37 protein-coding genes, 2 tRNA genes and 1 pseudogene are annotated in these 43,643 nt (G+C 73.0%); 32 read left to right on the forward strand and 8 right to left on the reverse strand.

Annotated elements, in window-relative coordinates:
- Positions 1-303, forward strand: a pseudogene (locus ACIBFB_RS26060) (hypothetical protein); the annotation flags it as partial.
- Positions 304-511: 208 nt separating this feature from the next.
- Positions 512-1,513, forward strand: a complete 1,002-nt coding sequence (locus ACIBFB_RS26065; RefSeq protein ID WP_397234587.1) for a GntR family transcriptional regulator — start codon at positions 512-514, stop codon at positions 1,511-1,513.
- A 92-nt stretch (positions 1,514-1,605) separates the two neighbouring features.
- Here ACIBFB_RS26065 and acnA read toward each other — a convergent pair whose 3' ends face one another.
- Positions 1,606-4,290, reverse strand: coding sequence for an aconitate hydratase AcnA (gene acnA, locus ACIBFB_RS26070; protein ID WP_397234589.1), 2,685 nt, complete (start codon positions 4,288-4,290; stop codon positions 1,606-1,608).
- Between the two features lie 254 nt (positions 4,291-4,544).
- Between acnA and ACIBFB_RS26075 the strand changes: the two genes are divergently transcribed.
- From ACIBFB_RS26075 to ACIBFB_RS26090, 4 genes are read left to right on the forward strand one after another with little or no spacing between them, the layout of a single operon-like run.
- Entirely contained in the window at positions 4,545-5,540 is a 996-nt protein-coding gene (locus tag ACIBFB_RS26075) for a Bug family tripartite tricarboxylate transporter substrate binding protein (protein WP_397234591.1), read from the forward strand.
- On the forward strand, positions 5,537-6,199 hold the full coding sequence (locus ACIBFB_RS26080; protein ID WP_397234593.1) for a tripartite tricarboxylate transporter TctB family protein: 663 nt from the start codon (positions 5,537-5,539) through the stop codon (positions 6,197-6,199). The genes ACIBFB_RS26075 and ACIBFB_RS26080 overlap by 4 nt, the downstream gene beginning before the upstream one ends.
- Before the next feature lie 3 nt (positions 6,200-6,202).
- Positions 6,203-7,732: a tripartite tricarboxylate transporter permease gene (locus ACIBFB_RS26085; RefSeq protein ID WP_397234595.1), complete on the forward strand. Its 1,530-nt coding sequence runs from the start codon at positions 6,203-6,205 to the stop codon at positions 7,730-7,732.
- A 5-nt stretch (positions 7,733-7,737) separates the two neighbouring features.
- Positions 7,738-8,040, forward strand: coding sequence for an alpha/beta hydrolase fold domain-containing protein (locus ACIBFB_RS26090; RefSeq protein ID WP_397234653.1), 303 nt, complete (start codon positions 7,738-7,740; stop codon positions 8,038-8,040).
- A gap of 86 nt (positions 8,041-8,126) precedes the next feature.
- Here the strand turns inward: ACIBFB_RS26090 and ACIBFB_RS26095 are convergent.
- Positions 8,127-8,214: transfer RNA gene (locus tag ACIBFB_RS26095), tRNA-Leu, on the reverse strand.
- A 145-nt stretch (positions 8,215-8,359) separates the two neighbouring features.
- On the opposite strand from ACIBFB_RS26095, the gene ACIBFB_RS26100 reads away from it, so the two are divergent.
- From ACIBFB_RS26100 to ACIBFB_RS26145, 10 genes are all read left to right on the forward strand, one after another.
- Positions 8,360-9,682 carry a M20/M25/M40 family metallo-hydrolase gene (locus tag ACIBFB_RS26100; RefSeq protein WP_397234597.1) on the forward strand — a complete coding sequence of 441 codons (1,323 nt, stop codon included), beginning with the start codon at positions 8,360-8,362 and terminating at the stop codon, positions 9,680-9,682.
- A gap of 307 nt (positions 9,683-9,989) precedes the next feature.
- Positions 9,990-10,937, forward strand: a complete 948-nt coding sequence (locus ACIBFB_RS26105) for a hypothetical protein (RefSeq protein ID WP_397234599.1) — start codon at positions 9,990-9,992, stop codon at positions 10,935-10,937.
- Positions 10,938-11,090: 153 nt separating this feature from the next.
- Entirely contained in the window at positions 11,091-11,783 is a 693-nt protein-coding gene (locus tag ACIBFB_RS26110; RefSeq protein WP_397234601.1) for a chaplin family protein, read from the forward strand.
- Positions 11,784-12,101: 318 nt separating this feature from the next.
- Positions 12,102-13,448, forward strand: a complete 1,347-nt coding sequence (locus ACIBFB_RS26115) for a hypothetical protein (RefSeq protein ID WP_397234603.1) — start codon at positions 12,102-12,104, stop codon at positions 13,446-13,448.
- 632 nt (positions 13,449-14,080) lie between these two features.
- Positions 14,081-16,951: a type I DNA topoisomerase gene (gene topA / locus ACIBFB_RS26120; RefSeq protein WP_397234605.1), complete on the forward strand. Its 2,871-nt coding sequence runs from the start codon at positions 14,081-14,083 to the stop codon at positions 16,949-16,951.
- 238 nt (positions 16,952-17,189) lie between these two features.
- A complete protein-coding gene (tmk, locus tag ACIBFB_RS26125; protein WP_397234607.1) occupies positions 17,190-19,298 on the forward strand; it encodes a dTMP kinase in 2,109 nt (702 codons plus the stop codon).
- Between the two features lie 87 nt (positions 19,299-19,385).
- Positions 19,386-20,558: a DNA polymerase III subunit delta' gene (locus ACIBFB_RS26130; protein ID WP_397234609.1), complete on the forward strand. Its 1,173-nt coding sequence runs from the start codon at positions 19,386-19,388 to the stop codon at positions 20,556-20,558.
- A gap of 95 nt (positions 20,559-20,653) precedes the next feature.
- The gene (locus ACIBFB_RS26135) at positions 20,654-22,216 is read left to right on the forward strand and encodes an alpha/beta hydrolase (protein WP_397234611.1); all 1,563 of its coding nucleotides are present in this window, start codon (positions 20,654-20,656) and stop codon (positions 22,214-22,216) included.
- A gap of 88 nt (positions 22,217-22,304) precedes the next feature.
- A tRNA-Thr gene (locus ACIBFB_RS26140) sits at positions 22,305-22,380 on the forward strand.
- Positions 22,381-22,509: 129 nt separating this feature from the next.
- Entirely contained in the window at positions 22,510-22,878 is a 369-nt protein-coding gene (locus ACIBFB_RS26145) for a hypothetical protein (RefSeq protein WP_397234613.1), read from the forward strand.
- A gap of 1 nt (position 22,879) precedes the next feature.
- On the opposite strand, the gene ACIBFB_RS26150 is transcribed toward ACIBFB_RS26145, so the two are convergent.
- Entirely contained in the window at positions 22,880-23,713 is an 834-nt protein-coding gene (locus ACIBFB_RS26150; RefSeq protein WP_397234615.1) for an exonuclease domain-containing protein, read from the reverse strand.
- Positions 23,714-23,866: 153 nt separating this feature from the next.
- Between ACIBFB_RS26150 and ACIBFB_RS26155 the strand changes: the two genes are divergently transcribed.
- Both ACIBFB_RS26155 and ACIBFB_RS26160 read left to right on the forward strand, forming a co-directional pair.
- Positions 23,867-24,067, forward strand: coding sequence for a hypothetical protein (locus ACIBFB_RS26155; RefSeq protein ID WP_397234617.1), 201 nt, complete (start codon positions 23,867-23,869; stop codon positions 24,065-24,067).
- Between the two features lie 55 nt (positions 24,068-24,122).
- Positions 24,123-24,500, forward strand: coding sequence for a hypothetical protein (locus ACIBFB_RS26160; RefSeq protein ID WP_397234618.1), 378 nt, complete (start codon positions 24,123-24,125; stop codon positions 24,498-24,500).
- A gap of 19 nt (positions 24,501-24,519) precedes the next feature.
- Here ACIBFB_RS26160 and ACIBFB_RS26165 read toward each other — a convergent pair whose 3' ends face one another.
- On the reverse strand, positions 24,520-25,080 hold the full coding sequence (locus ACIBFB_RS26165; RefSeq protein WP_397234620.1) for a hypothetical protein: 561 nt from the start codon (positions 25,078-25,080) through the stop codon (positions 24,520-24,522).
- 545 nt (positions 25,081-25,625) lie between these two features.
- On the opposite strand from ACIBFB_RS26165, the gene ACIBFB_RS26170 reads away from it, so the two are divergent.
- Together ACIBFB_RS26170 and ACIBFB_RS26175 are read left to right on the forward strand one after the other, a co-directional pair.
- The gene (locus ACIBFB_RS26170) at positions 25,626-25,835 is read left to right on the forward strand and encodes a hypothetical protein (protein ID WP_397234622.1); all 210 of its coding nucleotides are present in this window, start codon (positions 25,626-25,628) and stop codon (positions 25,833-25,835) included.
- Between the two features lie 75 nt (positions 25,836-25,910).
- Positions 25,911-26,462, forward strand: coding sequence for an RNA polymerase sigma factor (locus ACIBFB_RS26175; protein ID WP_397234624.1), 552 nt, complete (start codon positions 25,911-25,913; stop codon positions 26,460-26,462).
- Here the strand turns inward: ACIBFB_RS26175 and ACIBFB_RS26180 are convergent.
- Together ACIBFB_RS26180 and ACIBFB_RS26185 are read right to left on the reverse strand one after the other, a co-directional pair.
- The gene (locus tag ACIBFB_RS26180) at positions 26,434-27,003 is read right to left on the reverse strand and encodes a pyridoxamine 5'-phosphate oxidase family protein (RefSeq protein WP_397234626.1); all 570 of its coding nucleotides are present in this window, start codon (positions 27,001-27,003) and stop codon (positions 26,434-26,436) included. The genes ACIBFB_RS26175 and ACIBFB_RS26180 overlap by 29 nt on opposite strands.
- 34 nt (positions 27,004-27,037) lie before the next feature.
- A complete protein-coding gene (locus ACIBFB_RS26185) occupies positions 27,038-30,268 on the reverse strand; it encodes a BTAD domain-containing putative transcriptional regulator (protein WP_397234628.1) in 3,231 nt (1,076 codons plus the stop codon).
- Between the two features lie 151 nt (positions 30,269-30,419).
- Between ACIBFB_RS26185 and ACIBFB_RS26190 the strand changes: the two genes are divergently transcribed.
- Entirely contained in the window at positions 30,420-32,027 is a 1,608-nt protein-coding gene (locus tag ACIBFB_RS26190; protein WP_397234630.1) for an MFS transporter, read from the forward strand.
- Between the two features lie 99 nt (positions 32,028-32,126).
- On the opposite strand, the gene ACIBFB_RS26195 is transcribed toward ACIBFB_RS26190, so the two are convergent.
- Entirely contained in the window at positions 32,127-32,657 is a 531-nt protein-coding gene (locus ACIBFB_RS26195) for an inorganic diphosphatase (RefSeq protein ID WP_187347190.1), read from the reverse strand.
- Positions 32,658-32,732: 75 nt separating this feature from the next.
- Here ACIBFB_RS26195 and dacB point away from each other — a divergent pair, with 75 nt between their 5' ends.
- From dacB to ACIBFB_RS26250, 11 genes are all read left to right on the forward strand, one after another.
- Positions 32,733-34,124: a D-alanyl-D-alanine carboxypeptidase/D-alanyl-D-alanine-endopeptidase gene (dacB, locus tag ACIBFB_RS26200; protein ID WP_397234632.1), complete on the forward strand. Its 1,392-nt coding sequence runs from the start codon at positions 32,733-32,735 to the stop codon at positions 34,122-34,124.
- Between the two features lie 291 nt (positions 34,125-34,415).
- Positions 34,416-35,495, forward strand: coding sequence for a zinc-dependent metalloprotease (locus ACIBFB_RS26205; RefSeq protein WP_397234655.1), 1,080 nt, complete (start codon positions 34,416-34,418; stop codon positions 35,493-35,495).
- On the forward strand, positions 35,492-36,493 hold the full coding sequence (gene tilS / locus ACIBFB_RS26210) for a tRNA lysidine(34) synthetase TilS (RefSeq protein WP_397234634.1): 1,002 nt from the start codon (positions 35,492-35,494) through the stop codon (positions 36,491-36,493). Before ACIBFB_RS26205 ends, tilS begins: the two co-directional genes overlap by 4 nt.
- Before the next feature lie 111 nt (positions 36,494-36,604).
- Positions 36,605-37,159 carry a hypoxanthine phosphoribosyltransferase gene (gene hpt / locus ACIBFB_RS26215; RefSeq protein ID WP_397234636.1) on the forward strand — a complete coding sequence of 185 codons (555 nt, stop codon included), beginning with the start codon at positions 36,605-36,607 and terminating at the stop codon, positions 37,157-37,159.
- Positions 37,160-37,518: 359 nt separating this feature from the next.
- A complete protein-coding gene (ftsH, locus tag ACIBFB_RS26220) occupies positions 37,519-39,522 on the forward strand; it encodes an ATP-dependent zinc metalloprotease FtsH (protein ID WP_397234638.1) in 2,004 nt (667 codons plus the stop codon).
- A complete protein-coding gene (folE, locus tag ACIBFB_RS26225) occupies positions 39,519-40,124 on the forward strand; it encodes a GTP cyclohydrolase I FolE (protein WP_397234640.1) in 606 nt (201 codons plus the stop codon). Before ftsH ends, folE begins: the two co-directional genes overlap by 4 nt.
- A 175-nt stretch (positions 40,125-40,299) precedes the next feature.
- Positions 40,300-41,151, forward strand: coding sequence for a dihydropteroate synthase (folP, locus tag ACIBFB_RS26230; RefSeq protein ID WP_397234642.1), 852 nt, complete (start codon positions 40,300-40,302; stop codon positions 41,149-41,151).
- On the forward strand, positions 41,148-41,588 hold the full coding sequence (locus ACIBFB_RS26235) for a nuclear transport factor 2 family protein (protein WP_397234644.1): 441 nt from the start codon (positions 41,148-41,150) through the stop codon (positions 41,586-41,588). Before folP ends, ACIBFB_RS26235 begins: the two co-directional genes overlap by 4 nt.
- Positions 41,588-41,959 carry a dihydroneopterin aldolase gene (gene folB / locus ACIBFB_RS26240; RefSeq protein ID WP_397234645.1) on the forward strand — a complete coding sequence of 124 codons (372 nt, stop codon included), beginning with the start codon at positions 41,588-41,590 and terminating at the stop codon, positions 41,957-41,959. The genes ACIBFB_RS26235 and folB overlap by 1 nt, the downstream gene beginning before the upstream one ends.
- On the forward strand, positions 41,956-42,495 hold the full coding sequence (folK, locus tag ACIBFB_RS26245) for a 2-amino-4-hydroxy-6-hydroxymethyldihydropteridine diphosphokinase (RefSeq protein WP_397234647.1): 540 nt from the start codon (positions 41,956-41,958) through the stop codon (positions 42,493-42,495). The genes folB and folK overlap by 4 nt, the downstream gene beginning before the upstream one ends.
- On the forward strand, positions 42,492-42,980 hold the full coding sequence (locus ACIBFB_RS26250; RefSeq protein WP_397234649.1) for a DUF3180 domain-containing protein: 489 nt from the start codon (positions 42,492-42,494) through the stop codon (positions 42,978-42,980). Before folK ends, ACIBFB_RS26250 begins: the two co-directional genes overlap by 4 nt.
- A gap of 28 nt (positions 42,981-43,008) precedes the next feature.
- Here ACIBFB_RS26250 and ACIBFB_RS26255 read toward each other — a convergent pair whose 3' ends face one another.
- Positions 43,009-43,545: a hypothetical protein gene (locus ACIBFB_RS26255; protein ID WP_397234651.1), complete on the reverse strand. Its 537-nt coding sequence runs from the start codon at positions 43,543-43,545 to the stop codon at positions 43,009-43,011.
- Positions 43,546-43,643 lie beyond the last annotated feature (98 nt).

Raw genomic sequence — 43,643 nt, forward strand, 5'->3', positions numbered from 1 at the left:
CCCGAGACCGAGGAGCGGCCCGCGGCCCTGAGGGCGGCGGCCGAGGTCTTCGACACCTGGCAGGACCTGTTGGCAGCCTCGCTGCGCGAGCACGGAACGCCGCCGGAGCAGGCCGCTCAGCTCGCCGCGCTCGCCGTCGCCGGGGCGGAGGGCGCGGTGGCGATGTGTCGAGCCCAACGCACTACTGCCGCTCTCGACGCCGTCGATGCGCAGCTCGACATCCTCTTCCGGGCCGCGACGGAACAAGGATCCGAGGACGTCCAGACGGGGTCGACGCGGTCGGCGGCGGGCGATCGGCCGTAGGCCGCCGACGATCGGCGCCGTGCCTGCCGGATGGCTCGGGCAGACGCCGGTGTCCTCGGCGACCGGCCACGGGAGCACCTGGAACCCGGCTTCCAGCCCGGCGCTGCTGTGCCGGGTCTCCGGAGCGCTCGGTTAGGGTGGGCTGCACCGTCCACGGGAGCCCCGTGACCGGTGGACCGCAGGACAAGGAAGAGCCGACAGGACGCGCATGACCGTGGATGCCGACCCCCGCCGAGACCGGGGTGGCCAGGCGTCGGCTCTGGCCCTCTCCCTCGCGGGCCAGATCAGCGAGCTCGTGCGGGCCCGGGGCCTGGACGAGGGTGCGCACCTGACCGAGCAGTGGATCGCCGACGAGCTCCATGTGTCCCGCTCACCCGTCCGGCGGGCGTTGTCGGTCCTGGAGGATGTCGGGATCGTGCGGCGCGTCCCCAACCGGGGCTACTTCCTGGCCCAGCCCGGCAGTGAACTGGAACCGGCCGGCCAGGCGGGCGAGCGCGACGAAGAGGACGGCGTCTACTTCCGTCTGGTCGACGACTTCCTCGGCGGCCGGCTCGACCAGGAGTTCACCGCGGCGGAGATCGCCCGCCGCTACGGCGCGCCCGTGCGCGAGGTCCAGCGCACCCTGGTCCGCCTGGAAGGGGAGGACCTGGTCAGGCGCAGGCGCGGGCGGGGCTGGGAGTTCCACGGGGCCCTCTCGACCGTGGAGGCCCACGACCAGAGCTACCGGCTCCGGATGATCGTGGAGCCCGCCGCGCTCCTGGAGCCGGGGTTCGCCGTGGACCCTGAGGCCTTCGCGCTCGCACGCCGACGCCAGGAGACCCTGTTGCGTGGCCAGGTGCTCACCTCGTCGCGCGGCGCCCTGTTCCAGACCGGCGCGGAGTTCCACGAGATGCTCACCGGTTGCGCCAACAACCCCTTCCTGCTCGACGCGGTTCGCCGCCAGAACCGGATCCGTCGCCTGATCGAGTACCGGCACCAGTTCGACCGCACCCGGATGGTCGCCCAGGCCCGCGAACACCTCCACCTGCTCGACCTCCTGGAGGGCGGCCACGTGGCGGAGGCCTCGCGGGTCCTGCACGCGCACCTGGACCGCGTGCGCTGGATCAAGACCGGTATCGGTGCCGAGCCCCCACCGCTCGGAGCCGGGGCGGTCGTCGAAGCGGCGGGCGGGGCGGCCGACCGGGACCTGTCCGGCCCGTGCTGCCCCTGACCCGGACCGCGTCGCGGCCGATCCGCACCGGACCCCGTTCCCGCCGCGTCGACCGCGTCGACTGAGGACCCGTGCCCCTGCGACGCCGCGGCCTACCGCGCGGAGGCGATCCCCTGGTCGCTGAGGCGGCGGGCGACGTAGGGCATCGTGCCGCCGTGGCGCAGGTAGGCGAGTTCGTGCTCGGAGTCCAGCCGCAGGTGGACGGTGTGCCGCTCCTCGGTCCCGTCAGCGCGCTTGAGCCGTAGTCCGAGCCGGTTGAGGCCCGTGCGCAGGCCGTCCAGGCCGGTGACGGTCAGCTCCTCGGTCCCGTCCAGCGCCAGGTCGTCGGCGGTCCGGCCCCGCGGGAACAGCACGGGCAGGATGCCCATCCCGATCAGGTTGCCGCGGTGGATGCGCTCGAAGCTCTCCGCGATCACCGCGCGCACACCCAGCAGGGCCTGGACCTTGGCGGCGACGTCGCGGCTCGACCCGGTGCCGTAGGAGCGGCCGGCCACGATGACCAGGTCGTGGCCCGCCTCACGGTAGGTGGCGGCGGCGTGCACGGCCGGTTCGACGCGGGATCGGTCGGCGGTCCACGCGTGCCCGCCCCGGCCGCGCATGTCCTCCGGCAGCAGCAGGTTGGTCGCCGCCGGGTTGGCGAACGCGCCCCGCACCATGACCTCGTGGTTGCTGCGCCGGGTCGAGTACTGGTTGAGGTCGCGCCGGCGCACGCCCCGCTCCAGCAGGTAGGTGCCGGCGAGGCTGTCGGCGGGGATCGCTCCCGCGGGCGAGATGTGGTCGGTGGTCACGTGGTCGCCGAGACGGAGCAGCACACGGGCGTCGTCGACGCCGATCCGCCGCGGGGGCTCCGGGTCCACGCCGACCAGGTACGGCGGCCGCCGGACGTAGGTGGAGCGCGGGTCCCAGTCGAACCGCGTGCTCCCCTTCGCCTCCAGCGCGCGCCAGTGCTCGGTGCCCTCCCGGATCACCGCGTTGTTGGCGCGGAACATCTCCCCGGTCAGGCTCTCCCGGACCGTCTTCGCGGTCTCCTCGTCGTCGGGCCACAGGTCCGCAAGGAAGACCGGCCGGCCGTCGTGGTCGTGCCCCAGCGGCTCGGTGGCGAAGTCGTGCAGGATCGACCCCGCCAGGGCGTAGGCCACCACCAGCGGCGGGGAGGCGAGATAGGCGTGGGAGGTGTGCGGGTTCACCCGGCCGGGGAAGTTGCGGTTGCCCGACAGCACGGCCACGGCCGACAGGCCCGCCTCGGCCAGGGGCTGGAGCCGCGGTTCCAGGGGGCCGGAGTTGCCGATGCAGGTCATGCACCCGAACCCGACGGTGTGGAAGCCGGCGCGCTCCAGCGGCTCCAACAGTTCCGCGGCGCGCAGGTAGTCGGTCACCACCCGCGAGCCGGGAGACAGGGAGGTCTTCACCCACGGCTTGACGCGCAAGCCCCGCTCCAGGGCCCGTGCGGCCAGAGTGCCCGCCTGCACCATCAGGGCGGGATTGGCGGTGTTGGTGCAGCTGGTGATGGCCGCGATCCCGACCGGACCCTCGGGGAGGGGTTCACCGAAGACGTGCTCGGTGGTCGCGGCAGGGGCGGAGACGGCAGGGGCGGCAGGGGCGGTGGCGCGGAACGAGGCCGGTACCCGCGAGAGCGGGACACGCTGGTCGGGGCGGTGGGGTCCGGCCAGGCAGGGCTCAATCCGGGCCAGGTCGACCTCCACCACCCGGTCGAAGCGCGGCTCGGGGGAGTCGGGTGTGCGTAGGAGTCCCTGGGCGCGCTGGTAGGCGTCGACGATGTCGATGTGTTCGTCCTCGCGCCCGGTCAGCCGCAGGTAGTCGCGGACCTCGGCGTCGTAGGGGAAGAACGCGCACGTGGCCCCGTACTCGGGTGCCATGTTCGCGACGGCGGCGCGCGCGGCCCAGCCGAGCCGGTCGACCCCGGGGCCGCAGAACTCGACGAAGCAGTCCACCACCCCGGTCGCCCGCAGTGTCTCGGTGAGGGTGAGGGCGAGGTCGGTGGCCGTGACCCCTGGCGCCAGCCGGTTGGTGAGGCGGACGCCGACGACCTCGGGGAAGCCCAGCAGTACCGGTTCCCCGAGCACGGCGGCCTGGGCCTGGAGGCCGCCGACCCCCCAGCCGAGTACGCCCAGGGCGTTGATCATCGGTGTGTGGCTGTCGGTGGCCACCAATGCGTCCGGGTGCAGTAGTGCGGGTGCGTGGCAGTCGGAGTCCTCGCGCCACACCACGCGGGCCAGGGTCTCCATGTTGACCTGGTGGATGATGCCCTTGCCCGGGGGGATCACACGGAAGCCGTGCACGCTCTGCTCGGCCCACTTGATGAACGCGTAGCGCTCGGCGTTGCGCCGGAAGTCGATCGCGAGGTTGCGCTCGAACGACCGCGCCGAGCCGTGGTCCTCGGCGATGACGGAGTGGTCGACGACGAGGTCGGTGGGGATGACCGGATTGACGGTCGCGGGGTCAGCGCCGAGTTCGGCCACCGTGTCGCGCAGGGCGGCCAGGTCGGTCAGCGTCGGCAGGCACGTGGTGTCGTGCAGCATCATCCGGTTGGGGTGGAAGGGCACCTCGCACCGGCCGGAGCCGGTTCGGGTGCGTTCGAGGACGGCCGGCAGGGCGTGCGGGGCGCGACGTGCCACGTTCTCGATCAGGATGCGGACGGTGTAGGGCAGGGCGTCCAGGGTCGCGGGGTCGAGGAGCCGGTCGAGCGGGACGTACTGGAACAGCGTCCCTCCCACGTCCAGGTCCGCCCTCGGGGCCGCTGCCAGTCTGTCGTCCATCGTTCCCCCACTGTCGTGAACCGTTCGGGCCCTGTGAAGCAAGATTGTTTCAAAAATCAGATTAGTACAATCTACGTGACTCCAGTGTGCATAGGTCTTCGCCAGTGGCGATGCGCGGGAGTGAGGTTGCGGACATATTGCACTAAAGTGTCTCGTCGTGCAATATCACTTCGCATGGTGTCCCACATCACGACGAAGCACGGGGCCGGGCGATCCGTCGCCCGGACCGCCACCCGACCCCAGAGGGAGAAGCGATGCGACAACCGGCTCTGAGCCGCCGCGAGGTGATCGCGGGCGTGGCCGGCGCCGCCGCGTTCGGCGGTGCCCTGGTGGAGATCGCGGGTAGCCGGAGCGATCCGGGATCCGGCGGCGGCCGACTGGAGATCGTCGTCCCCGCCGCGGTCGGCGGGGGTTTCGACACCGTCGCCCGGCAGGCTCAGCACGCGTTCACCGGCAACGGACTCACGGGCGCCATCGAGGTGCTCAACATGCCGGGCGGGGGCGGCACGGTCGGACTGACCTACGTGGCCCAGCAGCCCGCGCGCGACGACCTGCTCATGGTGATGGGCAGTTCGATCCTGGGCGGGATCGAGATCACCGGTTCGCGGACCACGCTGGCCGACATCACCCCGCTGGCCCGTCTGGCCGAGGACTACATCGTCGTCGCGGTCCGCCAGGACTCTGCCCTGCACGATCTGTCCGACCTGGTGGACCTGTGGCGGGACCGGCCGCGCGACGTCGCCGTGGCGGGTGGTGCCGTCGGCACGTCCGACCACCTGCTGGCCGCCCTGATGCTCGGCCGCGTCGGGGCCGACCCGGCCGACCTGAACTACCTCGTCTACTCCGGCGACGGGGAAGTGCTCACCTCCCTGCTGTCCGGCACCGCCGACGTGGCCGTGTCCAGCTACAACGGCCTGGAGTCCCAGATCGCGGCGGGAGAGGTCCGCGCGCTCGGACTCTCGGCCGCCGAGCGCCTGCCCGGGGTCGAGGTCCCGACGCTGCGCGAGGGCGGGCTGGACCTGGACCTGGCCAACTGGCGCGGCTTGGCGGCCACGGGCGGACTCGACCAGGCACAGCACGACGCGCTGCTGGCGCTGGTGGGCGCCCTCGTGGAGACCCAGGAGTGGCAGGACACCGTGAGCACGTTCGGCTGGCGGGACGCCTACCTGTCCGGCCAGGACTTCACCGACTTCCTGGACGCGGAGAGTACGCGGCTGGAGGAGATCATCGAGGGATTGGGGCTGTCATGACCGCGGCACGACCGGAGCGGGCCGACGAACCCGTGCGGGAAGTCGACCCCGGACGAGGGGCCGAGGGACTCGAACGACCAGCGGCTCCGGCACCGCCCGCGGACCCGTCCGGAACCGCCGGAGAACCGGCCACCGTGGCGTCGGCGCTGTCGGTACCCGCGCTCACCCTCGGGGTCGCGGCCGTCCTCCTCGTCGGCGGCGTCCTCATCCGGGTGCCCAGGAGCTCCGGCTACCTGGGCCCCGACTTCTTCCCGCTCACCATCGGCGCCATCCTGGCGGTGACGGCGTGCGTGTCCGGTTTCCGGGCAGTCCGGGCAGTCCGGGCGGCGCGCCGCGCGTCGACCGCGTCGGAGACGGCGTCGGTCGAGTCGCCGGATCCGACACCGGCGGAGGTGCCCAAGGCCGTCAGTAGGACCGGGGACTGGCGGACCCTGGGCATCATGGCCGCCACCCTGGCGGCGCACGCCGCCCTCCTGGAGCCCCTCGGGTGGCTCATCGCCGGGACGCTGCTGTTCTGGGGCATCAGCTTCGCTCTGGACCGCGCGAAGCCGGTGCTGGACCTGTTCATCGCGATCGCGCTGGCCTCGCTCGTGCAGATCGCCTTCTCCGGGCTGCTGGACGTGGCACTGCCCCTCGGCCTCATCGGAAAGGTGCTGTGACCGATGGAGACCCTCTCCCTCCTCACCGCGGGGTTCGCCGAGGCGCTCACCCCCGTCAACCTGCTCTGGTGCCTGCTGGGCGTCGTCCTCGGCACCGCCGTGGGCGTGCTCCCCGGACTCGGCTCCTCCATGGCGGTCGCCCTCCTGCTGCCGATGACCTTCCTGCTGGAGCCGACCGCGGCGTTCATCATGTTCGCCGGGATCTACTACGGCGGGCAGTTCGGCGGCGCCACCACCTCCATCCTGCTCAACACCCCCGGCCAGAGCGCCTCGATCGCCACCGCGTTCGAGGGCCACCTCATGGCGCGCTCGGGGCGGGCCTCGCAGGCGCTGGCCGCCGCGGTCATCGGATCGTTCGTCGGCGGCATCATCGCGACCACGCTGGTGGCCTTCTTCGCCCAGCGCATGGTGGTGTTCGCCCTCGGGTTCGGCCCGGCCGAGTACTTCGCGCTCGCCGTGCTGGCCTTCGTGTGCACCGCGGCCGTCGTGACCTCCTCGCCGCTGCGCGGCATCACCGCGCTCGGAATCGGGCTGACCATCAGCGTCATCGGCATCGACGACCAGAGCGGAGCCATCCGGCTCACCCTGGGCATCCCGCACCTGCTCGACGGCATCGGCATCGTCGTGGTGACCGTCGGCCTGCTCGCCGTGGGCGAGGTCCTGTACTCGGGCTTCCGGCGCGGGCACGCCTCACCGGCCCGGGCGATGGCCTCGGGCACCCCCTGGCTGGGCCGCGCGGACGTGCGCCGTTCATGGGGGCCCTGGCTGCGGGGCACGGCGCTGGGCCTGCCCTTCGGCGTCATCCCCGCGGGCGGAGCCGAGATCCCGACCTTCCTGTCCTACGGCGCGGAGAAGGCCCTGGCCCGCCGACGTGGGAACAGCGAGTTCGGCCGCGGCGCGATCGAGGGCGTCGCCGGACCGGAGGCCGCCAACAACGCCACGACGGCGACCGCGATGGTCCCCCTGCTCGGCCTGGGCCTGCCCACGTCGGCGACGGCCGCCGTCATGCTCGCCGCGTTCCAGCAGTACGGCATACAGCCGGGTCCGCTGCTCTTCGAGGACGAGGGGAACCTGGTCTGGGCGCTGCTGGCGAGCATGTTCATCGGGACCTTCCTGCTCCTGCTGATCAACCTGCCCTTCGCCCCGCTGTGGGCCCGGCTTCTGCTGTTGCCGCAGCGGCACCTGTTCGCTGGGCTGATGGTCTTCGCAACGGTAGGCGTGTACTCGGTCAAGGGGTCGGTGGCCGATGTCGTGCTTCTCTACGTGGTGGGACTCGTGGGTCTGTTGATGCGCCGGTACGGGCTCCCGGTCGCCCCGGTCCTGATCGGGGTCATCCTCGGTCCGCTGGCCGAGGGCGAGCTGCGCCGGGCGATGTCGGCGGGCCAGGGTGACGTCACGATCCTCTTCGACAGCGGTATCGCCGTGGGGATCTACGGCCTGCTCGCGGTGCTTACGGCGGTCTTCTCGGTCAAGCGGGTGCGGGAGCGCCGCGCGGCCGACCGGGCACGGGCGGATCGGGCCGCCCTCGGATAGCCAGGATCTGTCCCCGCGTCAATTTCCACGGTGGCGGCCATGTGATGCCAGGGACGGAGCTAAACGACGGTCCATGCAGGTACCTAGCCGCGGAGGCAGGGGCGGTCGTGGTCAACGTCGACTACGCCGTCGCCACCACAGCGGCGATGAATCGCCGTCGGTGTGCCGCCCTGGTTCGCACGGTTCGGTGTGACGACACCCGTGCGCTTGGCGGACCCCACTGCAGACCGAACGTCAGGCGAAGGCTACCTGGGACCGGTGGGGGAAGGGTTCGGGTCCGGGACGGACTCGAACCCCCATCGCGCTGACCAGGTACGACGAGTGGTGCTTCCGAACCGGAGATGAGTGGACAATGAAAAACTCCCAGGTCAACGACCTGGGAATCTTTTCCGTCTGGTGTCCGAGGGGGGACTTGAACCCCCACAGCCTTAACGGCCACTAGCACCTCAAGCTAGCGCGTCTACCTATTCCGCCACCCGGACTGGGCTGTGCTCGGCGCTTCCCGCGCCGGACAGGTCAACCATAGCAAAGGTCGGAAGTGCCGCGAACCAGTTTCCGGGCGGGGGGTCGGCGTGACATCGTCGGTGGGACACGCAGGAGCCCATGCGGCTGGACGGGAGTTGCGAGATGGCACAGCCGGACAACGCGCTGAGCGCGGCCGAGGTCGAGGTCGTCGACCTGTGCAGGGAACTCATCGAGATCGACACCTCCAACTACGGCGACCATTCGGGGCCCGGTGAGCGCAAGGCCGCCGAGTACGTCGCCGCCAAGCTCGACGAGGTCGGCGTCGAGTCCCGCATCTACGAGAAGCACCCCGGTCGCAGCAACGTCGTGGCGCGGATCGCGGGCGAGGACTCCGGTCGGCCCCCGCTGCTCATCCACGGTCACCTGGACGTGGTGCCCGCGGCGCCCGACGACTGGACCCGCCACCCCTTCGCGGGGGAGGTCGCCGACGGCTGCGTCTGGGGCCGCGGCGCCGTCGACATGAAGAACATGAACGCGATGGTCCTGGCCATGCTGAGGCAGCGTCTGCGCGAGGGCCGCCGCCCTCCGCGCGACATCGTGCTGGCCTTCCTCGCCGACGAGGAGGCCGGGGGCACCTGGGGCGCCCAGTACCTGGTCGACGAGCACCCCGAGCTGTTCGCCGACTGCGACTCCGCGATCAGCGAGGTCGGCGGCTTCTCCTTCACCGTGCGTGACGACCGGCGCCTCTACCTGGTGGAGACCGCGGAGAAGGGCATCGCCTGGATGAAGCTGACCGCGCGCGGCACCGCCGGGCACGGTTCGATGGTCAACACCGACAACGCGGTCACCGAACTGGCCGCGGCCGTCGCCCGTCTGGGCGAGCACGCGTTCCCCGTCCAGCTCACACCCACCGTCCGGACGTTCCTGGAGGAGATCTGCGAGGAGTTCGGGATCCCCTTCGACGAACGCGACGTGGACGCCACGGTGGCCCGCCTCGGCCCGATCGCCCGCATGATCGGCGCCACCCTGCGCAACACCCTCAACCCCACGGTGCTCGGCGGCGGCTACAAGGCCAACGTCATCCCCGGTGAGGCGACCGCGCAGGTGGACGGCCGCTTCCTGCCGGGCACCGAGGACGAGTACTTCGCGACGGTCGACCGCCTCCTGGGCCCCAAGGTCAGCCGCGAGTTCATCCACCACCTCCCCGCGGTCGAGACCTCCTTCGGCGGCGGCCTGGTCAGCGCGATGTCGGAGTCCCTCCTGGCCGAGGACCCCGGGGCGAAGGCGGTGCCGTACTGCCTGTCGGGCGGCACCGACGCCAAGAGCTTCTCCCGCCTGGGCGTGCGCAACTACGGCTTCTCCCCGCTGCGGCTGCCCCCGGAACTGGACTTCGCCGGAATGTTCCACGGGGTCGACGAGCGTGTCCCGATCGACGGCCTTCGGTTCGGTGTGCGTGTGCTCGACAGGTTCGTCGGGCTGAGCTGAGCCTGTCCGGATATGCGGCGCCCTTCCGGCTCCGATCGGTCGAGAAGTTCTCGCTGTCCTCCCCGAACGCGCCCATGTTCACTCAACGTGATGCTACGGTTGCTTTCAGTTCGACGGTGTCGTGGTTCCTCGTACGCGTCAGCGTGCGCCGCGAACCCGGCACCGCCGTGCGACCGCGGTAGATCCGCCGCACGGGACCGTCCAGTGACAGTGAGACAAGGGGGCATCCATGGTGCTCGCGGGACGAGGGTGGCTGGTGTCGACCAGTCGCGCTGCCCGTGACACCCGGAGCGCCTACGCTCGACTGTTGCTCCTGTCCGGCATCGCCGCCGTCGCCTGGCTCGCCGTGGGCTTCGGTGTCGCCCACGCTGACACCTCGCCCGAGACCGGCGACCTGGTCAGCCGTGTCATGGGAGCCGGGGACACGGCCGAGCACACCGGCCGGGCGGCGAGCCCTCGTGAGCCCGTCCTCACCAGGGCCGCCTCCCGGGCCGCGTCGACCACCTCGACGCTGACCGACACCGTCGTCCCCCAGGCCGCCGCGCTTCCCGCGCACGCCCTGGACGACGCCGGGGTCACCGAGGCGCTCGACGGCACCGCCGCCGGTGCCGCCACCCACCGCGTGGTCGGCGACACCACCCGCGCCGTCGACGGGACCGCGCGCGGCGCCGGGGACCTCGTCTCCGGCGTCGCCCGCGCGGGCCGTGACGTGGTGGAGTCCACCGACGGCTCCCTGCGCGAGGGCGGACTGGTCGACACCGTCGCCGAGGGGCTCACCGACACCGCCGCCGGCGGTGTCGGCGACACCGTACGCCGCACCGTCCCCGTCGACCTGGCCGTCCTCGGCGCCGGCGGCGAACCCGCCACGGGCCCCGAAGGCACCCGGCGCGTCGCCCCGGACGCCGTGCGCGACCGCGACCGGGACGGGGACCCGGCCGCCGAGTCCGGCGCCGCCGAGCCCGTCGTCTCGCCCGAGACCGTGTGGCACGAGGCCGCGGCGGCGGGCTCCGACGCGGAGTCCGGCGACGACGCGTCCGCCGAGCGCGTCCGCCTCATCGCGGGCGGCGCGCCGCACTCGACCGGGACGGACGCGACCGGTGCGTCCGCGCCGTCCTTCCCGACGCCCGGCGCCGCCGGGTTCCTCATGGCCAGGGCCGTGCACACCGCGCCCCTGGCCCAGCGGGTCGCCCTTCCCGGCGACCCCACCCTGGTCGTCCGCGACGCCGCGGACGACCCCTCCTACTCCCCCGACTAGCCGCGTCTCACGACCGCGGCCGGTCCGCGCGCCCAGCGCGCGACAGCCCCACCGTCCCGGTGGGCGCGCTCTCCCTCGGCTGATCCAGCCAGGAGTCACCGTCCGTGGTCACACGAGCCGCAGAAGACTTCCTCGTTGACCCAAGGACACACGATGACCCACGCAGCATCCAGCCGGATACTCGCCCTCATGGCCGCCGGACTCCTCACCGCCACCGGCGCCGCCCACGCCGACACCGCGACCAGCGGCAACGGATCCGTCGGCGGCGGCAACCAGATCGGGGCCGACGTCGACGCCCCCGTCGACGTCTGCGGCAACTCGGTCGCCGTGCTCGGGGCCTCCGGAGCCCAGTGCGTGGACGGGGAGGCGGAGGTCGGCGGCCCGCCCGCGAGGGACGGCGGCTCCGAGCGGACGCCGACCGACCGCCGCACGGGACACGACGGCTACCACGACGGCTACTACGACGACGAGGAGCTCCCCGAGGAGAGCCCGGACGGGAACCCCGGGCAGGAGACCCCGGACGAGGGCGAGAACCCCAGGGAGGGCGCCCCGGACGACGGCGGGACCCCGGGGGAGGGCCCGTCCCCGACGCCCGGCGGCGAGGAGTCCCCGACCCCCACCGAGGAGAACCGCGGCGAGGTGCCGGTCGAGGTCAGCGCGCCCCCGCAGGAGCGGGCCGGGTCGCCCAGCCCGGAGGCGTCCGCCCCGCCCGCCGGAGACCTCCAGCTCGCCCTCACCGGCGGCGACGGCACCGGGGTGCTCTGGATGGTCGCCGCCGCCCTCGCCACCGCCGCCGCGGGGGCCGGGCTGATCCTCCTCGGCCTCCGTCGGCGCGCCCGCGCCTGATCGGCCGCCCGGGCCGAGTCCGGCCCGGGGGTTGACGCGAGTCCCGCAGCACCGGCCGCAGCCGAGGTCGCGGGGTTCACGTCAGCCGCCGCTCAACCAGAGCGGAGCTGATCGACGGAGCGCGCGCGTCCGCCCGCATCCAGCGGAGACGGACCGCGGCGCGCTCTCCAAGCCCGGCAGTCACGCACCGCCCAGGTGCGCGCCCGACCGGATGATCCCCGGCCTTGGCCGAGGTTCCGTGCCCCACCCAGGGGCGCGGAACGGCCCGTGGCCCAAGCACGACACCTTCTCAACTCGTATTCCGAAAGGACTTCCCACATGAGCAAGTGGGCTGGCACATCAGCGAAGGCCATGCTCCTGGCAGCCGGCTTCGTCGCCCTGGGCACGGGCGTGGCGTTCGCCGACGGTGACATCGCCACCTCCGGCAACGGGTCGATCGCCGGCGGCAACCAGCTGGTCGTCGACGGCGACGTGCCCGTGAACGTCTGCGGCAACTCGATCGGGGCGGTGCTGGGCGTGTCCGGCGCCTCCTGCACCGGTGGCACCGCCGCCGTCATCGAGGGCCACCGCGACATCGCGACCTCGGGCAACGGCTCGATCCTGGGCGGCAACCAGGCCGTCGTGGACGGCGACATCCCGGTCAACCTGTCCGGCAACGCGATCGGCGCGCTCGGCGGCATGGCCGGGGCGCAGGCGACCGACACCACCGCCCTGGTCGCGCACCGGGGCGGCCGGGGCGGCCGGGGCGGCGACTCGGACATCGCCAGCTCGGGCAACGGCTCGATCCTGGGCGGCAACCAGCTCGTGGGCGACCTGGACGTGCCGGTGAACATCTCCGGCAACGCGATCGGCGCCCTGGGCGGCGTCGCGGGCGCGGCGGCCACCGACACCAACGCGATCGTGAGCGACACCGCGGGCCGGCGCGGCAACCACGGCGGCGACGACCACCACGGCCACGGCTACCGGACCTACCAGGCCGCCCCGGCCGACGTCAGCACGATGGACCTGGTCGGCGAGGCCGCCCAGAACGTCCACGTGCTGCCCGACACCTCCGGCGTGGACGCGGGCGTGCTCCGGCAGTCCGCGCCCGTCGAGCGCGAGCACATGTCGCAGCCGGACATCGCCAGCTCGGGCAACGGCTCGATCCTCGGCGGCAACCAGGCCGTCCTCGACCTGGCGGTCCCGGTGGACCTGTCCGGCAACGCGATCGGCGCCGTGGGCGGCGTCGCGGGCGCAGCGGCCACCGACACGCGCGCGATCGTCGAGGACGACAACGACGTGGCCACCTCGGGCAACGGTTCGATCCTCGGCGGCAACCAGCTGGTGGCCGACGGCGACGTCCCGCTGAACATCACCGGCAACGCGGTCGGCGCCGTGCTCGGCACCGCCGGCGCGAGCTCCACCGACACCGGCGCGGAGGTGCACCACATGAGCGCCCCGGTCGAGCACCAGTCGGGCGTCCTGGACGCCGCTCCCGTGCTGCACGAGCTGCCCGAGGTGCCCGTCTCCCAGATGGTGCCCGTCGGATACGACCTGAGCGAGACCACCGCCCAGACCGTCGAGACGCACGCTCCCGAGCGCGCCGACGAGCTGCCGGAGGCGTCGGCCATGCCGTCCGTCGACCCGGTCGGCCAGCTCCTCGGGGTGGCGGGCGTGGGCCTGTAGCCACCCAGCGGGTTCCGACCCGGGGCGCTGGCCCCGACGTCCGGAGGAGGACGACGTCTCGTTCCGTAATGGATCGCGGTGGACTGCGAGACGTCGGACACCATCGGACGGCGGCACACGCCCGCGGGGAGGTTCCGCGACCGGCGCACGCGCGCCGCGGACGTCGACTGGGCAAGGGTGAGTCGCCTCCGCACTCCCGTTCCGTAATGGATCGCGGTGGACTGCGGGAGCGTGGGGGTGACGACCACCAGCTCAGGACGTGAGCCGAGTCCTCCCGGGAATATCCGGGGGGACTCGTCGCTTTCTCGTGGTCGTGGAGCGCCGTGATCCCAACTGTGACCGATGTCACTATGGATGCGAGTTCCAGGTGCTCCCCGAAGCCGGTGGGCGATGGTGGGAGACGGTCGCCACGCCCGAGCGGGGACGCGACGGGGCGGCATCGGTTCGGGTAACGCTTATTCTGCGGGTGCCGGTGGTTGTGAGCTCGGCGCCCGGCACCGGGACGGGTCCCGGACCCGGGGGTCCGCTCACCCGTCGACGGGGGAGGGCCTGGCATTCGGTTACTGTCGGTTCCCAGGAAACCGCAGGACCACGGTCGGACAGATCACGTAGGGCTAGACGTAGGGGAACACGTGCCACCCACGAAGGGCAGCGCCGGCAAGAACGGCTCCAAGGACACCGGACGGCAGGGAGCGGGCACCGCTCTGGTCATCGTCGAGTCGCCCGCCAAGGCGAAGACCATCGCCGGCTATCTGGGCCGCGGCTACGTCGTGGAGTCCAGCATCGGCCACATCCGTGACCTGCCCACGAAGGCCGCCGAGATCCCCGCCAAGTACAAGGGACAGCCGTGGGCGCGGCTCGGCGTGGACGTCGACGGCGACTTCGAGCCGCTCTACGTCGTCAACGCCGACAAGAAGTCGCACGTCAAGAAGCTCAAGGAGCTGATGGCGGAGGCCGACGAACTCCTGCTGGCCACAGACGAGGACCGCGAGGGCGAGGCGATCGCCTGGCACCTGCGCGAGGAGCTCAAGCCCAAGATCCCCGTCCGCCGCATGGTCTTCAACGAGATCACCAAGGACGCCATCCAGCGCGCCGCCAGCAACACGCGCGACCTGAACACGCGTCTGGTCAGCGCCCAGGAGACGCGCCGCATCCTGGACCGCCTCTACGGCTACGAGGTCTCCCCCGTGCTGTGGAAGAAGGTCATGCCCAAGCTCTCGGCCGGCCGGGTGCAGTCGGTCGCCACGCGCCTGGTGGTCGAGCGCGAACGCGAGCGGATGGCCTTCACCTCCGCCGAGTACTGGGGCATCAAGGCGGTCTTCGACGCCACCGAGGCGGGTGTCCCCGAGGGCCCCGCCACCTTCCCCGCGACACTGCTCAGCGTGGACGGCACGCGCGTCGCCGTCGGCCGCGACTTCACCTCCCAGGGCGTCCTGCGCTCCGACCGCGGCGTCCGCCACCTGGACGAGGAGGCCGCGCGCGGGCTCGCCGAGCGGCTGACCGGAGCCGGTTTCGCGGTCAGGTCGGTGGAGCGCAAGCCCTACCGCCGCTCCCCGTACGCGCCGTTCCGCACCACCACCCTCCAGCAGGAGGCGTCCCGCAAGCTCGGCCTGTCCGCGAAGCAGACCATGCAGGTCGCCCAGCGGCTGTACGAGAACGGTCACATCACCTACATGCGCACCGACAGCACGACGCTGTCGGAGAGCGCCGTGAACGCCGCGCGCTCGCAGGCCCGGCGCCTCTACGGCGCCGACCACGTGCCCGACAAGCCGCGCGTGTACGCCAGCAAGGTCAAGAACGCGCAGGAGGCGCACGAGGCCATCCGCCCCGCGGGCGACGAGTTCCGCATCCCCTCGCAGACCGGCCTGACCGGCCCCGAGTTCCGTCTCTACGAGCTGATCTGGAAGCGCACGGTCGCCTCCCAGATGAAGGACGCGGTGGGCGAGTCCGTCACCGTGCGGATCGAGGGCACCTCCGCGAGCGGTGAGGTCGCCGAGTTCAGCGCGACCGGCAAGATCATCACCTTCCACGGCTTCCTCAAGGCCTACGTCGAGGGTTCCGACGACCCGGCCGCCGACCTGGACGACCGCGAGCGGCGCCTGCCCGCGATGGCCGAGGGCGACCCGCTCAAGGCGCAGACCCTGGAGGCCGAGGGGCACAGCACCCGCCCGCCCGCCCGCTACACCGAGGCCACCCTGGTCAAGGAGCTGGAGGAGCGGGAGATCGGGCGCCCGTCCACCTACGCCTCGATCATCGGCACCATCCTGGACCGCGGCTACGTGTTCAAGAAGGGCACGGCGCTCGTGCCGTCCTTCCTGGCCTTCGCGGTGGTCCAGCTGCTGGAGCGGCACTTCGGGAACCTGGTGGACTACGAGTTCACCGCCCGCATGGAGGACGTGCTCGACGGCATCGCCCGCGGCGAGACGGAGAGCCTTCCGTGGCTGCGCCGCTTCTACTTCGGCGGCGAGGACCCGCAGGGGCAGCAGGAGACCGGGCTCAAGGACCTGGTGGGCGACCACCTGTCCGAGATCGACCCGAAGGAGATCTCGTCCGTCCCGGTGCCCGGCACGGACATCGTCCTGCGGGTGGGACGCTTCGGCCCGTACCTCGACCGGGACGGGGAGCGGGCCAACGTGCCCGAGGACCTGGCCCCGGACGAGCTGACCAAGGAGAAGGCCGAGGAGCTGCTCGCCCAGCCCAGCGGCGACCGCGAGCTCGGCACCGACCCCGGGACCGGCCGCGTGATCGTGGCCAAGTCCGGGCGGTTCGGCCCCTACGTCACCGAGGTCGTCGAGGAGCCCGCCGAGGAGGCCGGGAAGGGCGCCGCGAGGGCGAAGGCGAAGACGAAGGCCAAGCCGCGCACGAGCTCCCTGCTCAAGTCGATGGACCTGGACACGGTCACGTTGGAGGACGCCCTGCGGCTGCTGTCGCTGCCCCGCGTGGTCGGCGAGCTCGACGGCGAGGAGGTCACCGCGCAGAACGGCCGGTACGGCCCCTACATCAAGCGCGGCACCGACAGCCGGTCCCTGGAGACCGAGGAGCAGATGTTCACGGTCACCCTGAAGGAGGCCGAGGCGCTCTTCGCCCAGCCCAAGCAGCGCGGGCGCAGGGCCGCCGCGCCGCCCCTGCGCGAGCTGGGCCAGGACCCGGTCTCCGGCGCGAAGATGGTCGTCAAGGACGGGCGGTTCGGCCCCTACGTCACGGACGGAGAGGTGAACGCCTCCCTGCGCAAGGGCGACGAGGTCGAGTCGATCACCGACGAACGCGCCGCCGAGCTGCTCGCCGAGCGCCGTGCCAAGGCCCCGGCCAAGAAGAAGCCCGCGGCGAGGAAGACCACCGCGAAGAAGACGACGACGGCCGGGAAGACGGCGAGCGCGTCCGGGGCCTCGACCACGAAGAAGGCGTCGACCACCCGCTCCGCCGCGACCGCGAGGTCCGCCGCGACGAAGAAGACCGGGACCCCGAGGACGACCGCGCGCGAGTCCGCCGACGGCGAGTCCTGAACCGCCCCGCTCACCTGGGCCTTCCCCGCGGGCAGCGCCCAGGTGAGCCGTTCCGCGGGCCGGGGCGGCGACCCGCTCCGCACGACCCCTGTCGGGGACGGGGGTTCCGTACTACTCTGTGTGTGACGGAGGGGAACGCGTGAAACGTGTGTGACCTCCGGCTCCACCTCTCGAATCACCACGCGGCGGGTCGTCGACCCGTCGGTCCCTATCCCCCTCACCGATAATCTTGAGCGCTATGAGCAGATCTGCACCCCTGGGAGCGCCGGCCGAGGCGCGCCATGTCCTCGCGATCTCACCCTTCAGAAGGCTGTGGATCTCGCTTTCCCTCTCCAGCCTGGGCGACTGGCTCAGCCTGCTGGCCCTGATGTCCCTCGCGGCGATCTTCACCACGGACAGCTCCCAGCTCGTCCAGTACCTCGCCGTCAGCGGCGTCGTGGTGATCAAGCTGGCCCCGTCGATCCTGTTCAGCCCGCTGGCGGGGGTGGTCGCCGACCGCCTCGACCGGCGCTGGACGATGGTCGTCGGCGACGTGCTGCGCGGCCTGCTCTACGTCTCCATCCCGCTCGTCGGGCTCTTCGTTCCCGGTTTCGCGCTGGAGTGGCTGCTCGTCGCCAACCTCCTGGCCGAGATCGTGGCCCTGTTCTGGACCCCGGCCAAGGACGCCACCGTCCCCAACCTGGTGCCCAGGAAATTCCTGGAGCAGGCCAACCAGCTCAGCCTGCTCACCACCTACGGCACCGCGCCCGTGGCGGCGCTGCTGTTCGCCGCGCTCGCCTCGGTCAGCAACCTGCTCGGCGCGCTGCTGCCCTCGATGGCCAGCCCCGAGGCGGACATCGCGCTCTACCTCAACGGCGTGACCTTCTTCGTCGCCGCGATCGTGGTCGTCGGACTGCCGATCCCCAAGCACAAGGCGGCGCGGGACGGCGAGGGCGACACCTCCGACAGCGGCATCCTGCGCGCCGTGTGGAAGGGCTGGCGGTACGTCGGCGGGACGCCGCTCGTGCGCGGCCTGGTGCTGGGCATGCTCGGCGCCTTCGCCGCCGGGGGCGCCGTCATCGGCGTCGGCCGCATCCACGTCGAGGCGCTGGGCGCGGGCAACGCCGGTTTCGGCATGGTCTTCGCCGCGGTGTTCTCCGGAATGGCGCTGGGCATGCTCGCCGGACCGCGCGTGCTCAAGGGCTTCAGCCGACGCCGCCTCTTCGGTCTGAGCATCGTCATCGCGGGCGTGGCCCTGGTGTTCGCGGGCGCCGTCGCGGACATGGTGCTCACCGCCGTGCTCACCGCGGTCCTCGGCATGGGCGCGGGCTTCGCCTGGGTGATCGGCCTGACCATGCTCGGCCACGAGGTCGAGGACGAGTACCGGGGGCGGACGTTCGCCTTCCTGCACGGGGCGGCGCGCATCGTCCTGGTCGGCTCCACCGCGCTGGCCCCGCTGGCCGCCGGCCTGATCGGCGACTACGCGTTCCCGATCGGCCCGCTCACCTACGACCTGCGCGGCAGCGGCGTGGTGCTCATGGTCTCCGGTCTGTTCGCCGTCGTCGTGGCGCTCGTCTGCTACCGCCAGATGAACCGGAACGCGCCCGACGCCGGTCCCGGCCTGGTCCCCGAACTCGTCGCCGCCCTGCGCGGCGTCGACCCGGCCGGTGACGAGGAGGAGGGACAGGCCAGGCACGGCGGCGCGTTCATCGTCGTCGAGGGCGGAGAGGGCGCGGGCAAGTCCACGCAGGTCCGCGAGCTGACCGTATGGCTGCGCGACCAGGGCTTCGAGGTCGTGGGGACACGGCAGCCGGGGGCGACCAAGCTCGGCATGCGCCTGCGCGGACTGCTCCTGGACAAGGAGAACTCGCACATCACGCACCGGGCCGAGGTGCTGCTCTATGCGGCCGACAAGGCCGACCACGTCGAAAGGGAGATCCTGCCCGCCCTGGAGCGCGGCGCGATCGTCATCAGCGACCGCTACGTCGACTCGATGCTCGCCTACCAGGGCGCCGGCCGCGACCTGTCGGCCGAGGAGATCCGCGACATCAGCGACTGGGCCACCCAGGGCCTGGTTCCCGACCTGACCGTGCTGCTCGACGTCGCGCCCGAGGACGGGCTGGCACGCCTGGGCGGCCCCACCGACCGCATCGAGTCGGAGTCGGCCGAGTTCCACGAGCGGGTCCGGCGCGGCTTCCTGACGTTGGCCAAGGCCGACCCGGACCGCTACCTCGTGCTGGACGCCAAGGAGCCGCAGGAGAGGATCGGGCGGGAGATCCGCCGCCGCGTCCGCGCGCTGCTGCCCGACCCGGTGCCGAGCGGTTCGGAGGCCGTGACGGGCATGATCCCGGTGATCAAGGACGAGTAGTCCGGGGTCGGCGCACGAAGCCGTGCCGCACGTCGGTGAGGGCTCCTATCCTGGGACCAGACATCAGCGCCGGCCCGGGGGGAAAGTGTGACGGTCTTCGACGACCTCGTCGGCCAGAGCGCCGCGGTCGGCCAGCTGCGACGTGCGGTCGCCGCGGCCGGTGACCTGGTCGCGGGTGGTTCCGGCGGGGGGATGACCCACGCCTGGCTGTTCACCGGTCCCCCCGGCTCGGGACGTTCGGAGGCGGCGCGCGCGTTCGCGGCGGCCCTCCAGTGCCGGGACGGCGGCTGCGGTCACTGCGACTCCTGCCACCAGGTGCTCGCCGGAACCCATCCCGACGTGCTGTACGTGCGGCCGAGCGGGCTCAGCTACGGCGTCGGCGACACCCGTGACCTGGTCCTGCGGGCCGGGAGCAAGCCCTCGGGCGGGCGGTTCCGCGTCGTGTTGTTCGAGGACGCCGACCGCGCCACCGAGGCCGCCTCCAACGCCCTGCTCAAGGCCGTCGAGGAGCCGTCGCCCCGGACGGTGTGGCTGCTGTGCACGCCCACGCCCGACGACCTGCTCGTGACCATCCGCTCCCGCTGCCGCCTGGTCACCCTGGCCACGCCGGGCACACGGGAGGTGGTCGACGCGCTCGTCCGGCGCGACGGCGTCGACCCCGCGACCGCCGAGGCCGCGGCACGGGCCGCCGGGGGGCGGATCGACCGGGCGCGGCAGCTGGCCACCGATCCCGAGGCGCGCAGGCGCCGCGAGGAGGTGCTGTCCATCCCCGCCCGGCTCGACGGCCTCGGCGCGTGCGTGACCGCCGCCGCCCGCCTCTACGAGATCGCGGAGGAGGAGTCCAAGGCCCTCACCACCGCGCTCGACGAGCGGGAGAGGGACGAGATGAGGGCGGCCTTCGGCGAGGGCTCCAGCGGCAAGGGGGTGGCCAGGGCGATGCGCGGCGCGGCGGGGGCGCTCAAGGACCTGGAGGAGCGGCAGAAGCGCCGCGCCACCCGGATCAAGCGCGACTCCTACGACCGCGCGCTGCTGGACCTGGCGGCGTTCTACCGGGACGTGCTCACGCTCCAACTGGGCGCGGGGGTCGAGCGGTCCACGGACGACCGCGGCGGCGACCTGGAGCGGCTGGCGCGGTCCGGCGGCCCGGAGGCCACGCTCCGGCGGATCGACGCGATCATGGGCTGCCGCGAGCGGATCGCCGCCAACGTGCACCCGCAGATCGCGATGGAGGCCATGACGTCGGCCCTGCTCGCCGGATAGCGGGCGAGGGGGCCCTGATCCCCTCGGGTCCGGCACAATGGTGCGGCGTTGAGGGCGCCGGCCGCGGTCGGCCGACACGGAGAGGCGGGCATCGGGTGGGCACGAACAAGCGGGGGCCATGGGCGGCCTCGCTCGCGGGGGCGGTCCTGCTGGCGACCGGCTGCACCCTCGGCGGGTCCGACGGGACGGCGGGGGACGCCGACGAGGCCGGGGCCGGTCCTCTGGCGGACTTCACCGCGCAGGAACTCGACTGGGGCGCCTGCGAGACCGGGCTGGAGGGCGCCGAGTGCGCGGTCTTCGAGGTGCCGCTCGACTACGAGGAGCCCGACGGCGCGCGGATCGAGATCGCGGTCAAGCGGCTGCCCGCCGAGGGTGACGACGTCATCGGCTCCCTGGTGCTCAACCCCGGCGGCCCCGGCGGCTCGGGCTTCGACTACGTGGACCAGGCCGCCTACGCGGTCAGCGACGACGTGCGCGAGCGCTTCGACGTGGTCGGCTTCGATCCGCGCGGCGTGGGCCGCAGCACTCCGCTCACGTGTATGGACGCCGCCGAGCTCGACGAGTTCCTCGGGATGGACGTGGACTCCGAGGACGGGGACGCGGACCTGACGGAGATCACCGACGAGGGCGTCGCGGAGATGGCGGAGAGCGGGCGCGAGTTCGTCGAGGCCTGCCAGGCCAACGCCCCCGAGCTGATGCTGCACATGGGGACCGTCGATGTCGCCAAGGACCTGGACGTCCTGCGCGCGCTGCTGGGCGACGAGCGGCTGACCTATCTCGGCGCCTCCTACGGCACGCACATCGGCGCCCAGTACGCCGACCAGTTCCCCGACCGGGTGCGGGCGCTCGTCCTCGACGGGGCGGTCGACCCGAGCATGGACCAGCTCGACCTGAGCGTGGACCAGGCGACGGGCTTCGAGACCGCGCTGACGGCCTTCGTCGAGGACTGCCTGACCCTGACCGACTGCCCGCTGGGCGGCCCCGGCGACAGCGTGGACGACGGGATCGCGACGCTGAACGCCTTCCTGGAGGACGCCGGCGAGGAGCCGCTGTCCAACTCCGTCGACGACCGCGAGGTCAACCGGACGCGCGCGGGGCTGGGCGTGCTCGCGGCCCTGTACACCGACGCCTGGTGGCCGCGTGTGCGCGAGGCGCTCACCGACGCCATGGAGAACGGCGACGGGACAGGACTGATCCTGCTCGGGGACGACCTGTACAGCCGGGCCGACGCCGAGGCGTACGAGAACTCCACGGCCGCGCTCATCGCGGTGAACTGCTCGGACTCGCCCAGCCCCCGGGACGTCGAATCCTACGCCGATGCCGCGGTCGAGGCCGCGGAGGAGTCGCCGAACTTCGGGCCCGGACTGGCCTGGGGCGCGCTGCCGTGCGCGTACTGGCCGGAGGAGGCGGTGGCGCGGGGCGGCGCGCTGGACGCCGCGGGCGCCGACCCGATCATGGTGGTGGGCACCACACGGGACTCGGCCACGCCCTACGCGTGGGCGGTGGCCCTCGCCGAGCAGCTGGAGTCCGGGTTCCTGGTGACCCGGGACGGCGACGGGCACACGGGCTACCGGATGGGCGACGTGTGCGTGGACACGATGGTGGACGCCTACCTCATCGATCTGGCGGTGCCCGCGGACGGCATGGCCTGCGCGTGAGGGAGCCGACACGGCGACCGCGTACGGATCACCCCGGTGGAGGCGCTAGACTGGTGACCGCTTCGCCGCGTTCACCACGCGGCGCGGTGCCGCCTTAGCTCAGTCGGCAGAGCGATTCACTCGTAATGAATAGGTCATCGGTTCGATTCCGATAGGCGGCTCCACCCTTTCGGGCCCGTCCGGTTCTCCCGGGCGGGCCCGAAGTGTGTCCGGAGGGCGGCGTCGCCTCCGGTCAATGGATGCTTACCGTACGTTGCGTCGGTCGGTGTCTGTTATGACCGCAATTGGGGTAGATGCGCACCATGAGTCTGGTGTTCATGGTGCTCCTACTGGTGGGAGCGGTCCTCGTGCTCGGCGGGGGCTCCTACGCGGTGCGGCGGGTCATCGCCGCGCTGGAGGAGCGCCTGGCCACCGCGCGGGCGCCGGACGCCGACCCGCCGGCGACCGCCGAACCGCAGGTCGGCGGCTACGTCCCGGGCCCGCGGCTTCCCGAGGACCTGCCTCCCGAACTGCGCGCCCGGGTGCGCAACCTCGTGTCCCTGGGGCGGACGGAGGAGGCCGTGCGCATGCTGGGCGAACGGGCCGAGGTCGACGAGGACCGTGCTCGGGCGATCGTCGCCGAGCTCGGCGACGCTGGACCGGGCCCCGTCCTCGAACCCTGAGTCAGGGCCAGGTGCCGTCCACGACCGTCCCGTGCCCGGGCTTGGTCCGGTCCAGCCACTCCTGGCGGCTGCGGGCGAACCCGAGCGCCCACTCCACCTGCCGCTCGTGCAGCTCCGCGAGGCTCAACCCCGCCACGTCCGGGTGCCGGGCGCCGATCTCCTCCGCCACCGCCAGCGCCGCCAGGGCGTCCGCCGCGGCCGTGTGCGCCTCGGTCAGGTCCACCCCGTAGTACTCGCTCATCGCGCTCAGGTTCCGTTTCCCGCGCCGGTACGGGTCCACGCCCCGGTCGATCACCAGCGGGTCCACGATCGGCACGACGGCGCCTCCGAGCCGCGCCGTCAGCGGCGGCAGCCCGTACCGCTCCAGTTCCCGGGTGAGCACCCTCAGGTCGTAGGGCGCGTTGAACACCACGACCCCCTGTCCCGCCGCCAGGTGCGCCGTGAGCGCGTCGGCGATCTCCGTCAGGCAGTCGACGGCGGGCCGTCCCTCCGCGCGCGCCCGCTCGGTGCTGATCCCGTGGATCGCGACCGCGTCCTCGGGGATCTCCCGGGGCCCGGGGTCCACCAGCCACGTGGTCGACTTGCCGTCCCGGTCCACCAGCGCGGCCGACACCACGAACGCGTCCTCGGGGTCGCGGGAGGAGGTCTCGGAGTCGAAGCCGAGCAGCGCGGTCGTGTGCCACCCGGGGTGGTCGCCGCGCGCGGGCGGGGCAGGGCGGGGCTCGTGCTCGGCGCAGTAGGTGCGCCAGCGGCCCCCTTCCTTGACCACGACGCCGTCACCTGCGGCGACGGGGACCGAACAGGTCGTGCAGGTCCCGGGATAGCGGTTGCGCATGGGGGTCCCTCTCCGGCCGGGCGATCGGCACCGCCGTGAACAGCGGCGATTCAGCAACATCGTAGAACGGCCCGCGGACAGGCCGGGCTTGAGCGCTGGTGGGGCGGGTGGGGCGGTGTGTGCGCGAGCCTGGTTGTGGGGAAGGTAGGGGGCATGAGTTTGGAAGAGGCGTCACGCCAGTTGGAAGCCGCGATCCACGACGCGCGCGTGTCCTTCGACTGCATCCTCCTGGAGGAGTTGGACCGGGCGCACACCAACGCGATCACCGCCCGCGCCGCGGTGGACGCGGCCGAGCAGGCCATTCGGGTCGAGATGGAGAGACGGGCCGAGGAGGAGGGCGGCTCCGTCGACTGAGGCGGAGGGGCGGGCTCAGTCGAACGGGTTTTCGAACGGCGGGTATGCTGGTGGTATGCCCGATCAGTCGCTGACGCCGGACTGGCCCGCGAGTGTGCACCCACCCGGGTCGGACTCCTTCGAGCAGACGGCCCTGGTGTGGCTGTTCGACCACGTGCCCGCCGACTACCGGCTGCACGGCGTGCTGCGCCGACACCCGGTCGCGCTGTCCCGGCTGGCCCGTCAGTACGTGTCCGCCGCCCTGGAGGCCGCCCGCGAGGGGTATCGCACCGCCCGGGTGGACCTGCGCGAGCACCTCCCGCCGCACGCGCTGGACCAGGTGATGAACGCCTACCTGGAGGAGGGTCGGCGCACCGCGTCCGTCCTCCGCTCGATCGAGGCGGTGGACGCCGAACTCCGCGCGGCCGCCACGGGGCGGAGCGCCGATGCGTGAACCCCGCGCCCGGTCCGCCTCAGGCGGTCACCCGGACCACGACGGCCACCTCGTCGCCGGTGTTCACCAGGTGCTGGCTCGCCCGGCGGTCCCCGGCCCCCTGGTGGGCCACGCCCACCACGCGGGCGCGTCCGGGGGTCAGCTCGGCCGCCGACAGCATCTCCCCGCCCGGGCCCGACGCGATCAGGTGCGCCCTGCCGCTGACCAGGTACAGGACCTCCAGCGAGTGCCTCCTGCCGGGGTGCGCGGTCGGTTCGGGGACGAAGGTGTTCGGTTCGAGCGCCACCGTGGTCACGCGGAGCCGGCCGCTCGCGCGGCGGCGGGCCGCCCGGGGCGCGATCTGCCAGCGGCCCCGGCGCGCCGGCCAGAGCGTGGGGCGGCGCATCGCCTCGGCGGCGCCGCGCGCGGCCGAGACCAGGCGCCCGATCGTCGGCAGACGGCGTTCGCCCAGGTGTGCGTAGCCCGAGCGGCGCCCGGCGTCGACGACGTCGCCGATTCCCTCCAGGGAGACCCTGGCGGGGCGCGGGGCGGTCGGGACCGCGTCGGCGGAACGGAGGGCGGTGGAAGCCTGCTGCGGCATCGTGGGAAGATCCTTCACGTGTGCGCGCTTCCCGGCGGGGAGCGCGCGGATGTCGTCGGTGGGCCCCGGGAGACCGGGGCGGCGGGGGTGGCCGCTCGACGCGCGGACGCGGAGACGGAGGCACCCCGGGCCGGTGCGGGCCGTCAGATCACACGCGAACGCGGACGGCGGACACCGGGTCGATCGGACGCGGGCGCGGGCACACGCGCTCGCGGCGACTCAGCGACGACAACACGGACACGCCTCGACGGCCAGGTGGCAGGGGGCCCCGAGGGCCGTGCGAGCCATGGCGTCGGCGGGCGTGTGCGGATGCATGGTTCCAAGGAGACCAGCAAAGTCCGGGAGGAGTCAAGCGATCGTGGGGAATCGCGCGTGTCGATCATCTCACCCGGTCACCGCTCCGGGCGTGTTGCGGGTGGCGGCGCGCGATGGTGACATGTGGAACCCGTGGACGGCGTGGGAGCGACGCCGCCGCGGAGCCCTCCCCATCCCCCAGCCGCAGTGACAGGAGTGGCCGTGATGGCATCCCGCCCCGGAGGGTCCAGGTGAGTCCGGACGCGCCGGGACTGTGGGCGCGCGTCCTCGTACGCGCGCTCGTCGTCGTGGCGGCCGGGGTGATGGCGCTCGGCTTCCTCGGCCCGGGGGAGGCCGTGCTGGTCGCGGGGCTCACCGTGCTCACGTACCTGCTGCTGTGGCTGCGCGAACGCGCGCTGGCGCGTGCCCCGAGCGGCGGGAACTCCGAGGGCGGCGGCTGAGGCCCGGCCGCGGGGCGGCGGGTCTTTGCGCAAAGGGGAGAAGGGTGTGTCGCGCGCGGCGTAGATTCTAGGTCTATGACGGACCGGGATCTTCTCCGCGCCCTGCGCTCCAGCCGCACCTCGTCGGAGGACGCCTACGCGTACCTGATCGACGCCTACGGAGAGGAGCTGTACCGGCGCTGCATCCTGGTCCTGCGCGACCGCGACACCGCGCACGTGGTGCTGCGGGACACCCTCATCGTGGCGCGTGCGCACATCGGCCAGGTGCCCGACGCCGACCGGCTGGGGGAGTGGCTGCACGCCCTGGCGGAGGTCGAGTGCGCGCGGCACACGCGCCGCGGCGCCCGGTCGGAGGCCGCGGTCGGGTGGCGGATGCCCGAGCACACCGCGCTGGTGCGGGCACGGGTGCTCAACGGCATGTGCGGGCCCGAACTCGACGGCTACCGCGCGCACGTGACGGCGCGCGCCGACCACTTCGGCCGGGACGGGTTCCCGCTGCCCCCGTCGACCCGGTTCCTGGCGCGCGGGCTGTTCCCCCTGCTCCCGGTCCTGGTGGTGCTCCTGGTCGCGCTGCTGGCCATTGTGTTCGCCGGATGCGTCATCGCCCGGGGTCTGGGGCAGGTGTAGCCTCCGGCGCCCGCCAGATCCTGGGGGGCGCGCCCCGTACGAGGTCGGCGCCGCGCAGCACCTGGATCCGCCACGGATCGAGCCGCAGGACCCGGAACTCCGGGTCGTCCGGGGCGCTCCAGTAGGCGGCCGGGTCGTACCCGGCCCCCGGGGGACTTCCCACCCGGTACAGGTCCCACACCCGATGCCGCACGTCCGGCTCGTCGGCCCAGGACGCCACCGCGTCCACGGCGACGGTGTTCTGGGCGGGGCTCCAGTACGACAGGGTCGTGTGCGGATTGCCCGCGAGGTGCGCGGTCTTCACGGGTGTGGGAAAGGTGGCGAGCCATCCCACGGGGCGGTCGCCGCCGGTCTCCCAGACGGGCACGAGCACGCGCGCACGGGGCCGCCCCCTGCCGTCCACGGTGGTCATCGTCGCGTACACGACCGACCCGACGATGCGGTCGAAGTCGCCCCTGATCCGGTCGAAGCCGCCGACGCGGTTCCGGCCCGCCGTCCCTGCCCGCCCGGCCCGACGGGCCCGGCTCTCCGTGTCGTCCATGGGAACAGCCTGCGGGACCGGGCTCAGGACATCCTCAGGATGCGCTCAGGACGCTCCGGCGACGGTCGGCGCCGTGGCGGCGCCCCTCCTCGAACTCCGCGTCGGCCACGGCGCCGCCCAGCGCCGCGCGCACGCGTCCCAGCACACGGTCGACGTCGCCGCGCTCGGCCTCGGGCAGAGGCGCGCCCACCGACTCCCTGAGCGCCGCGGCGGTCCCGAGCAGGTGGGCGGCCCGCCGGTGCTCTCCGGCGAGCGCCCGTGCGCCGGCGAGGCCCTCCAGGGCCAGCGCCACGGCCCGGGGGTCCCCCGTCGTCCGCGCGGTCTCCAACCCGAGGGTGTGCAGCCGTGCCGCCTCCCCGGCGTCGCCGCGCAGCTCCGCGACGAACCCGAGCTCCGCGTAGGTCAGCGCCGCGCCGAAGTGCGAGCGCATCCGCAGGTGCCAGTCCAGCCAGTCCCGCAGGTACCGCTCCGCGGTGTCCAGGTCGCCGCGCCTGCGCGCGGTCAGCGCCAGCCCCAGTTCGGCGGACTCCTGACCGACCACGTGCCCCTGCTCGACGGCCAGGCGGCGGGCGCGCCCGTGCAGCGCGTCGCTGCGGTCGTGGTCGCCCTGGAGGAGCGCGATCCGGCCCAGCAGTGTGAGCCGCTCACCGGCCTCGGTCCACAGGCCCAGCCCCTCGGCCGTGCGCAACGCCTCGCGGTGGTGGCGCGCGGCGGCCCCGTGGTCGCCGCGAACCTCGGCGTGGTCGCCGAGGAGCTGCCCGGCGAGCACCTGGCCCCAGCCGTCGCCCACCTCAGTGAACAGGTCCATGCTCCGCTCGGCCGACGCGCGCACCGCGGCCAGGTCGCTCCTGCCCTGCGCGGCGCGCGCGAGTGTGGCCGACACCGCCGCCTCGCCCCACCGGTCCCCACGGGCGCGGAAGGTTCCCAGCAGCCGTCGCGCGGCGGCCTCGCCTCCCTCGCCGCCGCCGAACCCCAGGAGCGAGTGGGCGAGGAACCACTCCGCGTGCGCGGCCGCGTCCGCGTCGTCGGGGTCGTCCCAGACGGGCGCCCCCGGCCGGGGCCCCGGGGCCGTTCCCAGACCGTGGGCGAGGGCGTCGCGCCAGGTCGCCGCCGTGTACCGGGCAGCGTTTTCTCCGGGCCGCTCGGCGAGGTCCAGGACGGCGGACAGCGACCGGGCTCCCTCGCAGAGTCGACCGCGCAGCGTCCAGTACCAGGCGAGCGCGTTGACCAGCCGCAAGGCTTCCGTCGAGGCCCCCGTGCGCACCGCGTGGTCCAGCGCGGCGCGCAGGTTGGCGCCCTCGGTGTCCAGGCGCTGGAGCCACTGCCGCTGACCCGGCGTCCGCAGATGGGGGTCGGCCCGCTCCGCCAGGTCGGCGTGGTGGCGCAGATGGCGGTCGCGCGTGGAGTCCTCCTCGCCGGCCTCCCGGAGCCGTTCGGCCCCGTAGGCGGCCACGGACTCCAGCAGCCGGTAGCGCGGCCGGGGTTCGTGCGCGGGCACGGTCACCATGGAGCGGTCGACCAGATCCGCCAGCACGTCCGGCACCGTTTCGGCCGGGACGTCCGGATCCGAGCAGACCTCCCGCGCCGCCTCCAACGAGCACCCGTCGGCGAAGACGGACAGGCGCCGCAGCACCGCCCGTTCCGGGGCGCTGAGCGGTTCCCAACTCCAGTCGAGCACCGCGCGCAGCGTGCGCTGGCGGTCGGGGGCGCCCCTGTACCCGGAGGTGAGCAGCGCGAAGCGGTCGTCCAGCCGGGCCGCGAGTTCGTGGACGCCGAGCGCGCGCACCCTCGTGGCCGCGAGTTCGAGCGCCAGGGGGACGCCGTCGAGCCTGCGGCAGACCGTCGCGACCGCGTCCGCGTTGCGCTCGTCCACCGCGAACCCGGGGGAGGCCGCCGCCGCCCGCGCCGCGAAGAGCCGGACCGCCGCCGCGTCCGCCAGGTCCGCGGCGGGTGTTCCGGCCTCGGGCACGGCCAGCGGCGGGACCGGCCGGAGGGTCTCCCCGTTCACGGACAGCGCCGCCTGGCTGGTCGCCAGGATCCGCAGTCCGGGCGCCGCGCGCAGGAGGTCGGTGACGAGCAGGCCGACGGGCTCGGCCACGTGCTCGCAGTTGTCCAGGACCAGCAGGGCCCTCCGAGCGCGCAGGGCGTCGGTGAGCCGCCGGACCGTCCCGCCCTCCCCGGGCGGGCGGAGGGGAACCGTCGTCGCGGAGTCGTCACGCAGCCCGAGCGCCGCCGCCAGCGCCTCGGCGACCTCGGCCGGATCCCGCCGCTGGACCGAGGCCAGCTCCACGAGCACGACTCCGTCGGGGAAGGCCTCCCGGGCCTTCCCGGCCACGGCGAGCGCGAGCCGCGTCTTGCCGACGCCTCCCGGGCCGGTGAGGGTGACCAGACGGGCGGTGTCCAGGAGGGCTCGCACGCTCCGGACCTCCTCGTCACGGCCGACGAGCTCCGTGGGCGGGACGGGCAGGGCGGACGGCGCCGACCGCGCGGAGGACGCGGTCCGCGCGGGCGCGGGGGAGAGGCCGGGGTCCTGCCGCAGGATGGCGCCGTGCAGCGCGACCAGCTCGGGCCCGGGGTCGAGGCCCAGCTCGCCGGTGAGATGGGTGCGCAGGTCGTGGAAGGACGCGAGCGCCTGGCTCTGGCGGCCGGAACGGTAGAGCGCGCGCATGTGCGCGGCGCGGAGCCGCTCCCGCGCGGGGTGCCGTTCCACCAGGGCGCCGAGCTCGTCGGCGAGCAGGTCGTGCTCGCCCAGTGCGAGGCGGGCCTCGGCCTGTTCCTCCAGAACGGTCAGCCGCTGCTCCTCCAGGCGCGCGATCGCGGGTCGGGCGAAGGCGTGGTCGGCGACGTCGGCGAAGGCGGGCCCCCGCCACAGCGCGAGGGCGTCGGAGAGCAGGGACGCGCGCCGCTCCGGATCCTCGACGGCGTGCGCCCGGGACAGCAGGTCCTGGAAGGCGCCCGCGTCGACCGCGTCCGCGCCGACCGCGAGCAGGTACCCGGAAGGCCGGGAGACCACCAGCTCCCGCCCGCCCGGCTCGGCGTCGCCCAGGGCTTTGCGGAGCTGGGAGACGCGGGTCTGGAGGGAGGCGGCGGGGTTGGCGGGCAGGGGGCCGTCCCACAGGTCGTCGACGAGCCGGTCGGCGGACACCACCCGTCCGGGGTCGACCAGCAGTTCCGCGAGGAGGGTGCGCACCTTGACCTCGGGAACGCGGACCTGCCGCCCCTGGGACGTCCAGACGGCCAGTGGGCCGAGAACCCCGAATCGCATGGGCTCAGCCTAGGGCCGGGGCCGCCTCGGCGCGGCACCCCGCCCTGAGTCGGCCCTGAACGCGTCCGGAGGGAATCCGAAGACGCGACGGGCAGGGTGGCGCCCGTACCGACGCCCGCACCACAGGGCTTCACCGGAAAGGAACCATCCCGTGTCACACACCCCACGCGTCACCACCGCGGCCCCGCCGCGGGCGGGCGTGCGCGCCTGGATCGGCCTCGCCTTCCTCCTCCTACCGACCGTGCTGCTCTTCCTCGCCATGACCGTGCTCTTCATGGCGACGCCCTTCATCGCCGCCGACCTGGGCCCGAGCGGCGGCCAGGTGCTGTGGATCAACGACATCTACGGCTTCATGATGGCCGGGTTCCTGGTCGCCATGGGGTCGCTCGGGGACCGGATCGGCCGCCGCCGGATCCTGCTGGCCGGAGCGGCGGTGTTCGGCGCCGCGTCGGTCGTCGCGGCCTACGCCCCGAACGCCGAGGTGCTCATCGCGGCCCGTGCGGCCATGGGGCTCGGCGCCGCCGCGCTGATGCCCGCGACCCTGTCCCTCACCGCCGTGATGTTCCGCGACGAACGCCAGCGCGGTGTGGCCATCGGACTGTGGGCCGCGTCGGTGTCGGTCGGTGTGGCGGTCGGTCCGCTGGTCGGCGGGCTGCTCCTGGAGTCGTTCTGGTGGGGTGCGGCGCTCCTGGTCGGCGTGCCGGTCATGGCGCTGGTCCTGGTCGCCGTGCCGCTGCTCGTCCCGGAGTACCGGGACCCGGACGCGGGGCGTCTCGACCCGCTGAGTGTGCTGCTGTCCCTGGGCGCGCTGCTGCCCTTCGTCTACGGCGTGAAGAAGGTCGCCGAGACGGGACCGTCCGTCCTGTCCGTGGCCGCCGTCGTGACGGGGGTGGTCCTCGCGGCCGTATTCGTCCGCAGACAGCTCCGACTGGACGAGCCGCTGCTCGACATGCGGCTGTTCGCCAACCGCGAGTTCAGCGGATCACTGGCCGTCTACATGCTCGCCGCGATCGCGCTCGGCGGCGTCTACCTGCTCTTCACCCAGTACCTCCAGCTGGTGGCCGAACAGACGCCGCTGCGCGCCGGGCTGTGGATCCTCCCGGCGGCCGTCGTCCTGGTCCTCGTCTCGGTCGTCACGCCGATCATCGCCCGGCGCGTGCGCCCCGCCACCGTCATCGCCGCCGGGCTGCTGCTGTCCGTCGTCGGCTACGTCGTCCTCACCCAGGTGGACGCGGTGGCCGGGCTCCCGACGCTCATCGTCGGGTTCTACGTGCTCTACCCGGGGATCGCGCCGACGATGGCACTCGTCCCGGGGATGGTGATCGGCTCCGCTCCCCCGGAGAAGGCCGGCGCCGCCTCCGCGGTCGAGAGCACCGCCAGCGACCTGGGAGTGGCGTTGGGCGTCGCCCTGCTGGGCAGCATCGGCACCGCCGTCTACCGCCTCCGCATGGCCGACGCCGTTCCCGAGGGCGTTCCCGCCGGGGACGCCGCCGCCGCGTCGGACACCCTCCCCGGCGCCCTGACCGCCGCCGAGGGGCTGCCCGCCGAGCTCGGCGCGGCGGTGACCGCGTCCGCGCGGGCCGCCTTCACCAGCGGGCTCAACACGGCGGCCGTGGTCGCCGCCGTCCTCTCGGCCGCCGCCGCGGTGCTCGCGGTGGCCCTGCTCCGCCGGGTGCCGCCGACCGGGGCCGCGCCGGCGGAGGGCCGCTCCGAGGACGTGGAGGAACCGGAGGAGCGCCGGGTGGGCGCGGAGATGTGAGGCCCGCGCCCGGCGGCGCGGCGCCGGCCCAGGACATGACGACGGCCCGGCGGGGTTCCCCGACCGGGCCGTGGTCGCGATGCCGGGAGGTGCCGGCGGCTACTTGCCGTCCTCGTCGGTGGAGATGTGCGAGCGGTCGCCGTGCACACCGGCCTCCTCGGCGCGCTTGACCGAGGCGATGATCTCCAGCTCGGCCTCGTGGCGGCCGACCCAGGTGGCGCCCTCGACGGACTTGCCCGGCTCCAGGTCCTTGTAGACCTCGAAGAAGTGCTGGATCTCCAGGCGCTCGAACTCGTTCACGTGGTGAATGTCACGCAGGTGCTCCATGCGCGGGTCCGTCGCCGGGACGCAGAGCAGTTTGTCGTCGCCGCCGGCCTCGTCGCGCATGCGGAACATGCCGATCGCGCGGGCGCGGATGAGGCAGCCCGGGAAGGTCGGGGCCTTGAGCAGGACGAGGGCGTCCAGGGGGTCGCCGTCCTCGCCGAGTGTCCCCTCGACGAAACCGTAGTCGGCGGGGTAGGTGGTGGAGGTGAACAGCATGCGGTCGAGACGGATACGACCGGTCTCGTGGTCCACCTCGTACTTGTTGCGCTCCCCCTTGGGGATCTCGATCGTAACGTCGAATTCCATGCTGATCTCGGCTCCCATTGCGACTAATGTCGCCATATAACTACAACGTCAGGCCGCGACACCGACGGAAGGCAGGTGCCCAGGGTGCGACGGGTACGAGGCGAGGCCCTCCTCGCACTGGCCCTGCTCAACATATTCGTGCTGGTCACCGGGTTCGTCGTCCTCGACGTGATCGAGGCACGGCCCGTCCCGGCGGAACCCACACCGGTCACGGACGCGGAGGGCGTGGCGGCGGCTGAACCCGCGACCTCGGCTCCGGCCGACCCGGACAGGATCGCGGACATCCTCGATGATCCCATGTCCGCCTCCGGGCTGGAGGACGGCCTCTCCGGATACGTCGTCGACACCGCCACCGGCGAGACGCTCTTCGAGCTGGCCCCGGACACGCCGGTCACCCCGGCGTCGACCACGAAGATCGCCACGGCGGTCACGGTCCTCGCCGCCGTCGGACCCGACCACGTCGTCCACACCGAGGTGTACCTCGACCCCGACCGGAACCGGGTGGTGCTGCGGGGCGCGGGCGACACGACGCTGTCCGAAACCGCCGACTCCGCAGCTTACCCGCAGGTAGCGACCCTGTCGGAGCTCGCGGAGAGCACCGCGTCCGCCCTCGCCGAGCTCGGTGTCGGCTCCGTCTCCGTCGGGTATGACGACTCCCACTTCACCGGCCCCGCCACCGGGCCGGGGTGGAAGCCCAACTACGTCACCGAGGGCAGCACCTCGCCCATCCACGCGCTGATCCTCAACAGCGGCGGGATCGACGAGGACGGCAGCGGCGTGATCGAGGACGACGAGGGCGACCGCGCCATCGACCCTCCCCTGTACGCCGCCGAGGCCTTCGCCCGCCAGCTGGAGCGCGCGGGCGTGCCCGTCGAGGGCGACCCCGCCGAGGCCGCGGCCACCGGCGACGTCGTGGCCAGTGTCGCGTCGCCGCCCGTCTCGGCCCTGGTCGAGCACACGCTGCTGCAGAGCGACAACAACATGGCCGAGGCGCTCGGCCGGATCGCCGCCGAGGAGATGGGCGAGGAGACGTCCTTCGCGGGCGCTGCCGCCGCCACCGCCCGTGTGATGGCGGACCTGGGCGTCGGGGGCGTGGACCTGTCCGACAACAGCGGTCTGAGCACGCTCAACCGCATCTCCCCGCGCGCCCTCGTCGAGCTGGTGCGCCTCTCCGGCGACCCGGCCCACGCCGACCTGAACGCGGCCCTGACCGGGCTGCCCACCGCGAACTCCACCGGGACGCTCGGAAGGGCCGGCCGTTTCTCCCCGTCCGCGTCCAGCCACGACGGCGCCGGTCTGGTCCGGGGCAAGACCGGCACGCTCAACGGCGTGAGCACCCTCGCCGGGACCATCCGCGACCGGGACGGGCACACCTTCGCGTTCGCCTTCATGGCCAACACCCCGGCCGCGAACGGGCCCGCGCTCGACACCCTCGCCGCCGCCCTGAGCCGCTGCGGCTGCACCTGAGCTGTGCTTGCCTCGGGCCTCCGCTGCGCATCGGCCCGCCCGTCGCCCTCCACCACCCTCAACCGACGCCTTCGGCGCGGTACCCGCTCTCGTCGGGCGCCCCAAGGCCAGGATGCTTCCTCCTCGGCGGCGCCCGGACGAAACCCACCGCGCGACCCCGCTCGGTGACGGTTCCCAGGTCCGGGCGCCGCCCCCGGGGGGACACCCGGGGGATGACCCTGGCCCGTCCCGGAATTCGTCCCCCGATCCCCGTGCCGCGAGGCGACGCGTGGGTAGGCTGGCGATGTGACTGTGATCGACTGGGACGTAGCCGTCAACACCGGTGTCCGCCTCGTCCGCCCGGGGCCGCAGGTGGACCTCTCCGACGCACGGCGGGCCGTGGCGCAGTTGCGCGAGCTCTCGGGCGTGGCCGCCGGGCACGTGCGCGACTTCACCGGGATGAACCCCCTCGAACCCTCCGGACCCGCGGTCATCGTCGACCGGCCCGGCTGGATCAGGGCCAACGTCGACGGGTTCCGGGTGGTGCTCGAACCCGTCCTTGAGCAGATGGCCGAAGGACGGCTGAACAACGGCACGGCCGCGAACCTGACCTCCGCGGTCGGTTCCCGGATCACCGGCGTCCAGCTCGGCGCGGTCCTGGCCTACCTCGCCGGGAAGGTCCTGGGCCAGTACGAACTCTTCCTGCCGCCGGACCCGGACGGCCACGCGCCGACCGGCCGCCTCACCCTGGTGGCGCCCAACATCGTCAACACCGAACGCGAACTGGACGTCGACTCCCGCGACTTCCGGCTGTGGGTGTGCCTGCACGAGGAGACCCACCGTATGCAGTTCACGGCCACGCCGTGGCTGCGCTCCTACGTCCAGGAGCTGATGCGCGAGCTCCTGCTGTCGTCGGAGATGGACGCCACCGACCTCATCGGGCGGCTCCGGGCCGCGGGCGAGGCCGTCGCGGACGCCGTGCGCGGCGGCGACGCCAACCTCATCACGGCCTTCCAGAGCCCCGAGCAGAGCGAGATCATGGACCGGATCACCGCGGTCATGAGCCTGGCCGAGGGGCACGGCGACTACGTCATGGACGCGGTCGGACCCGAGGTCGTGCCGAGCGTGGAGCGGATCCGAGCCCGTTTCCAGAAGCGCCGGGAGGCGGCCAACCCGCTCGACCGGATCATGCGCCAGCTGCTGGGCATGGACCTGAAGATGCGCCAGTACGAGGAGGGCGCGGCGTTCGTCGGCGCGGTCGTCGCCGAGGTCGGCATGGCCGAGTTCAACAAGGTGTGGACCTCACGGGAGACGCTGCCCACCATCACCGAGATCCGCGACCCCCAGGCGTGGATCGACCGCGTCGTGCGCACGGCGGCCATCACCGAGTGAGCGGTCCCCATCCCGCGGTGGCGGCGGTCCGGTCGGCGGTCCGACGGGTCCTGACGGACCTGCCCGCCGACGCCACCGCCCTCGTCGCGTGCAGCGGCGGCGCCGACTCCCTCGCCCTGGCGGGGGCCGTCGCCTTCGAGGCCCCGCGCGCACGGAGGAGGGCCGGGGCGGTCACCGTGGACCACGGGCTCCAGGCGGGTTCCGCCGCGCGGGCCGAGGCCGTCGCCGACGTTCTGCGCGGCCTCGGTCTGGATCCGGTCACCGTCCGCACGGTGGAGGTCGGAGGCCGGGGCGGCCCCGAGGCCGCCGCCCGGCGCGCCCGCTACACGGCCCTGGACGCGGCGGCGGCCGAGAACGCGCCTGCCGTGGTCCTGCTCGCCCACACGCTCGACGACCAGGCCGAGACCGTCCTGCTGGGTCTGGCGCGCGGGTCGGGCGCCCGGTCCCTGTCCGGAATGGCCCCCCGCAACGGCCCCTACCTGCGTCCCCTCCTCGACCTGGACCGCGCCGCCGTGCGCACGGCCTGCGAGCGCATGGGGCTGGTCCCCTGGGAGGACCCGCACAACGCCGACCCGCGCTACGCCCGCTCCCGGGTCCGCCACGAGGCGCTGCCCGCCCTGGAGAGGGCCCTCGGCCCGGGCGTCGCGGAGGCGTTGGCGCGCACGGCGACGATGCTGCGCGCCGACGCCGACACCCTCGACGACCTGGCCGGGGAGCTGTACACCGCGGCCAGGGGCGGGGAGCCGTCGGAGACCGTCCGGAGCCCGCGGGGACCGGAGCTGGCGGTCCCGCCGCTGGCCGCGGCGGCCGCCTCCCTGCGCACACGCGTACTGCGCCGCGCCGCCCTCGCCGCCGGGTGCCCGGCCAGCGCGCTGACCGCCCGCCACGTGCGCGAGATCGACCGACTCGTCACGGAGTGGCGTGGCCAGGCCCACATCGACCTGCCGGGCGGGATCCGGGCGCGCCGGGTCGCCGGGCGGCTCCGGTTCGAGCGCTGACCGCCTCCCCGGCCCGCCCCCGCCTCCTGGGCGGGTGGCGCCCCGTCGCCTCGTTACGCACGTTTATCCTGGTTGCCGCAAACGGGGAACCCAGCAGCGAGGACAGTGAGCGTGGACGCCAAAGACATGGGCCGGGATCTGGAGAAGATCCTGGTCACCGAGGAAGAGATCAAGACGCGCCTTGTGGAGCTGGGTGAGCGGATCGACGCCGACTACGCGGGCAAGGACCTCCTGATCGTCGGAGTCCTCAAGGGCGCCGTCATGGTGATGGCCGACCTGGCGCGGACGCTGCACACCCCCGTGTCCATGGACTGGATGGCCGTCTCGTCCTACGGGGCCGGGACCACCTCCTCCGGGGTGGTGCGCATCCTCAAGGACCTGGAGACCGACATCAAGGACCGCGACGTCCTCATCGTCGAGGACGTCATCGACTCCGGTCTGACCCTGTCCTGGCTGATCGGCAACCTCAGGTCGCGCGGGCCCCGCTCGGTCGAGGTCTGCACGATGGTCCGCAAGCCGCTGGCCTTCGAGGTGGACCTGGACGTCCGCTACATCGGCTTCGACCTGCCGAACGAGTTCATCGTGGGCTACGGCCTCGACTACGCGGAGAAGTACCGCAACCTGCCCTTCATCGGCACCCTCGCCCCGCACGTCTACGAGAAGTAGCGGGTCCGGGGTCCTCGCCGGAGGCCCGCGGGCCGTCGGGCCCCACGGGGGCGGGCCTCCGGGCGGCCGCGGCGGCCCGTCGCCGCCGCCGACGACGGGCGGTGCACCGGGGGGATCGTGGCCACACCCGGCCGTTCGCCGCGGGGCACGGGAACAACCGCACGGGGCTTCGTCGTTGCTCCGGTGACGGCCCCGCTCCGGGCGCCCGCAGGGGTGTGCCCGCTCTACAGGGCGAGGTGTACCGTCGAAGATCCCGGCGTCTAGCGCAGGGAGCACATGTCCGATTGGTCCTGCTTCGGAAGTCAACTGGGGCGGGGCGGCCTGGTCAGGAGGGACGGACCCGACAGGGTTCCGCTCACATGAATCTGAAGCGTTTTTTCCGCGGCCCGTGGATATGGATCCTGGCCGTCGCCGTCATGCTCGTCATCGGCTTCCGCGTGTTCGACATCGGGGGCGGCCCCCAACCCGAGCAGGCCGACATCTCCCGGGTCTACCAGCTCATCGAGCGGGACCAGGTCGAGAGCGCCGAGATCGTCGACCGGGACCAGCGCATCCTGCTGACCACCACGGACGACGAGATCCTCGAGGCCTACTGGGTCGAGGGCCAGGGCGCCCAGCTCGCCGACATGCTCCAGGCCAACGCCGACGCCGAGGACGGCAACCTCGAGTCGTACCAGGTCTCGGTCGCCACGACCCCGATCTGGACCACCGCCCTCTTCAGCCTGCTCCCGCTGGTCATCATCATCGCCATCTTCTGGTTCATCTTCAGCCAGATGCAGGGCGGCGGGTCGCGCGTGATGAACTTCGGCAAGTCCAAGGCCAAGCTCATCACCAAGGACACCCCGAAGAACACCTTCGCCGACGTCGCCGGCGCGGACGAGGCCATCGAGGAACTCCACGAGATCAAGGAGTTCCTCCAGAACCCGGCCAAGTTCCAGTCCATGGGCGCCAAGATCCCCAAGGGCGTGCTGCTCTTCGGCCCGCCCGGGACCGGTAAGACCCTGCTGGCCCGCGCCGTCGCCGGTGAGGCCGGGGTGCCGTTCTACTCCATCTCCGGTTCGGACTTCGTCGAGATGTTCGTCGGCGTCGGCGCCTCCCGCGTGCGCGACCTGTTCGAACAGGCCAAGGCGAACGCGCCCGCGATCATCTTCATCGACGAGATCGACGCCGTCGGACGCCACCGCGGCGCCGGCATGGGCGGCGGCCACGACGAGCGCGAGCAGACCCTCAACCAGATGCTGGTCGAGATGGACGGCTTCGACGTCAAGGGCGGCGTCATCCTCATCGCCGCCACCAACCGCCCGGACATCCTCGACCCGGCGCTGCTGCGGCCGGGCCGCTTCGACCGCCAGATCGTCGTGGACCGCCCCGACATGGAGGGCCGCCGCGACATCCTCAAGGTCCACTCCAAGGGCAAGCCGATGGCGGACGACGTCGACTTCAACGTCATCGCCCGACAGACCGCCGGGATGACCGGCGCCGACCTGGCCAACGTCGTCAACGAGGGCGCGCTGCTCTCCGCCCGCGCGGATCGCAACGTCATCACCCACGCCACCCTGGAGGAGGCGATCGAGCGGGTGATGGCCGGTCCCGAGCGCAAGACCCGGGTCATGTCCGACGAGGAGAAGAAGGTCATCGCCTACCACGAGGGCGGTCACGCCCTGGTCGGTCACGCGCTGCCCAACGCCGACCCCGTCCACAAGATCACGATCCTGCCGCGCGGCAGGGCGCTCGGCTACACCATGTCGGTGCCGACCGAGGACAAGTTCCTCACGTCGCGCTCCCAGATGATGGACCAGCTCGCCATGATGCTCGGCGGGCGCGCCGCGGAGGAGCTCGTCTTCCACGAGCCCACGACGGGCGCCGGGAACGACATCGACAAGGCGACCACCCTCGCCCGCAACATGGTCACCGAGTACGGCATGAGCGAGCGCCTGGGCGCCCGCAAGTTCGGCTCCGCCAGCACCGAGCCCTTCCTGGGCCGCGAGATGGCGCACGCCCGCGAGTACTCCGAGGAGATCGCCTCCATCATCGACGAGGAGGTGCGCCGCCTCATCGAGTCCGCGCACGACGAGGCCTACGAGGTCCTCGTCGAGTACCGGGACGTCCTGGACGACCTCGTCGTCGCCCTGCTGGAGAAGGAGACGCTCACCAAGGACCAGGTGCTGGAGATCTTCGCGCCGGTGCGCAAGCGCCCCTCGCGCGGTTCCTACACCGGCTACGGCAAGCGCCAGCCCTCCCAGCAGCCGCCGGTCCTGTCCAAGAAGGAGTTGGCCGAGCTCAACGGCGCCGAGGTGCACGGCTCCTCGACCAACGGCCAGCTGCCCAGCGCCGCCAGCACGATCGAGGGAGACGAGGCGTGAGCGAGATCTTCGAGGACGAACGTCCGCCCAGAACCGTCGACCGGCTGCGCATCGAGCGGGCCGTGCGCGAGATCCTCATCGCGATCGGCGAGGATCCCGACCGCGACGGCCTGGTCAAGACGCCCGAGCGGGTCGCCCGCGCCTACGAGGAGCAGTTCTCCGGCCTGGGCCAGAAGCCCGGTGACGTGCTCACCACGGTGTTCGAGGCCGACCACGAGGAGCTGGTCCTGGTCAAGGACATCGAGCTGTACTCCACGTGCGAGCACCACCTGGTGCCGTTCTACGGGGTCGCGCACGTGGGCTACATCCCGGGCGCGGACGGCCGGATCACCGGTCTGAGCAAGCTCGCCCGCCTGGTGGACGTGTACGCGCGCCGCCCGCAGGTCCAGGAGCGGCTCACCGGACAGGTCTCCGACGCCATCATGGACCACCTCCAGCCGCGCGGCGTGATCGTCGTCGTCGAGGCCGAGCACCTGTGCATGACCATGCGCGGCGTGCGCAAGCCCGGCGCCAAGACGGTCACCTCCGCCGTGCGGGGGATCTTCCGGAGCAGCGACCGCACGCGGTCCGAGGCGATGAGCCTCATTCTGGACCGCCGCTGACCCCGGACCGCCCGCCCCCGACACCGACGCCCCGGTACCGGCCGCCACGGCCGGGCCGGGGCGTCGTCGCGCGGCAGGGTCTGTGTCCGGCGAGGGCGCCCTGAGCGTAGGGTTGATGCTTATGGGGCCGAAACAGACAGTTCCGGGCCTGCCCGATCTCGGGCGGTGCCTGGTGATGGGGGTCGTGAACGTCACGCCCGACTCCTTCTCCGACGGTGGCGAGTGGTTCGACCCCGATCGGGCGATCGAGCACGGTCTGCGTCTGGTCGAGGACGGCGCGGACATCGTCGACGTCGGCGGTGAGTCCACCCGGCCCGGGGCACAGCGCGTCGCCGCGGCCGAGGAGCTGCGCCGGGTCGCACCGGTCGTCCGTGAGCTGGCCGCGCGCGGCGTCGCCGTCAGCGTGGACACCATGCGGGCCGAGGTCGCCGAACGCGCGGTGGAGGCGGGCGCGGTCCTCGTCAACGACGTCAGCGGAGGGCTCGCCGACCCGGCGATGGCACGGCTCGTGGCCTCTTCCGGAGTCGCGTACGTGTTGATGCACTGGCGTGGGCATAGTCATGACATGCAGAGCCGTGCCGTGTACACGGATGTCGTCCAGGAGGTCCTCGATGAGCTCCGCGACCGTATGGAGGCCATGATCAGTGCAGGTGTCGACCCGGGCCAGATCGTCCTGGACCCGGGACTGGGATTCTCCAAACGCCCCGAGCGCGCCCACAACTGGGCGCTCCTCCAGCACCTGGAGCGGTTCCACGAACTGGGCCGTCCGGTGCTCGTGGCGGGATCCCGCAAGCGTTTCCTGAGCCGACTGCTCGGCGACGGCAAGGGCGGGGACCGCCCGTTCGTCGAGTGCGACGCCGCGACCGCCGCCGTCACCACGCTGGCCGCCGACCGGGGGGCCTGGGCCGTGCGCGTACACGACGTGCGTCCCAACGCCGACGCCGTGCGCGTGGCCGCCGCCTGGTCCGACGGGGGCGCCCGGTTGGACGAGGGCCGGGCGCAGGCGCTGGACCGGGGCGGCCTGTGAGGTCCCGTCAGGAGGTCATGGAACGCGTGGCCGAGGCCAACGCGCAGTTCTACAGCGCCATCGAGAACGGCGACATCGACCTGATGCGCAGTGTGTGGGCCGAGGAGGACGAGGCCCCCGACCTGGTCTGCGTGAACCCGGGCTGGCCGCTGCTGCGCGGCCGCGAGGAGATCATGCGGGCGTGGTCGCTGATCATGGCGAACGTCACCTACATCCAGTACGTGCTGACCGAGACGCACATCGGGGTCGGCGGGGACGTCGCGATGGTCACCTGCGAGGAGAACGTGCTGACCGCCGAGGACGACAGCCCCGGGTTCGTCGCCGGGGGCAAGGTCGTGACGACGAACCTCTTCGTCGACACCGAGCTGGGGTGGCGGCTGTGGTCGCACCACGCCTCGCCCGTGCTGATGGACGACGACGGGGAGGACGAGGCCTGATGGCGGACCGCATCGCGCTGCGCGGGCTCCGGGCGCGCGGGTACCACGGGGTGTTCGACTTCGAGCGCCGCGAGGGCCAGGACTTCGTGGTCGACGCCGTGCTGCACCTGGACGCCGCGCCGGCCGCGGCCAGCGACGACGTCGACGACACCGTGCACTACGGGGTGCTCGCGGAGCGGCTGGTGGGGATCGTCGAGGGGGAGCCGGTCAACCTGATCGAGACCCTCGCCGAGCGGCTGGCCGCCGTGTGCCTGGCCGAGTCACTGGTCGAGCGGGTCGAGTTGACGGTGCACAAGCCGTCCGCCCCCATCCCGCACGAGTTCGCGGACGTGGCGGTCACCGTCACGCGGGGCAGGGGGGAGCGGTCGTGACGCGCGCGGTGCTGGCGCTGGGGTCGAACATGGGCGACCGGATGGCGACCCTCCAGGGCGCGGTGGACCACCTCCTGACCGGGGAGGGCGCGCCGAGCCCGGTGGCCGTGTCGCCCGTGTACGAGACCGCGCCGGTGGGCGGCCCCGAGCAGGGCGCCTACCTGAACGCGGTGCTGGTCGTGGAGGCCGAGGGCGAGCCGGTCGACCTGCTGCGGCGGGCCCAGGCCGCCGAGCGGGCCTTCGACCGGGTCCGCGAGGTCCGCTGGGGTCCGCGCACGCTGGACGTGGACGTCGTCGCCTTCGGTCGTGTCCGCGACGACGACCCGGAGCTGACCCTGCCGCACCCGCGCGCGCACCTGCGGGCGTTCGTGCTGCGGCCCTGGCTCGACGCCGACCCCGGGGCCGACCTGCCCGGTCGCGGCCCGGTGGCGGACGTACTGGCGGCGGTGGTCGCGGCGGACACGGCGGGGGAGCAGGAGTTGCGCCGCCGTGACGATCTGCGGCTGCGGCTGCCCGAGGGGTCGGGGAACCGGTGACCGAGGAGCACGAGGGGAGGCTCCGCCCCACGGGTTGGCGGGTCCCCGTGTCGCTGGCGGTGGTCGGCGGGCTGTTGGGCTGGCTGGTCACGGGCGCGATCGAGGTGCTGCCGCCGCTGCCGTGGTCGGCGATCCCGACGCTGCTCCTGCTGGCGTTCGCCGAGGCGTTCACGGCCCGGCGGACGCGACGGAGGATTCGCCGGGAGCCGGGCACCGAGCCGATCCAGCCGCTCAGTGTCGCTCGGTTGGTGGCGTTGGCCAAGGCCAGCGCCCTGTTCTCGGCACTGGCGGCGGGTTTCTTCCTCGGGATGGCGCTGGCGGTGGTCGGCACGCTGGTGCTGCCCAGCCACCGCGAGGTGTTCGTGACGGCGCTGGGGACGGCGGCGGCCAGCGGGCTGCTGCTGGGGGCAGCGCTGTGGCTGGAGTCGGCGTGCCGGGTGCCGGAGGACGGCGAGGGCCGCGACGACTCGACCGGTCGCGCCTGAGGGCGGGGTTCCCGCACCGCGGTCGTGGTCATGCGACCACGTCCCGAGCCTGGCTGTCGCGCTGGGCGTGCCAGGTGCGCACGAGGTTCGCGAGTTCGTCGAACTCACCGGGCACGCGCGTCACCGGGGCCGCGAGCAGGTCGCCTTCCGGGGCGGGGCGCGGGGCGGGGATCTGCGGGGCGGCGTGTTTGGGCGTGTAGGGGTTCGCGCGTGTGGTGGTGGGTGCGGCGGCCGTGCCCGGCCGGGTGGTGCGGGCGCGCAGGCGGCGGGCGGGGTGGGCGCGGGCGTAGGCGAGTTCCCGTTCGAAGGCCACGTGGTAGGGGCGCACGAGGGCGGTCCTGTCGGTGCGCACGCGGGTGCCCGGGGGAGTGAGCCGGGGTGCGGGAGCGGCGGGTTCCGACGCCGCGGGCGGCTCGCTGATCTGCTCAGGAACGGGAGGCGGGGCGTAGGGGCGGACCCGCGTGGAGCGGCGACGTCGGGCCGAGTGACGGCCGCACGCGGGAGCGAGGAGGGTCTGGAGGGTCGCCAGGGCAGACCTGAGGACCGCACGGCTAAACTGAGCCATGTCGTGCGTCACGAAAACGCTTCGGTGTATCCCCGGCCAAGCCGGGAGGAATTCAGCGGTAGGTTCCTGGGGCCGATGACTCACCCTGGGCCGAAAGA

The sequence above is a fragment of the Nocardiopsis sp. NPDC050513 genome (assembly GCF_044457925.1).
Classification (GTDB): Bacteria; Actinomycetota; Actinomycetes; order Streptosporangiales; family Streptosporangiaceae; genus Nocardiopsis.

Bases quoted from the DNA above. Each gene is read 5' to 3' on its own strand.
- ACIBFB_RS26155 (WP_397234617.1), top strand. From the start codon at position 23,867: ATGAGTTTGGAAGAGGCGTCACGCCAGTTGGAAGCCGCGATCCACGAC.
- ACIBFB_RS26195 (WP_187347190.1), bottom strand. From the start codon at position 32,657: ATGGAATTCGACGTTACGATCGAGATCCCCAAGGGGGAGCGCAACAAG.
- ACIBFB_RS26075 (WP_397234591.1), top strand. From the start codon at position 4,545: ATGCGACAACCGGCTCTGAGCCGCCGCGAGGTGATCGCGGGCGTGGCC.
- ftsH (WP_397234638.1), top strand. From the start codon at position 37,519: ATGAATCTGAAGCGTTTTTTCCGCGGCCCGTGGATATGGATCCTGGCC.
- ACIBFB_RS26255 (WP_397234651.1), bottom strand. From the start codon at position 43,545: ATGGCTCAGTTTAGCCGTGCGGTCCTCAGGTCTGCCCTGGCGACCCTC.
- ACIBFB_RS26165 (WP_397234620.1), bottom strand. From the start codon at position 25,080: ATGCCGCAGCAGGCTTCCACCGCCCTCCGTTCCGCCGACGCGGTCCCG.
- folB (WP_397234645.1), top strand. From the start codon at position 41,588: ATGGCGGACCGCATCGCGCTGCGCGGGCTCCGGGCGCGCGGGTACCAC.
- ACIBFB_RS26100 (WP_397234597.1), top strand. From the start codon at position 8,360: ATGGCACAGCCGGACAACGCGCTGAGCGCGGCCGAGGTCGAGGTCGTC.
- folP (WP_397234642.1), top strand. From the start codon at position 40,300: ATGGGGGTCGTGAACGTCACGCCCGACTCCTTCTCCGACGGTGGCGAG.
- ACIBFB_RS26145 (WP_397234613.1), top strand. From the start codon at position 22,510: ATGCGCACCATGAGTCTGGTGTTCATGGTGCTCCTACTGGTGGGAGCG.
- ACIBFB_RS26150 (WP_397234615.1), bottom strand. From the start codon at position 23,713: ATGCGCAACCGCTATCCCGGGACCTGCACGACCTGTTCGGTCCCCGTC.
- ACIBFB_RS26180 (WP_397234626.1), bottom strand. From the start codon at position 27,003: ATGGACGACACGGAGAGCCGGGCCCGTCGGGCCGGGCGGGCAGGGACG.
- ACIBFB_RS26065 (WP_397234587.1), top strand. From the start codon at position 512: ATGACCGTGGATGCCGACCCCCGCCGAGACCGGGGTGGCCAGGCGTCG.
- tmk (WP_397234607.1), top strand. From the start codon at position 17,190: ATGAGCAGATCTGCACCCCTGGGAGCGCCGGCCGAGGCGCGCCATGTC.
- ACIBFB_RS26115 (WP_397234603.1), top strand. From the start codon at position 12,102: ATGAGCAAGTGGGCTGGCACATCAGCGAAGGCCATGCTCCTGGCAGCC.
- ACIBFB_RS26160 (WP_397234618.1), top strand. From the start codon at position 24,123: ATGCCCGATCAGTCGCTGACGCCGGACTGGCCCGCGAGTGTGCACCCA.
- ACIBFB_RS26185 (WP_397234628.1), bottom strand. From the start codon at position 30,268: ATGCGATTCGGGGTTCTCGGCCCACTGGCCGTCTGGACGTCCCAGGGG.
- ACIBFB_RS26085 (WP_397234595.1), top strand. From the start codon at position 6,203: ATGGAGACCCTCTCCCTCCTCACCGCGGGGTTCGCCGAGGCGCTCACC.
- ACIBFB_RS26110 (WP_397234601.1), top strand. From the start codon at position 11,091: ATGACCCACGCAGCATCCAGCCGGATACTCGCCCTCATGGCCGCCGGA.
- acnA (WP_397234589.1), bottom strand. From the start codon at position 4,290: ATGGACGACAGACTGGCAGCGGCCCCGAGGGCGGACCTGGACGTGGGA.
- ACIBFB_RS26175 (WP_397234624.1), top strand. From the start codon at position 25,911: ATGACGGACCGGGATCTTCTCCGCGCCCTGCGCTCCAGCCGCACCTCG.
- ACIBFB_RS26080 (WP_397234593.1), top strand. From the start codon at position 5,537: ATGACCGCGGCACGACCGGAGCGGGCCGACGAACCCGTGCGGGAAGTC.